The 55750-nt window shown below is 52.1% G+C and carries 46 protein-coding genes, 1 pseudogene and 1 riboswitch; of the genes and pseudogenes, 33 read left to right on the top strand and 14 right to left on the bottom strand.

Annotated features, from left to right (window positions below):
* The 3 genes and pseudogenes from ACFSX3_RS05090 to ACFSX3_RS05080 all read right to left on the bottom strand — a co-directional run.
* A partial coding sequence (locus ACFSX3_RS05090) for a transposase (protein WP_379312679.1) occupies positions 1-793 on the bottom strand: 793 nt, incomplete at its 3' end.
* Positions 765-1120 (bottom strand): annotated as a pseudogene (gene tnpA, locus ACFSX3_RS05085) (IS200/IS605 family transposase). The gene ACFSX3_RS05090 and the pseudogene tnpA, both read right to left, overlap by 29 nt.
* A gap of 139 nt (positions 1121-1259) precedes the next feature.
* Positions 1260-1478, bottom strand: a complete 219-nt coding sequence (locus tag ACFSX3_RS05080; RefSeq protein WP_379258330.1) for an HAD-IIB family hydrolase — start codon at positions 1476-1478, stop codon at positions 1260-1262.
* A 296-nt stretch (positions 1479-1774) separates the two neighbouring features.
* Here ACFSX3_RS05080 and ACFSX3_RS05075 point away from each other — a divergent pair, with 296 nt between their 5' ends.
* Positions 1775-3016 carry a DUF445 domain-containing protein gene (locus ACFSX3_RS05075; RefSeq protein WP_209992871.1) on the top strand — a complete coding sequence of 414 codons (1242 nt, stop codon included), beginning with the start codon at positions 1775-1777 and terminating at the stop codon, positions 3014-3016.
* 100 nt (positions 3017-3116) lie between these two features.
* Here the strand turns inward: ACFSX3_RS05075 and ACFSX3_RS05070 are convergent, their stop codons facing one another.
* The 3 genes from ACFSX3_RS05070 to ACFSX3_RS05060 form a co-directional block, all read right to left on the bottom strand.
* Positions 3117-3443, bottom strand: coding sequence for a P-II family nitrogen regulator (locus ACFSX3_RS05070; RefSeq protein ID WP_036695584.1), 327 nt, complete (start codon positions 3441-3443; stop codon positions 3117-3119).
* A 285-nt stretch (positions 3444-3728) separates the two neighbouring features.
* Complete coding sequence (locus ACFSX3_RS05065; RefSeq protein WP_209992872.1) at positions 3729-4835, bottom strand: glycosyltransferase family 4 protein; 1107 nt, start codon at positions 4833-4835, stop codon at positions 3729-3731.
* A gap of 104 nt (positions 4836-4939) precedes the next feature.
* Entirely contained in the window at positions 4940-5767 is an 828-nt protein-coding gene (locus ACFSX3_RS05060) for a hypothetical protein (RefSeq protein ID WP_209992873.1), read from the bottom strand.
* Positions 5768-6069: 302 nt separating this feature from the next.
* Here ACFSX3_RS05060 and ACFSX3_RS05055 point away from each other — a divergent pair, with 302 nt between their 5' ends.
* The 3 genes from ACFSX3_RS05055 to pulA all read left to right on the top strand — a co-directional run bounded on the left by ACFSX3_RS05055 (position 6070) and on the right by pulA (position 12426).
* Positions 6070-9543: a PAS domain S-box protein gene (locus ACFSX3_RS05055; protein ID WP_209992874.1), complete on the top strand. Its 3474-nt coding sequence runs from the start codon at positions 6070-6072 to the stop codon at positions 9541-9543.
* Positions 9540-10166 carry a C39 family peptidase gene (locus tag ACFSX3_RS05050; RefSeq protein WP_209992875.1) on the top strand — a complete coding sequence of 209 codons (627 nt, stop codon included), beginning with the start codon at positions 9540-9542 and terminating at the stop codon, positions 10164-10166. Before ACFSX3_RS05055 ends, ACFSX3_RS05050 begins: the two co-directional genes overlap by 4 nt.
* A 304-nt stretch (positions 10167-10470) precedes the next feature.
* Positions 10471-12426 carry a type I pullulanase gene (gene pulA, locus ACFSX3_RS05045; protein ID WP_209992876.1) on the top strand — a complete coding sequence of 652 codons (1956 nt, stop codon included), beginning with the start codon at positions 10471-10473 and terminating at the stop codon, positions 12424-12426.
* 140 nt (positions 12427-12566) lie between these two features.
* Here pulA and ACFSX3_RS05040 read toward each other — a convergent pair whose 3' ends face one another.
* The 4 genes from ACFSX3_RS05040 to ACFSX3_RS05025 form a co-directional block, all read right to left on the bottom strand.
* A complete protein-coding gene (locus ACFSX3_RS05040) occupies positions 12567-13412 on the bottom strand; it encodes a hypothetical protein (RefSeq protein WP_379312695.1) in 846 nt (281 codons plus the stop codon).
* A gap of 111 nt (positions 13413-13523) precedes the next feature.
* Positions 13524-14045 carry a TetR/AcrR family transcriptional regulator gene (locus ACFSX3_RS05035; RefSeq protein WP_209992878.1) on the bottom strand — a complete coding sequence of 174 codons (522 nt, stop codon included), beginning with the start codon at positions 14043-14045 and terminating at the stop codon, positions 13524-13526.
* A 586-nt stretch (positions 14046-14631) separates the two neighbouring features.
* Positions 14632-15183 (bottom strand): hypothetical protein, encoded by a 552-nt coding sequence (locus tag ACFSX3_RS05030; RefSeq protein ID WP_209992879.1) that lies wholly within the window; start codon positions 15181-15183, stop codon positions 14632-14634.
* A 116-nt stretch (positions 15184-15299) separates the two neighbouring features.
* Positions 15300-16001, bottom strand: coding sequence for a phosphodiester glycosidase family protein (locus ACFSX3_RS05025; protein WP_209992880.1), 702 nt, complete (start codon positions 15999-16001; stop codon positions 15300-15302).
* Between the two features lie 382 nt (positions 16002-16383).
* Between ACFSX3_RS05025 and ACFSX3_RS05020 the strand changes: the two genes are divergently transcribed.
* The 23 genes from ACFSX3_RS05020 (at position 16384) to ACFSX3_RS04910 (ending at position 38785) form a co-directional block, all read left to right on the top strand.
* On the top strand, positions 16384-16710 hold the full coding sequence (locus tag ACFSX3_RS05020) for a PadR family transcriptional regulator (RefSeq protein ID WP_036723569.1): 327 nt from the start codon (positions 16384-16386) through the stop codon (positions 16708-16710).
* 5 nt (positions 16711-16715) lie between these two features.
* Complete coding sequence (locus tag ACFSX3_RS05015; RefSeq protein WP_209992881.1) at positions 16716-17711, top strand: permease prefix domain 1-containing protein; 996 nt, start codon at positions 16716-16718, stop codon at positions 17709-17711.
* Positions 17712-18004: 293 nt separating this feature from the next.
* Positions 18005-19489, top strand: a complete 1485-nt coding sequence (locus ACFSX3_RS05010) for a glutamate synthase subunit beta (RefSeq protein WP_209992882.1) — start codon at positions 18005-18007, stop codon at positions 19487-19489.
* Positions 19490-19701: 212 nt separating this feature from the next.
* On the top strand, positions 19702-20253 hold the full coding sequence (yfcE, locus tag ACFSX3_RS05005; RefSeq protein ID WP_209992883.1) for a phosphodiesterase: 552 nt from the start codon (positions 19702-19704) through the stop codon (positions 20251-20253).
* 152 nt (positions 20254-20405) lie between these two features.
* Positions 20406-21440, top strand: coding sequence for an agmatine deiminase family protein (locus tag ACFSX3_RS05000; RefSeq protein ID WP_209992913.1), 1035 nt, complete (start codon positions 20406-20408; stop codon positions 21438-21440).
* Positions 21441-21679: 239 nt separating this feature from the next.
* A complete protein-coding gene (gene aguB, locus ACFSX3_RS04995; RefSeq protein ID WP_209992884.1) occupies positions 21680-22555 on the top strand; it encodes an N-carbamoylputrescine amidase in 876 nt (291 codons plus the stop codon).
* A gap of 222 nt (positions 22556-22777) precedes the next feature.
* A complete protein-coding gene (locus ACFSX3_RS04990) occupies positions 22778-23593 on the top strand; it encodes a transporter substrate-binding domain-containing protein (protein ID WP_209992885.1) in 816 nt (271 codons plus the stop codon).
* Positions 23594-23690: 97 nt separating this feature from the next.
* Positions 23691-24338, top strand: a complete 648-nt coding sequence (locus tag ACFSX3_RS04985; RefSeq protein ID WP_209992886.1) for an amino acid ABC transporter permease — start codon at positions 23691-23693, stop codon at positions 24336-24338.
* Between the two features lie 14 nt (positions 24339-24352).
* On the top strand, positions 24353-25075 hold the full coding sequence (locus tag ACFSX3_RS04980) for an amino acid ABC transporter ATP-binding protein (protein ID WP_209992915.1): 723 nt from the start codon (positions 24353-24355) through the stop codon (positions 25073-25075).
* Positions 25076-25332: 257 nt separating this feature from the next.
* Positions 25333-25779 (top strand): tellurite resistance TerB family protein, encoded by a 447-nt coding sequence (locus ACFSX3_RS04975; RefSeq protein ID WP_036695597.1) that lies wholly within the window; start codon positions 25333-25335, stop codon positions 25777-25779.
* Positions 25780-25891: 112 nt separating this feature from the next.
* Positions 25892-26488 (top strand): TerD family protein, encoded by a 597-nt coding sequence (locus ACFSX3_RS04970; RefSeq protein WP_036695598.1) that lies wholly within the window; start codon positions 25892-25894, stop codon positions 26486-26488.
* A gap of 29 nt (positions 26489-26517) precedes the next feature.
* A complete protein-coding gene (locus tag ACFSX3_RS04965) occupies positions 26518-27093 on the top strand; it encodes a TerD family protein (RefSeq protein ID WP_076085949.1) in 576 nt (191 codons plus the stop codon).
* Between the two features lie 50 nt (positions 27094-27143).
* Entirely contained in the window at positions 27144-27725 is a 582-nt protein-coding gene (locus ACFSX3_RS04960) for a TerD family protein (RefSeq protein ID WP_036723550.1), read from the top strand.
* A gap of 94 nt (positions 27726-27819) precedes the next feature.
* Positions 27820-29160, top strand: coding sequence for a TerD family protein (locus ACFSX3_RS04955; protein ID WP_209992887.1), 1341 nt, complete (start codon positions 27820-27822; stop codon positions 29158-29160).
* Between the two features lie 27 nt (positions 29161-29187).
* Complete coding sequence (locus ACFSX3_RS04950; RefSeq protein ID WP_209992888.1) at positions 29188-29934, top strand: TerC family protein; 747 nt, start codon at positions 29188-29190, stop codon at positions 29932-29934.
* Between the two features lie 236 nt (positions 29935-30170).
* Positions 30171-31379: an HpcH/HpaI aldolase/citrate lyase family protein gene (locus ACFSX3_RS04945; RefSeq protein WP_209992889.1), complete on the top strand. Its 1209-nt coding sequence runs from the start codon at positions 30171-30173 to the stop codon at positions 31377-31379.
* A gap of 76 nt (positions 31380-31455) precedes the next feature.
* Positions 31456-32748, top strand: coding sequence for a phosphoribosyltransferase domain-containing protein (locus tag ACFSX3_RS04940; protein WP_209992916.1), 1293 nt, complete (start codon positions 31456-31458; stop codon positions 32746-32748).
* Complete coding sequence (locus ACFSX3_RS04935) at positions 32745-33899, top strand: cysteine protease StiP family protein (protein ID WP_209992890.1); 1155 nt, start codon at positions 32745-32747, stop codon at positions 33897-33899. Before ACFSX3_RS04940 ends, ACFSX3_RS04935 begins: the two co-directional genes overlap by 4 nt.
* Positions 33896-34732 (top strand): HAD family hydrolase, encoded by an 837-nt coding sequence (locus tag ACFSX3_RS04930; protein ID WP_209992891.1) that lies wholly within the window; start codon positions 33896-33898, stop codon positions 34730-34732. The genes ACFSX3_RS04935 and ACFSX3_RS04930 overlap by 4 nt, the downstream gene beginning before the upstream one ends.
* Complete coding sequence (locus ACFSX3_RS04925; RefSeq protein WP_209992892.1) at positions 34729-35784, top strand: ATP-grasp domain-containing protein; 1056 nt, start codon at positions 34729-34731, stop codon at positions 35782-35784. The genes ACFSX3_RS04930 and ACFSX3_RS04925 overlap by 4 nt, the downstream gene beginning before the upstream one ends.
* Before the next feature lie 35 nt (positions 35785-35819).
* The gene (locus tag ACFSX3_RS04920; RefSeq protein ID WP_209992893.1) at positions 35820-36539 is read left to right on the top strand and encodes a hypothetical protein; all 720 of its coding nucleotides are present in this window, start codon (positions 35820-35822) and stop codon (positions 36537-36539) included.
* A 13-nt stretch (positions 36540-36552) separates the two neighbouring features.
* Positions 36553-37647 (top strand): toxic anion resistance protein, encoded by a 1095-nt coding sequence (locus ACFSX3_RS04915; protein WP_036695607.1) that lies wholly within the window; start codon positions 36553-36555, stop codon positions 37645-37647.
* Positions 37648-37996: 349 nt separating this feature from the next.
* Positions 37997-38785, top strand: coding sequence for a formate/nitrite transporter family protein (locus tag ACFSX3_RS04910; RefSeq protein ID WP_209992894.1), 789 nt, complete (start codon positions 37997-37999; stop codon positions 38783-38785).
* 293 nt (positions 38786-39078) lie between these two features.
* Here the strand turns inward: ACFSX3_RS04910 and ACFSX3_RS04905 are convergent, their stop codons facing one another.
* Positions 39079-41334 (bottom strand): TPM domain-containing protein, encoded by a 2256-nt coding sequence (locus ACFSX3_RS04905; RefSeq protein ID WP_209992895.1) that lies wholly within the window; start codon positions 41332-41334, stop codon positions 39079-39081.
* A gap of 194 nt (positions 41335-41528) precedes the next feature.
* Complete coding sequence (locus ACFSX3_RS04900; protein ID WP_171720322.1) at positions 41529-41672, bottom strand: hypothetical protein; 144 nt, start codon at positions 41670-41672, stop codon at positions 41529-41531.
* 296 nt (positions 41673-41968) lie between these two features.
* Between ACFSX3_RS04900 and ACFSX3_RS04895 the strand changes: the two genes are divergently transcribed.
* Positions 41969-45106, top strand: coding sequence for an EAL domain-containing protein (locus tag ACFSX3_RS04895; RefSeq protein WP_379312675.1), 3138 nt, complete (start codon positions 41969-41971; stop codon positions 45104-45106).
* Between the two features lie 178 nt (positions 45107-45284).
* Here the strand turns inward: ACFSX3_RS04895 and ACFSX3_RS04890 are convergent, their stop codons facing one another.
* Positions 45285-46379 carry a GGDEF domain-containing protein gene (locus ACFSX3_RS04890; RefSeq protein ID WP_379258295.1) on the bottom strand — a complete coding sequence of 365 codons (1095 nt, stop codon included), beginning with the start codon at positions 46377-46379 and terminating at the stop codon, positions 45285-45287.
* Between the two features lie 226 nt (positions 46380-46605).
* A riboswitch (purine riboswitch) is annotated at positions 46606-46705 on the top strand.
* A gap of 139 nt (positions 46706-46844) precedes the next feature.
* Here ACFSX3_RS04890 and ACFSX3_RS04885 point away from each other — a divergent pair.
* Together ACFSX3_RS04885 and ACFSX3_RS04880 are read left to right on the top strand one after the other, a co-directional pair.
* The gene (locus ACFSX3_RS04885; RefSeq protein WP_209992898.1) at positions 46845-48308 is read left to right on the top strand and encodes an NAD(P)/FAD-dependent oxidoreductase; all 1464 of its coding nucleotides are present in this window, start codon (positions 46845-46847) and stop codon (positions 48306-48308) included.
* A gap of 443 nt (positions 48309-48751) precedes the next feature.
* Positions 48752-50269 (top strand): methyl-accepting chemotaxis protein, encoded by a 1518-nt coding sequence (locus ACFSX3_RS04880; protein WP_209992899.1) that lies wholly within the window; start codon positions 48752-48754, stop codon positions 50267-50269.
* A gap of 134 nt (positions 50270-50403) precedes the next feature.
* Here ACFSX3_RS04880 and ACFSX3_RS04875 read toward each other — a convergent pair whose 3' ends face one another.
* Positions 50404-50979, bottom strand: a complete 576-nt coding sequence (locus tag ACFSX3_RS04875; RefSeq protein WP_209992900.1) for a GNAT family N-acetyltransferase — start codon at positions 50977-50979, stop codon at positions 50404-50406.
* 495 nt (positions 50980-51474) lie between these two features.
* Here ACFSX3_RS04875 and ACFSX3_RS04870 point away from each other — a divergent pair, with 495 nt between their 5' ends.
* The 3 genes from ACFSX3_RS04870 to ACFSX3_RS04860 all read left to right on the top strand — a co-directional run bounded on the left by ACFSX3_RS04870 (position 51475) and on the right by ACFSX3_RS04860 (position 55181).
* Positions 51475-53079 carry a LytS/YhcK type 5TM receptor domain-containing protein gene (locus ACFSX3_RS04870; RefSeq protein WP_209992918.1) on the top strand — a complete coding sequence of 535 codons (1605 nt, stop codon included), beginning with the start codon at positions 51475-51477 and terminating at the stop codon, positions 53077-53079.
* Complete coding sequence (locus ACFSX3_RS04865) at positions 53076-53807, top strand: LytR/AlgR family response regulator transcription factor (protein WP_209992901.1); 732 nt, start codon at positions 53076-53078, stop codon at positions 53805-53807. The genes ACFSX3_RS04870 and ACFSX3_RS04865 overlap by 4 nt, the downstream gene beginning before the upstream one ends.
* 123 nt (positions 53808-53930) lie before the next feature.
* A complete protein-coding gene (locus tag ACFSX3_RS04860; RefSeq protein WP_379258292.1) occupies positions 53931-55181 on the top strand; it encodes an L-lactate MFS transporter in 1251 nt (416 codons plus the stop codon).
* The last annotated feature ends 569 nt before the right edge of the window (positions 55182-55750 follow it).

Below are 55750 nucleotides of genomic sequence, written 5' to 3'. Positions count from 1 at the left end.
GTTTCTCTAGCTTGATGACAGACACCTTTTCTTGAATCGCCATATTCACGATCTGGCGGCTGATTTTGTGATTCTGATCTTTCATAAAACGACTTTCCTTGTCGGTCTGTTTACGGATCGCGGATAACTTTTTAAGTTTTCCTAATTTGCGGCGATAGCTGCTGTACTTACGGCGAACAAATTTGTTTTTACGTCCATTTCCGCAAAATTTGGTCTTGCCGCTAGAGGTTACGACAACAGCAGGAACTTTCAAGCCTAGATCAACCCCCATCACTTCATGACCATCGGCTTGTTTGGTCGGTCGTTCGATTGAAATTTGAACAAACCATTTCGCTGATTTTTGAACCACACGCAGAATTCCAAGCTTCCCATTCGAAAGCATGTCCCGCTCCCGATCCGAAAGAAGCGCAGGGACCACAAGACGTTGTACTTTTCCATCCAGGATCACCGGGAAAGAAATATTGTTGCCCCAAATCGTATAATTTTGATTGTTCACGTAGTACACCCTCTTTTGGAGAAGAGGCCGCTTCTTCGTTTTCTTGAACCGCTGAAATAGGCTTTTGGCGTCTCGAATCACTTGATTCTTTACGGCAGAGGGTAGATTGGCACGAACGGTTTTTGAAGTTAGTTTCGGAAACGTTCCAGACCTTTCTGCTTGCTCCGTTAGTTCGTTGACGGTTCGAATGTATTCGCCCCCCATATCCACCAATACAGACGGATCGGTTGGACAAATGCGTATTTGAATCGTTACGGTTTGCAGGGTCTCACCCCCTCTTTTTTTGTTTTTCAACATATTGTTTGATCGTTTCGCTTGAAACGTTCCCTGCCGTACTGACCAAGTAGGCACGAGTCCAGAGGGAAGGCAAGTGGTTCAAGTGCTTAAATTGTTCACGGAGGCGCTGAGAAGTGATTCCTTTCAATTTCGCCATAAGTTCTGCGGGAGAATCGGTTGGCAGTGCGTTTAGAAAAATATGCACATGATCAGGCATGACCTCCATTGCGAGTAGCTGCCAATCCTGTTCGGCACATATCTCCATTACAATTTGCTTAAACTAAATCTCCACTTGATCGACTAGCACTTTACGTCTGTATCTTGGGCAAAAACAAAATGATAGTTAATTAATGATAAGGTAGTTTTGGTATTTCTGTAGGATTGTCAATTTTGACAGCATAAGGATGTCCCTTAAACAAAGACGATTCAACCCACCCCTAAAGGAGTGGGCGTTCTCGACTGATTTCTGTAATACAATTCAGGAATTTCATTCAGCCAGCGTGATCACAGCACCGTTAAGACTCACCACAGGGCACTCCAGATCAGCCAGCCGCAGCTGCCGCTCAGCGTCCATGTAGGACCGGCCTGTAGCGATAATCACGATATGCCCCAGGCGCTGTGCTTGAAGAATAGCTTCTTTGTTCTCGTTGCTGATTTCACCCTCCGCATTGAGCAGTGTTCCGTCCATATCCAGTGCAATAAGCATGTGATTGATCTCCTGTTCTATCTGTTTATTGTAGTTTCCCCTTCAAGGGCGCGTAGGCTTTGCCTGTATTTTATCATTATTTACTCGGAAACTTAAAATTAAAGTGTTCATCTATAGTATTACAGAACAGCCTCCTGCTGCATACAGCGTGACGGATTTTCAGAAAAGAGTACTCACGTGGTACAATGTAAGGCAGACCTGTAACCTGACAGCCTGGTTCGTCTTCTGCATGTGAAAGGGACGGTGCCCGGGATGCTAGCGGCATGGGGTCGCTATGTAAGGGGGAAAAGATACTGATGAAATCCAGAAATTTAGCTACGATCTCTCTGGCTATTATGGCCTGCGGCTTTCTGTTCACGTTGTTTCTGCCGGAGAATCTGGCAGTTATTCTGCTGAGAGGGGGCTTCGAGGCAGGTCTGGTCGGAGGAATCGCCGACTGGTTTGCTGTGACGGCGCTGTTTCGTCACCCGCTGGGCCTTAGAATTCCGCATACCTCGCTGCTGCTGAAGAACCGGGATAAGCTGATCCAATCCCTGATCTCTGCGATGGAGAATGAGCTGCTGAACAAGGAGAGCATTGAGAATAAGCTGCGTACCTTCAATATAGTCTCGCTCGGAGCTGCCGTGCTGACCCGGTTCTTCTCCAGAAAAAAAGCGCGGCAGGAAGTGCTGGAGCAGCTGAAGGGCTTCGTACTGCGGCTTCCGGTAGAGCAGGCCGTTCCGTATATTCAATCGGCAGCGGCAAGCTATCTGCGTGAAGCTAAGCTCGGAGTCGCCGCAGACACTATTGCCACCAGCCTGATGAATGAGGGCAAGGACATTGCAGCCCTTGATTTTGCGCTGGAGGGGATCTCCGCCTGGAGCGGACGCCCGGAGACGCGGGCCATGCTGGGCAAGATTGCAAGTGAGAAGCTGGCTGAGGTAAAGCTGGGCGGACTGAAGGGGATGGCCTTCCAGGCCTTCGTCGGGTTCGTGGATGCCGATATGCTGGGGGAAATGCTCCAGGGTATGGTGCAGTCAACGATCCGTGACTTTAAGGAAGAGGATAGCCCCTACCGGGAGGAGGTCATCCGGGAGATCCGGGTGGCTCTGTTCCAGCTGCTGAGCGATGAAGAACGGATTGCCTCGCTGAAGAATTGGGCACTGAATGAGCTTCAAGGGGAAGCGGCCGCCGCATTTGTGCTGCAGCAGCTGCAAGGGCTGCGCGGCAAGGCGGTTACGCTGCTGGAAGAGGACCGGGGCCGGGGCGGGCGCAAGCTGTTCTCGCTGTATGCCGCGCTGGTCCGGCGGGTTAGCCAGGAGAAGGAATGGATTCAGACCTCGGAGGACCGGATTCGCGGGACGCTAATCTCCTTCGTGGAAGCTAATCATTACCGGATCGGGCAGCTGGTTAAGGAGAACCTTGATCAGATGGACGATGCCGCTCTGGTGAATATGCTGGAGGAGAAGGTCGGCAAGGATCTGCAGTGGATTCGTGTCAACGGGGCCGTCTGCGGCTTTGTGGTCGGGCTGGTGCTTACTGTCATCCAGCTGATCTGAGATTGCTATATCAGGAATTCATAAAGGCAGCAAGGCAGTCCCCGGTCGTCCGTGATGACGGAGAGCGGGGGGATGCTTTGCTGCCTCTTTCATAGACGCCCTATAGCTGGTTCTTGCCGTTGCTTATGGTGAAAACCTCCTGTACCGGCAGGACAAAGATTTTGCCGTCGCCGAAGGAGCCATGCTCACCGGATCTGGCCGTACGCATAATAATGCTGATGACGTCATCTTTGTCTTCATCCTGAATGACGATCATCAACAGTTTTTTTGAGATTTGATTGTAATGGTTGGTTCCGACCTGAATGCCCTTTTGCTTGCCGCGCCCGAGCAGATCCATTTTGCTGATGGAGGGGAAGCCGGCCAGCAGCAATTCGGCCATCACGTCATCCGCTTTCTCAGGTCTTACGATAGCTTTGATCATTAACATAACGATGCACCCTTTCTACAGCGAATAATAGGTTGTAGGGGGTTGCCAATATCTCGGTGGCTTACTGTACAGTGCATTTGTTTAATGGCAACGCTTACACGTGTAGTATATTATTAACTCTCGGCTGCATCCTGCGAGAAGGATCACAAAATCCGTATGACACATTGTCGCATCTTGACTGGGCTTACAGTTCGGCACTGTCCGCCCTCGAGGAAAGCACTGTAAGGTAAAGTGTTATGCCCTTTCATTAACCTGAGTAGCCCTCAAGCAGAAAGCCTCCTCTGGTTACCGTGATCCCGCCAGCTTCAAATAAATATTCTCCAGCAGCTCTGCGGTGTGCTGCCACTCATACATCTGCAGCGCATCGCTTCTTCCCTGTAGTCCGATCCTGGCGGCAAGGTCCGGATTGCGGCCGATCTGCAGCATACGGCTGGCAAAAGCAGCAGGGTTCCTGTACTGCTTCACCAGATAGCCGTTACGGCCCGAATCGATAATCTCCCGGATTCCGCCGTTGCTGGAGGCAATAACCGGCAGCCCCGAGGCCATAGCCTCCACATTCACCAGTCCGAAGGCTTCATGCTGCTGGGAGGGGCAGATGAAGCAGTCGGCGGCTTGATACATACTATGGATATCCTCATGAGGAATATTGCCGAGAAAAGACACCTGTACGCCGAGACGCCGGGCAAGGGCTCTCAGCTGCCGGAGATATGGCGGCTTCCCCTTGCCTGCAATCAGCAGCCGGGCAGGCATATGCCGGTTCAGGCGGTGCATGGCGCGGAGCAGTACAGGCACTCCCTTGCGCGGAATGACCCGGCCTACGAACAGGACTGTGAAGCCGGGGCCAATACCATGCAGCGTGCGCAGACGCGCCTTCTCCTGCGCAGACACAGGGGTGAAGCGCGACAGGTCTGCTCCCAGAGGAACTACGCGGAGCTTGCTGCGGATGCCGGGGAATCTCCGGATAAGCCGCTGCTCCAGGGAGCTGCTGTTGACCGTGACGGCATCGGCCAGGGCCAGGCTGCGGGAGATACCGGGCTCCTGCGGGACGAATGTGAGAGAGTGGAGGAATATCAGCACCGGAGTGCCGGGGTACTGCCGCTTCACAGCCGCCGCCAGCCGCGGCCGGTTATCGATCTGAATAAGGTCGAACGGCTCGGCAGCTTCCAGGAACGTAAGAACGGAGCTGCGGTACCGGGAAGGGGTGCCTGAGGGCAGCCGGATGAACTTGACCTGCTCTATCTCTTCCGTGTCAGGAAGCCCAGTGGCTCTTCGGCTCACAATGGTTACCTTATGTCTCTTGGCCACCCTCCGGGCGATATTCCAGATGCAAATCTCCACCGAGCCGTCCCCGGGAACCGTGAACTGCTCCGGTGCAATCATGCAGATGTGCATTGTAGCTGCTCCTCCCGCTGCATAGTAGATAGGGTTCTTAACCTAACATATGCGTTCAGGCGTGCAGAAGACACAGGAGCAAGCAGGGAGCGGCCATCTGCGGCTTAGCTGCCTGTCTGTCTAAGCGTAGCGGCAATGACTCCGGCAATCGTCTGCTCATACTCCAGGATCTTCAGCTTCCCCGCCGCGATCTGCTTGTACCCGGAGACCATAGAAGATAAGGATTGTCCGGCAAGAGCCGGATTCTGCTTGCGGATGGCCGCTTTGAAGTCGCTCCAGTCTGCCGTTAGCCGCTTGTTCAGGGCAGAGCCTGCGCTTTTCTGTGACTTGATTAAGCTTTGCGGTCTGTCAATGCCGGCCAGGGTCCTGCGGGCGGCGGCCATCCGGCGCGTACGGGTATCCTTGGCGGCCTTGAGCAGCGCTTCTTTGTCGCGGATCTCCTGGCGGGCCATCTGGACCAGCAGCTTCATGGCTTCCGACTGGGCCTTCAGCACGGAATTCAGCGTCTTGTCCTTCAGTCTCTTGAGCAGGGAGATCCGCTTGTTCAGCGCGCTATATTGATCGAACAGCGGCTGATAACGCTGCTTGGCACTGCTGACGGCTGCGCTCAGCCGGGTAATGGAAGCCTGATCCATATTCTTGATGGACTCACGGGCTGCATTCAGCGCTTCTGCATTCTGATCATGAAGCGTCCTGATCTGCACCTCCCGGCTGTCATACCCAGCAGACAGGGCGGTCAGCTCTGTGAACTGGCTCTTCATCCGTGCGCGTGAAGTGCTGTCCGCCTTAGCAGCAGTCAGGTCAAAGGAAGCCTGAACCGATGAGGTAATCACCGTCGCCGCTGCCGAAGCTGGACCGGCCGGGAAGCTAAGGGTAAGGACAATCAAGAGGGACAGCAGCAGCAGACAACTGGGCTTATACAGTTTGTTCATTACATTCCTCCGCTTGTCTCCATGTCCCGAAACACAAAGAAAGCACCCGCAGTAAAGGCCAACAGGCCTCTATTACGGGTGCTTCCAGCGTAATGAGTCACGAAGATAGTTTTGCTTTTTATTATAGAGATAATGTCTTAATTTTGTCAATATTATCAATTTTAACTTATGAGCATCAAGGGGGAGGACGTTCATTTCAATCCGTGACAGTCTTATCGTATACTGTGATGGAAGAACGGCAAGTGAAGCACAACAGAGGGTCTGCAGAAGCGACAGCCCCAAGATGAAGGAGGCCTTAGGTGATGGATAACCTGGCTAGTAATAACAGCATTCTCGATCAAACCTTCCAGTTATCTCCGGTGGGGATGGCTGTATGGTCTCCGGAAGGAGGCAGATGGATGAAGATTAATCCTGCTTTTTGCAATATGCTGGGCTGTACTGAGACTGAGTTTCTCTCAGGGACTCTATCGGGGGCTGGCAGGGTTCTTCAAGATGAATTCTCTATTCAGCGAATCGGGACAGAGCTTGCACAGCAGCAAGGACAGCCTCTCCAGGTGGATCAGCGGTTCTCCGGCCGTGACGGGCATCCGTTCTGGCTCTCCCTGACCTTCATTCCGGCGCAAGAGGAGCCATCCGGCCGGACTGTTATTGTATATGCACAGGATGTAACAGACAGTAGAATTGCAGACCAGCTAACCGTAGACAGCCGCGATCTGTACAATTTATTCATAAAAGACGATCAGAGCATGATCTCCTTCTCCCTGCCGGACGGGACGATAACATTCATATCGCCGTCCTCCTATTCCCAGATCGGGTATCATCCGGAGGAGGTTATCGGCAGGAACCGCGCAGAATTCTATCACCTGGAGGATGTTGAAGCCGTCAACAGCTCCGGCGGCTTGCTGAAGAACGATATCTCCATCCGCCGCCTGCGCCACAAGGAGGGCCAGTATCTATGGTTCGAGACATCCTTCCATATGATCCGGGGCGAGAAGGGTGAAATCACACGGATTATGGGGATCGGGCGTAACGTGACCCGGCGCAAGCATAGCGAGGAGGCCCTTGCGTCTGCGCAGCGGGTGGCGCGAATAGGCTCGTGGGGCTGGGATCTGGTGAAGGGCAGAATCACATTCTCCGAGGAGCTGCGGCGTATTCTGCAATACAGCGTGGAGACAGGCCAAGTGAATCAGGAGGCCTTCCTGGCACTGGTCCATCCTGAAGATGTCCGGATTCTGCAGGAGGCTGTAGAACGGGCTAAGGGACTAGGGGAGCCGGGTAATACGGCCTATCGGATGATTTTGCCGGATGGGGAGGTCCTGATGGTGCATGTGCAATGGGATGTCATCCCGGGTCCGGAAGGCCGGCCAGCCCAGCTGTTCGGCATGATGCAGGATATTACCGAGCGTATGCATATGGAGGAGCAGCTGCGGGAGAGTGAACGGAACTTCCGGCTGATGTCGGAGAATTCCCTTGACCTGATCTCCCGTCATGCGATTAAGGACAGCATCTTCCTGTATTGCTCGCCGGCCAGCCGGTCGCTGCTCGGTTATGAGCCTGAAGAGATGATCGGCACCAGTGCCTACGATTACCTGCATCCCGATGATCTGGAGATGATTCTGAATCAGATGGCGGAGAGTGAAGATTCGGGATTGATTCCCCCGGCCTCCTACCGCTACCGCCACAAGAACGGTACCTATGTCTGGTTTGAAACGAACAGCCGTTATATTTTTGATGCGCAGGGCCGGAAGACAGAGATTATTGCGGTAGGCCGTGACATTACTGAACGTAAGCAATTCGAATCGAAGCTGCAGGAGAATGAGCAACGCTACAAATCCCTGTTCGAGTATAATCCTGCGGCGGTGTATTCCATGAATCTGCAGGGGGACTATCTGACGGCGAATGCCAATCTGGAGAAGCTGACCGGCTACTCGCTGGAGGAGTTGCTGGGGAATTATTTTGGACCGCTGGTAGCTGACAAAGATATTCAAAAGACGCTGCATCATTTCACTCTGGCCAGCCAGGGAGAGCCGCAGAGCTACGATCTGACGCTGATCCATAAAGACGGGCATCCGGTGGAGATCAATACGATTAATATTCCTATTGTTGTGGATCATCAGGTGGTAGGGGTATATGGGATCTCCCGCGATATTACAGATCATATCAGGTACACGGAGCAGATCGAGAAGCTAAGCAATGATTACACCCTGATTCTCAATGCCGTGTCCGAAGGGATATTCGGTCTGGACAACGAGGGACGGGTCACCTTTATTAATCCTGCGGGGGCGCATATGCTGGGCTTCGAATGTGATGAGATTGCCGGGCATCCTTACCTGGACCCCATCCAGCAGACCGCGCTTGACGGCAACCATTACCGGCCGGAGGAGTCTCCGCTGATGCGGGCAGTCCGGGCAGGAGAAGCCCATCAGAGCCTGGATGCGGTGCTGTGGCGCAAGGACGGCTCCAGCTTCCTGGCCGAGTACCAGGTTACCCCTCTGTTCGACAAGGGCGAGCGCAAGGGAGCGGTCGTTGTCTTCCGTGACACTACCGGGGAGAAGGAGATTATCAGAGCCAAGGAGCTGGCGGAGAAGGCGGACCAGGCCAAATCGGAATTTCTCGCCATCATGAGCCATGAGCTGCGTACACCGATGAACGGAATTATGGGCATGACCGATCTGCTGAGTGAGACGGAATTGACGGAAGAACAACGGGGATATGCCCAGATTATCAGCGAGAGCAGTACATCCCTGTTATATATTCTTAATGAAATTCTGGATTTCAGCAAAATCGAAGCCGGTAAAATGACGCTTACCCACGAGCCGGTAAGTCTGGCGGAATTGCTCGACAATATCACGGAGCTGTTCATGCCGAAGGCCCGTGAAAAGAATATTGAGCTGTCCTGCCGCATGGCTGCGGATGTGCCGGAGCTGATTATGGGAGATGCGGCCCGGCTGCGCCAGGTGCTGGTGAATCTCGTCAGCAATGCCGTGAAATTCACTGAGACGGGACAAGTCTCCATTCTGCTGAGCAGAGAATATAGCAGGGACCGCAGGAAGCTGACGCTCAAATTCAGCGTGGCTGATACAGGTATTGGCATCCCTCCTGACAAGCAGCCGCTGCTGTTCCAGTCCTTCTCGCAGCTGCACCCGTCCATTAACCGCAAGTATGGGGGAACCGGCCTGGGCCTGGCGATCTGCAAAAAGCTGGTGGAGCTGATGGGCGGTGCCATCACGGTCGAGAGTGTCGTCGGGGAAGGATCTAATTTCTATTTCATCCTGCCTGTAGATATGGAGCTGGAACTGGAAGGCAGCTGGGAGGATACGGTGCTCGTCTCTGATCCGGCGCCGGCCTCTGAACAGATTAGTATCCCGGAAGAAGGCGAATCTGCTGCTGAATTCGGGCCTCTACGTATATTGGTGGCGGAGGATCATCCGGTGAATCAGAAGCTGCTGGTGACTATGCTGGACAAAAGAGGCTATGCCGCCGATCTGGTCGATCATGGCGAAGCGGCGGTGCAGGCAGTGCTCCGTGAGCGGTATGATCTGGTATTCATGGATGTACAGATGCCGGGGATGAGCGGGCTTACGGCAACGGCCAGAATCCGCGAACAGGCGCCTGCCCCGCACCAGCCGTATATTGCAGCTGTGACAGCGTATGCCAGAAAAGAGGACCGGGAACGCTGCTACGCGGCGGGCATGGATGACTTTGTCAGCAAGCCGTTCCTGGCTGCCGATATTGACCGGGTGCTGGAGCATTGCAGCCATAGGGTATCCCTATGAGCCGGACGCCTGCCGGGGAGCGGCTGAAGGCGAAGGCGTATACACAGTGGGAGACAGGCGTAGCCTCGCCTTCTTCAGCCTGCGGGCCGGCGACCATGGCCGCTCTTCTGGAATATTGGCATTCGCAAATGGGCCGGACGTTTATTCCGGGTATCCGCCATTTTGATTCCATGGCCGCGCATATCAATTACATCTACACCCATCATGGCGGGACGCCGTGGGGCATGAGCACACGCGGCTTTGTCAGAGGCCTCCGGGCGTGCATTGGCGCGGCCCTGCCGCTTTTAAGTAACCGCTCCGACCTGATTAAGATATCCGTGTTCAATGATATCGGGCGCTACCGGGCCGAGATTAATGCCGGGCGTCCGGTCGCGCTCAAATTCGACAAGTGGTTCAGCCTCCGTTGGCGGGGCAGATATGCGTACGACTATCATTGGGTGCTGGGAATCGGTTATGAGGATGAGGAGGACGGCTCCTGCACGCTGATTGTCCATGACAACGGGATGCAGCATCCGGGCGGCGGCTATACGCCGGGCAGAGAACGGCAGATCTCCTATTCAGCGAATAAAAGAATACTTACGATGGTGTCGCTTAACCTGCCGGAATCTCCAGATGTGCCTTGACAGACAAGCAGGAGCCAGTCTGCTTCAAGATAGTGGCCGGGCCGGGGCAGGGTATCTCCTGTGTCCCGGTCTTTTTGAAATATAGAATTTATATGTTGCACACGATAAATTATCCTTCTATTTCTCGCTGAAACGTTACCGTCCTTTAAAAGGACGGCAAAGCCGTTTCCACTTGCAGAGTGTGATTCAAACGTTTGCACAAAGTTGGCGGTTAGGATAAAATTTCATATAGAGAAAAGCAGAGTTGAATAAAACCCAGGAGTTCTGCCGTATATTTAGTTAAGGGTAAAGGAGGCGGTATGCCTTGTCAGTACAGAAGGAAATGAAGGAACCGATTGATTACGGGGACCCGGCGGCTACCAGCGGAATCTCCGTCTTCGACCGGAATTTCGATGAGCTGTTCAGCTATGACGGAGAGGATCTTGGCCTAACCTATTCGGCGTCCGGCTCCGCGTTCTGTCTGTGGGCCCCGACGGCCCAGGAAGCGGAGCTGGTGCTCTATCCATCCTGGAAGGATGCTGCGCAGCGGCAGATACCCATGATGCGAGACGTCCGGGGAACCTGGAGACTCAGCGTTCCGGGCGATCTGGATGGAATGTTCTACACCTACAGGGTGCGTATCGGGGAGCTATGGAATGAAGCGGTGGACCCGTACGCCCGCGCGATCGGCGTGAACGGGGACAGAGGGGCTATACTGGATCTGCGCAAGACCGATCCCGCGCGCTGGACGCAGGATAAGCCGCCGCTGGAGGACCCGGTGGATGCGGTGATCTATGAGCTTCACCTGCGTGACTTATCGGTTCATCCTGCCAGCGGGATTAAGCATACAGGGAAATACCTCGGCCTTGCAGAAGCCGGAACCCGGGGTCCTGAGGGCATTGCCACCGGTCTTGATCATATTGCCAGTCTGGGTGTTACCCATGTGCAGCTGCTGCCTATCTATGATTATGCGACAGAAAGCGTAGATGAGACCCTTCTTACGGAGCCTCATTATAATTGGGGATATGACCCCAAGAATTACAATGCTCCTGAAGGCTCTTATGCGTCAGATCCGTATGTTCCGGGCCTGCGCATCCGGGAGCTGAAGGCAATGATTCAGGCACTTCATGACCGCGGCCTGCGTGTCATCATGGATGTGGTCTACAATCATGTCTATGACGGCTTCCGGGTGAACTTCACCAAGCTGGTTCCCGGCTATTATCTGCGGTATAAGCAGGACGGGCGGTTGTCGAACGGCTCAGGCTGCGGGAATGATACTGCTTCCGAGCGGAGGATGATGTCCCGCTTCATCGTTGAGTCCGTGCTGTACTGGGCCAGGGAATACCATATCGACGGCTTCCGCTTCGATCTGATGGGTCTTCATGATGTAGGGACTATGAACGAGATCCGCCGTCGTCTGGATGATCTGGACCCTTCGATTATAACGATAGGCGAAGGCTGGGTGATGGACACGGAGCTGGCCGAGGACCTTCGGGCCAACCAGTGCCAGGCCAATCAGATGCCGGGCATCGGGCATTTTAATGACGGCTTCCGCGATGCCGTCAAAGGGAATATATTCCTCCATGACCAAAAGGGCTTCATCAGCGGCGGGTTCGGCTTCGAACGCAATGTGAAGGCAGGTATTGCTGGAGCAATCTATTACGGGCCCGGCCTCGGACAATACGCCCAGGAGCCGCAGCAGAGTGTGAACTTCGTGGAGTGCCATGACAATCATACACTGTGGGATAAGCTGGTCTTGTCTACGGCAGGAGCAGAAGACGAGCAGCGCCGCGCTATGCACCATCTGGCCTCGGCTATGGTGCTGACGAGTCAGGGGATACCGTTCATTCATGCCGGGCAGGAGTTCCTGAGAACGAAGGGCGGGGTGGAGAACAGCTATAAATCGGCAGTGGAAGTGAACTGGCTGGACTGGGAACGCTGCGCGGAACAGGCCGAATCAGTAGCGTACATGAAGCAGCTGATCGCGCTGCGCGCGGCTCATCCCGCCTTCCGGCTGCGTACCGCAGAGGAGATCCGTGACCATTTGGTCTTCGAGGACGCACCGGCGCAGGCAGTGGCCTTCACGCTCCGCGATCATGCCGGAGGAGATTCTGCGGAGCATCTGTACATACTGTACAATGCCAACCCGGAGGGTGCAGCCCTGAAGCTGCCCGAACTGGGCACATGGGACATTGTATTCGGCGAGAAGCAGATCAGCGGGCTGGAGGGCGGCATTTTAACCGCTGCAGGAATTGGCATGATTGTACTTGCTGTGAACTAACTGATAGGTATCGCGATTATAGGTATCACACCGAAGCAGGCTGCCGGGGCAGTCTGCTTTTTGCTGTGGCGGAAATATGCTAAATGTATGTGGAAAACCGAACACAATGAGCTGAGGCAGTGGGGCGTGCCGGATTAGGCTCAAACACTCACCCGCGACATTAGAGCCGAAATGGCAGTGAACAGCCAAACCAGTAAACAGAGGAGGGCAAGTATCGAAAACAAGCTAACTTCTAACATAGAACGGCCAAGACTGGTCTGTACGGCTATACACAAAATGGTCATCAGCCAAGCTATGCTGCCTGTATGCAGGAGCAGACGCTGTTTGCCGGACCCTAGATTCGAATGTTCCAGCAGCCAGGCGGGTAACAGCAGGGTTTGGAGAGAATGGAGACCAATTCCATGTAGTACAATATAATTGCCCCCAGCTCCGATAAAACGGCCTTGTAAACTCATCATAATCAGTCCTGCCAGATTAGCTATGAATACCGACAGCAAGGCATAACGGATACCATTGATAAGTACAGGGCGCGATAATGGAGCTTTCATCCTCAAAAATTGAATAGTAAGCAGGATACCCGAGACGACAAAAGAAAGAGATACGACGCCAAATAGAGCTCCCGCAAGGGTAACCACCGGTCCGCCGACTTTAGAGAAACGGGGATTAAAGCCACGGAAATTCTGCAGGGTTTCAATTACATAGCTGTATGAAGCCGCAGCAATAAAAAGCCGGCGAATCACTTTTCTCCTGCGAGCAGTAAAGCCTGCAAAAGGTAAGATAGCAGCAATGGATAACAGAAAAATTCCCAATGCTGCTGCAAACGAGAATACATTTTTAATATCACCCTCCGGAAGAACGACTACTCCTTTAAAGAACATAAAGACAGCAGCACATCCCGCAATAACAAACCCGAGCAGTCCAAGCATAACGAGCCCTTTTTCACGCTTGAAAATAGATACGGCAGATGTCATCAACTCGTTGAGCATAGTAGGCAAGATTAGCTCACTCCTCTATTTATTTATCGATCAATAAATAATTATCAAAATAAGTGCAAGCAGTAACAGATAAAATTTATCCGTTTGCTGCTTGCACTTACTTCATTCTTTAGTCATTAATATGGATTGTTTTATTTCTGATAAATCAAGCACCTCGGATAACGTGACTAGCAGCCCTATGCTCATAAAACGGACTGCATTTACTTCCGCATTAGGTACCCCGGCTTTCTGGAATTTGGCAGTCACTTCGTCAAAAATAGTCGTATAGAGCTTAGCAGAATGTTGTTTGATCCCTGCTTCCGATATGGTATAAGCTTGCATTACCATCAGTACTTCGGAACGGTGTGTCTGCATTAAGTTGAAAAAACTGGCGCCCATAGCGCCAACCAGCTGATCAGCAGGTGCTTCGACTTCCATAAAAGTGTCATGAATTCGATCGTATGCACGTTTTAACACAGCTATGTATAAGTCTTCTTTGTTGTCAAAGAAATGAAAAATGTAGGGTTGTGTAACTCCCGCTGCTTTAGCTACCATGGCAGTTGTTGTCCTGTAGTAGTCATATTCTGCAAATAAGGTCAAGGCACTTTCCATAATTTTTTGCTTCTTATCTTCCTTTGCTGCCATTATGATCATTTCCAATCGTTTATTTATCGAGCGATAAATAAATGATATAAAAGTATTGTTTATCTGTCAATTCCAACTGATAGTCTAATCTTATTTTTCGTGCAAAAAGAGCGGGCTATCTCTTCGATAACCTGCTTTTTTTTGATTAGTGGGCCATATCCTCTAGGTGGTTCAAGTCTGTACGAAGGCAGTTTTTATTGAAGAATAAAGGCTTTCGCTTATTTTTTGTCGTCAAATTGGGTTCCAGCAGTTCCTTTAATATCCGATAAGCCTGCTCCTGTCGTTCCGGTTGGCGTAGCTGCAAGAGGATGGGCGTTTCTCTGACTACATTACATTTCAGGGGATGGGGGGTGAACAGGGCCAGTATAATGTCTCTGTCATATCGGAAAAGAGTGCTAGGTTTTATGCTTGACACTGTTTGAACAATACAGGGACTCTGCTACGTTGGAGGATGTAAAGAGATTTAAAAAAAATGTCAAACGAGGTGTTTCAGCTTAATGAAGAAAAAACATGGTTATCCTTGGCTACAAGTAGTTGCTATAGAGTCTAAGGTTAGACTCCATCTCTAACGTTGACGGACAGGGGGTCAATCAATTGTGTATATATCCCAAGTGCCTTTTTCATTCTGCCGAATGGCATACATCATTTTAACTGAGTCTAACTTTCCAGTCTTGTTGTCCAAACATTCTCCAATGACTGTAATATGCACCTGGTTTTTGATTGTGGAATTGGATTCTACACTTTCAACACCTGTGAACTTATATTGGAGGTTTTCACCGTAATAAAAATCTAAGGCATCAGCTAATTTCTTATTGACAAAACCTACTTGAAACTCATCATGGTTGTGCTCAACAAGTGCCTTTAGATTTTTTTCAAGAACAGTTAGCAGTGGCCGCTGGTCTTCTGACAACTGATTTTCTAAAGAACTCACATCAAATGCTAGTTCAGCTTTAAAGCGATTCTCTTTTGACTGCTCTGTTTTAGATGGTTTTTCATTGCTGTTATCTTTCGAGTTGTTGTGTGAAGTCGTACTGGTTACTTTATTTGATTCACCTGTCGGAACCGCATTACTACAGGATAACAACATGAACATGACCATGGAAAGGCTTAAAGCCGATCTAGCAATATGATTTGACATTTTATCCCACCTTTTTGGATGATATTAAATTAGACGTTATCAAAGAGAAAAAGTTACACAATTATGTATTAAAAAAGGAAATCCATAATGGATTTCCCATAAAAAGCTTGATTGTATTAAGACCAAGTGGCTCCATTTACTGTGATAATGCTATAGATGCTACGTGGGCCACCTGAAACATAAGGTTTGCTGCTGTTTGCTGGTTTCGCACGAATTTGTGATGCTGTGCTGCCATCCAGCATAATTGCATCAGTACATCCAAGATATTTCATGATACCTCTCGCGTCCAACGCTGTACAGTTAGTGGCTTTGGTCATTGCTGCCATAATAATTTTGCTGCCATTATAACCCACTGCAGCACGATAGTTGCCACCGAAGCTTAGATTTCCTTTTTCATCCTTGACGAGATTATTGTAAGCAGCTTCGCTAGAAACCGCCTCTTGCAGCTTTAAGCTGACACCTCCAATTGCCCAATCAATCCAGCCAGTCGGAATGGACAAGTCAGCAATCTTGTTAATGACGGAGACATATGCTACTTGATTTGTTCCGTTGTTGGGTCGCATACAAACAAGCGTGCCGCGGTTTAATGTTGCATTGGTTGAAGCATAGTTTCTTACTGGAGTACCACCGGATGTCACGGCAATACCATGAACATAGCCTGTAGTATCGTCAAAGTAAGTCCCGTTAATTCCGTACTCGCTAGAGGTTGTGAGATTTGTTCCCCCCAAGTCTTTAATCCGAATCGTCGATATATCTGCTTCAATATAATCTACTGTAATTCCATTCCAGGTTGTTTGTCGATATTTAGCGTTAGCCATATTAATCATCCTTTTCATTATGATGTAGAGGTGATATCGCGGGAATCAACCTTGTTCATTGTCATCCCCTGACAATGCCGGTTGCCGATAATCCTTCACTTAATAGGTAAATTATTAGATATCTTTTACAACCCAATCCGTATTCCAATAAGGAATTTGCACGAAAAAGCTTTCCCCTGAAGGAAAGCTTTTTCGTATATTAAGGCAGCATTTTAAATTTGGTAGTACAGATTATATGAGCCTAATTTAGCAAGCAAAAACCGGCCGAAAGCCCGCTTTTAAAAATAAATCATAATTCCACTAAACACTACTTCATCTGTCGTAGTAATTGTGCTACACTGAATTTAATTACTACGACAGATGAAGTATAGGAGGCAGGCAATTGATCAGCAGTGATGTGATTAGGGGATACAACGACACGATGATCCTCTACATGCTTCTGGACGGGGAGTCTTACGGCTATGAGATTTCCAAGAATATACGGAAGCTATCGGAAGAGAAGTACATTATGAAGGAAACTACGCTCTATTCGGCATTCACCCGGCTGGAGAAGAACGGTTATATTGATTCCTTTTATCTGGATGAGACGTTTGGCAAAAGACGCACCTACTACCGCATCACTCCGCAGGGTCTTGCCTACTACCGGGCCAAATGTGAGGAATGGCAGATCACGCAGGAAGTTATCAACAAATTCATAAAGGAGCTGTGAGGAACTTGGATACCATCATTGTATATTTGAACAATATGTTCGCATCTCTGCCCAGAACGGAACAGATGGTGATGCTGAAGCAGGAGTTGCTTGGCAACATGGAAGAGAAATACTATGAACTGAAGCATGAAGGGAAGACGGAGAATGAGGCGGTGGGCATCGTGATTTCCGAATTCGGCAACATCGATGAGCTGGTCAGCGAGCTGGGGCTTGGAGAGGTTCGTAAGGAGGAAGGACTATCTATGCTGCCCATGCTGGATGAGCTTGCTGTAGAGGGATTTATCGCTGCCAAAAAAAGATCCGGCCTGCTCGTAGGCTGGGGCGTAGGGCTGATTATGCTGGGCGCTGCGCTGCTTATCCTGATCTCAGGTCTGGGGGAGAACGGCTTCATGGACTCTGTATTCTCTGAGGATGCGATGAGCATGATCGGGTTGGTCCCCCTGATACTGCTGCTTGGTCCGGCTATTGCGTTATTTATCTATAGCGGCACGAAGATGGAGAGATACAAATACATGGAGTCGGGGTTCAGTCTGCCGTATCCGCTGGAGACGTATATTGAGCAGAGACAGTCGGCTTTTGCCGCTACCTATACGTTGTCGCTCATCATGGGGGTCTGTTTATGCGTATTGTCGCCGATTGCTATCTTTGTATCTTCCGCCTTCGGAGATGAATACAGCTCCTATGGGGTAGCTGTTCTATTGATTATAGTGGCTGTGGCCGTGTTCCTCTTCGTGTATTACGGGAATATTCGGGGCGCTTATCAGAGACTGCTGAAGACCGGCGATTTCAGTGAGGAGAAGCAGGAAGAGAAGAAGGAGGAGGACCGGATTGTCGGTGCGGTTGCCGCTATTATCTGGCCGCTGGTTACCTGTGTTTTTCTGGTCAGCGGTTTCGTGTTCGACCAGTGGGAGATCAACTGGATCGTCTTCCCGTTAACGGGGATTCTGTTCGGGGTGTTCAGCTCGGTCTACAATATGTTCAAGAAAAAAGATGCTGCCTGAGTCTGCTGTACACTATTTGCCACACAACGTTAATAAAAAAGGTGACATTGCTCATGTTCCCTCCCTGCGGATAGGTGGTAATATGAAGGCATTTATTCCCCTTATGATAACCGTGCAAGAGCCTGTACCGGGGTGATTTGAAGCCCCGTTGTAGCCTCTTGCTTCGCTGCTTTACAGTGACAGAATAACGGACGGTGACAGAAGAGTGTGTTTCTTTTTGGAGCCGGGTGTGGGCATGAATGCCGTCTATTACCTTTCGGCGGCCAATCAGAGAGACTCGGAGGATGACAGGGATGGGTAAAACAACCGGATTTATCGAATATCAGCGGCGGACGCCTGCTGAATGCGAGCCTATGGAGCGGATTAAGAACTGGAATGAATTCTCGGTTCCGATGGAGGAAGAACAGCTGCGTGAGCAGGGTGCCCGTTGTATGGACTGCGGAACACCGTTCTGTCATGTAGGGCGTATTCTGTCGGGGATGGCGAGCGGCTGTCCGCTGCATAATCTGATTCCAGAGTGGAATGACATGGTATACCGCGGCAACTGGCAGGTCGCGCTGAAGCGCCTGCACAAGACGAACAATTTCCCTGAATTTACGGGACGCGTCTGCCCTGCACCATGTGAAGGTGCTTGCACAGTAGGGAAGAACGGCGATTCGGTAACGATTAAATCGATCGAAAAAGCGATTGTAGATAGAGGGTTTGCCGAAGGCTGGATCGTTCCTGAGCCGCCGCTTACCCGGACAGGCAAGAAGGTGGCCGTCGTCGGCTCCGGCCCTGCCGGGCTTGCCTGCGCCGCCCAACTGAACAAGGCGGGACATAGTGTAACGGTGTATGAGCGGGCTGACCGGATTGGCGGTCTGCTGACCTATGGGATTCCGAACATGAAGCTCGATAAAAAGAAGGTGCAGCGCCGGGTGGATCTGCTGGCTGCGGAAGGCATTACCTTCGTCACCCGGACTGAGATCGGCAGAGATATTACTGCCGCGCAGCTACAGGAGGTGCATGATGCAGTCGTCCTCTGCGGCGGATCGACCAAGGCGCGCGACCTGCCGCTGGAAGGCCGGGAGCTGCGCGGCATCCATCAGGCGATGGAGTTCCTGACACTGAATACGAAGAGCCTGCTGGATTCCGGGCTGGAGGACGGGGAATATCTGTCGGCGGCAGGCAAGGATGTTGTCGTCATCGGCGGCGGAGATACGGGAACGGACTGTGTAGCCACTTCGATCCGCCACGGCTGCCGCAGCGTGATCCAGCTGGAGATTATGCCGCAGTCGCCATTGACCCGCCAGCCGGGCAATCCTTGGCCGGAATGGCCGAAGGTGTTGAAGGTGGACTACGGACAGCAGGAGGCAGCTACTCTATATGAAGAAGATCCGCGCCGCTATCTGGTCAATACCAAGCGCTTCGTCGGCGATGCAAGCGGACATGTACAGGAGCTGCACACGGTGCGTATTGAATGGAAGCGCACGGAGGATGGACGGATGATCCCTGTAGAAGTGCCGGGCAGTGAAGAGGTCATTCAAGCGCAGCTGGTACTGCTGGCTCTGGGCTTCACCGGACCGGAAGAAACGGTGCTGGGACAGCTTGGCGTAGAATGCGATGAGCGTTCCAACGTTAAGGCAGAGTTCGGCGCACAGACAACGAATGTAGAGGGAGTCTTCACAGCCGGTGACATGCGGCGCGGCCAGAGTCTTGTGGTGTGGGCGATTAACGAAGGCCGTCAGGCCGCCCGCGAGGTAGACCGCTTCCTGATGGGCTCGTCCAATCTGCCTTGATGCGGCCGATTGTTGCATATATTGCAGTTTTGGTGCATGTATACATGGGAGTTTAGGCGAAATGTTGCACAAATTGCAAAAAATCATCCCGCCAATCAGCTTGAAGGAGCAGGAATACTGCTTTTTATGCAACAATAGTCGATTCGTACGGGAATGGTGAGCGGAATGTTGCATTTTGGGCAGGATATATTTACTGAGAGGAAGCGTTCGAAATGAAGCTGATGTTTATTTCCGATATCCACGGATCGCTGTACTGGCTGGAACAGGCGCTGGCGAAGGCGGAGGAGGAGCAGCCGCACACGCTGGTTATACTGGGGGATTTCCTGTATCACGGACCGAGGAATCCGCTGCCGGAGGGGTATAATCCGCAGGGGGTTGCCGACAGGCTGAATGCTTACAACCAATCGGGCAAATCGCTGGCGGCGGTAAGAGGGAACTGTGACGCCGAGGTGGATCAGATGCTGCTGCACTTCCCGATGATGGGCGACTATGTACTGATTCTGCATGAAGGCCGCAAAATCTACGCCACGCACGGGCATGGCTTCAGCATCGACCACTTACCGGCGCTGGCCCCGCAGGATGTATTCATTCAGGGGCATACGCATCTGCCGGTGGCAGAGGTGAAGGACGGCATTACCCTGCTCAACCCCGGATCGATTGCACTGCCGAAGGAGAACAACCCGAACTCCTACGGCGTTCTGGAGAATGGGGAATTTCTCATTAAGGACTTCAGCGGCAATATCATCAAGCAGATCAGGCTGTAATAACTCAGCTTCCACAATAATCCCTCTGGATATTTCCAGAGGGATTATTGCTGCGCAGCAATTGAGCCCACCGGCATATTAATGTATGATGGGTGAGGAGCTTGCGGGCAGATCCCCGGCTTCAAAAACTAAACAGCAGAGGTAACTAAATGATGCATCCACGTGATTTACACTATACAATGCCGGCCGAATGGGCCAAGCATGAACGGACCTTCATTTCCTGGCCGGTGAAGGACTCTATGGTACACCCTGATAATCATGAAGCGGTCAGTACAGGCTATGCCGAGATTATCCGTGCGATTGCCGAATTCGAGCCGGTGACGGTTATCGTCAATCCCGATGAGCTGGATGCGGTAGAGAAGCTGGCGCTTGGAAATAATGTCACACTGCTCCCGATCCGGCACAACGATGCCTGGCTGCGGGACAACGGACCGACCTTCCTCACGGGTCCGGGTGGGAAGCTGGCCGGAGTCAACTGGAAGTTCAATGCCTGGGGCGGCAAATACTCGCCTTGGGATCTCGATGATGAGGTGGCTCCGCAGATTCTGAAGCACCTGGAGGTCAGCGCGTTCGATGCTCCGCTGGTGATGGAGGGCGGCTCTATTCATACGGATGGCGAGGGCACCCTGCTGACCACAGAGGAATGTCTGCTGAATACGAACCGTAATCCTGAGCTGAGCCGCGAAGAGATTGCCGGTTATGTCAAGCAATATACCGGGACGGAGTCCATCATCTGGCTGAAGCGCGGCCTCAGCGGGGATGAGACGGACGGGCATGTCGATAACATCGCCTGCTTCGCGGCACCGGGTAAGGTGATTATCCAGGTCTGCGAGAACCCGCAGGATGAGAACTATGCGATTACGCAGGAGAATCTGCGTATTCTCGAGCAGGCAGTCGATGCCAAAGGCCGGAAGCTGGAGATTATCCGCATTCAGCAGCCGCCCCGTACAGATTATGAGGACAGCCGTCTGACCCTGAGCTATCTGAACTTTTATTTTGTGAACGGCGGTATTATCCTGCCGGTCTTCGGCGGTACAGCGGCTGAGACGGACAAGCTGGCTGAAGAGACGCTGGCCGGACTGTTCCAAGACCGTAGAATCCGTACCGTGAACGGAATGGCCGTGATCGGCGAAGGCGGGAACGTGCATTGCACCACCCAGCAGATGCCTGCAGTGGATGGAGCTTAACGAAAAGCGAAAAGAAGCGGAGGGGAAATTTGGAACTGTAGGAGCGTTAGCGACCGCCTGAAAGCTTTCCGTAGGAAAGCTCGCTTCGGAAGCATCAGCTGTCACCGGATTTCAACCGCGAAGAGTCGATTAAATCAAGAAATCTGGTGACAACAGCGGCCGGAAGTCCAAATGTTCACCGCAGCGACGACCAAGCTTTGAGTTCTAAGTGTTATAAGTTCATACAAGGAGGAACAACCATGAGACAAGTAAAAGTAGCCGCGACGCAAATGAGCTGTTCCGGCGACATTGATGAGAATATCCGCAAGGCGGAGACACTGGTTAGAGAGGCGGCTGCCCAAGGCGCGCAGATTATTCTGCTGCAGGAGCTGTTCGAGACGCCGTATTTCTGCCAGAAGGAGAAGTCGGATTACTATGCTTATGCTACAGAGCTTGAGCAGAACAAGGCGGTGAACCACTTCAAGGCTATCGCCAAGGAGCTTGCCGTGGTGCTGCCGATCAGCTTTTATGAGAAGAAGAATTATGCGCGGTACAACTCGCTGGCGGTCATTGATGCGGACGGAACCGTGATGGGCAAATACCGCAAGAGCCATATTCCTGACGGTCCGGGCTATGAAGAGAAGTTCTACTTCAACCCGGGCGATACCGGCTTCAAGGTGTGGAATACCCGTTATGCCAAAATCGGAGTTGGCGTATGCTGGGACCAATGGTACCCGGAAGCTGCCCGGGTGATGAGCCTGATGGGTGCGGAGATTCTGTTCTACCCTACAGCCATCGGCTCGGAGCCGCAGGATGGGTCGATTGATTCCAAGGATCACTGGCAGACCTGCATGCTGGGTCATGCTGCCGCTAACCTGATTCCTGTCGTGGCCTCCAACCGGATCGGCAAGGAGACTGACGAGGATTCCAGCATTGACTTCTACGGCTCGTCGTTCATCGCTGGTCCGCAGGGCAACAAGATTGTCGAAGCCGGACGGGATGAGCAGACTGTACTGGTCAGCGAATTTGATCTGGACGCGCTTGAGGTAGGCCGGATCGAATGGGGGATCTTCCGTGACCGCCGTCCAGAGCTGTACCGGTTGATTGCTTCCTATGACGGCGATCTGACCTTCTAAATTATGTGCTAATAGGTTCCATTGACCATTCAGTAAGCAGCCAGGATGCTGCCGGGGAGCTCTCTCCGGGGCGTTTTGGCTGCTTTTTTGCATGAGATGTTACAATATATCGATAATAATGTAATGTTATATAACACAATGAGATAAAGTTAATTGTCATCACTACTTTAATCTGATAAAATCTCCTTAAGTTATTTTACAAATAAGTGGGGGGATTGGAGAATGGGAATCCGGAAAAAATGGGCGATGTCAGGTATGGTGGCACTCCTGGTCTTGGCAATAGCGGGTTGTGGCTCTGGCAATGATGCAAAAGGCGGCAGTGCGGACGGGAAAAGCCTCAAAATCGCTACCGATGCCAGCTATGCACCAATGGAGTACATGGATACCGATACGATCAAGGGCTTTGACATTGATTTCATCAAGGCGGTAATGGAGGAGGCCGGCATCGATTACACGGTCACGAGCACAGGCTGGGATACCATGCTGACCAGTGTGAAGCAGGGCACGGAATACCAGGCGGGCGTATCCTCGGTATCGATTACAGATGAGCGCAAGGAAACCTATGACTACTCCATCCCTTATTTCGAATCTACGAATATGATCATGGTTAAAGAAGGCAGCGACATCAAATCCGCCCTGGACCTGAAGGGGAAGAAGGTTGCGGTTCAGGCAGCCACCACAGCTGATGAGCTGATGAGCGGCATTATGGGCATTGACAACGGTAACCTGAAGCGGTTCGACAGCAATGCGGTAGCGCTGATGGAGCTGAACGGCGGCGGTGCGGATGCGGTGGTTGCGGATATCGCCATCGTGAACGAATACATCAAGAACAATCCGAAGGAGAAGCTGACCGGCATTATCGACAAGGAGAATTTCGGCTCTGAGTACTACGGCATCCTGTATCCGAAGGGCAGTGAATGGAAGGCCAAGTTGGACCCGGCGATCAAGAAGGTCATCGAGAACGGCAAATATGCCGAGATCTACAAGGAATGGTTCGGCGAAGAGCCGGACACGGCGGCGCTAATGAACGCGAAGTAGCGAAAGGGCCGGGAACAACTAAGCATGCGTAATGATTGCTATTGCGCGTGCTTCTTTTTTTGAGCAAGCCACAAGCAGAAGAGAAGGGAAGAATTCTATGGATTTCAGATTCGACATCATCGTTCATTATTTACCGGTTCTGCTAAAAGGGACCTTGTTCACCATCGGTGTATCACTGGTCTCCATTCTGTGCGGCTCCCTGCTGGGGCTGATTATCGGCTTCGGTAAAATGGCGCCCAAATGGTATTTCCGCTGGCCGTTCCATGCCTACATCAACATCTTCCGGGGTACGCCGCTCTATGTGCAGATTCTGATCGTACACTTCGGGCTGATCCCGTTGTTCTACGGCAAAACCTACGTGCTGATGAGCGCATTCGTGGCGTTGTCGCTCAATTCCGCCGCCTATTCTGCGGAGATCTTCCGCGCCGGTATCCAGTCCATCGACTCTGGGCAGCGGGAAGCGGCCTTGTCCCTCGGAATGACCCGGCAGCAGGCGATGCGCTTCATTATTCTGCCCCAGGCGATCAAACGGATGGTTCCCGCGTTCGGGAATGAATTCATTGTGCTGGTTAAGGATTCCTCGCTGCTGGCGCTGATTGCCGCCCCTGAGATTATGTACTGGAGCAATACCATGAAAGGCCAATACCTGCGGATCTGGGAGCCGTATCTGACCGCTGCACTGATCTATTTCATTCTTACTTATTCGCTCAGCAAGCTGCTTAATTATATTGAACGGAAGGTGTAACCCCTATGGAACCGATTATTTCAGTCAAGCATCTGTACAAATCATTCGGTGCCCATCAGGTACTGACGGATATCAGCGTCGACATTCACAGCCGGGAGGTTGTGGTCGTCATCGGGCCTTCGGGCTCGGGCAAATCGACCTTTCTGCGCTGCCTTAATCTGCTGGAGCAGCCGCAAGCGGGCGATATTATCATTGAAGGCACTTCCTTGATGGCCAAGAGCACAAGGATTAACGATATCCGTACCGAGCTGGGGATGGTCTTTCAGCAGTTCAATCTGTTTCCGCACCGGAAAGTGATCGAGAACATCATGCTGGCCCCGATGAAGGTGCGGAAATGGACGGCGGATCAAGCAAGGCAGAAGGCATTAGAGCTGCTGCAGAAGGTGGGTCTTAGCGAGAAGGCGGAGATGTACCCTTCCTCGCTCTCCGGCGGTCAGGCCCAACGGGTGGCGATTGCCCGGGCGCTGGCGATGGAGCCGAAGATCATGCTGTTCGACGAGCCGACCTCGGCCCTGGACCCCGAGATGGTGGGCGAGGTCTTGGCGGTTATGAAGGAGCTGGCCCGTGAGGGGATGACCATGGTTGTGGTGACCCATGAGATGGGCTTCGCCCGTGAAGTGGGGGACCGGGTGCTTTTTATGGAGCAAGGGGCCATAGTCGAGCAGGGTGCGCCGGAGCAGTTGTTCGGCAGCCCGTCGCATGAGCGTACACGGGAGTTTCTGTCCAAGGTGCTGTAAGAATCGCCCAAAGTAGAATATTGTTATTTAATCGGTTATATTAGAAGAGTAAGAAATAGGCAATAAGTCCAAGCGTGAATAGCTGCCCAGGGTGGCGGGGAGGAGGCTCGGGGATATCTTTTTTTAAAGTATAAGGATGACAGAGGTTCTGCATAATGATTTATCCTTATATTTCCGGCAGACAAGGATAGGGTGCTTAATAAGACCGCATAGGCTTTCTGCTGGTCATAATTCCATAATGATAGAAGGAGAATACGATGAGCACATTTAAAAATTGGTTGAATACGACAAAAAACGGACTGACAGAACAGGTTAAGAAATTTAAAAATAAAGACTTCATGAATGCTGTAGTGGCAGGCTGCGCACTGGTGGCTGCGGCTGACGGCAAGATTGAGGAATCCGAGAAGAACAAGATGGCGGGGTACATGAATCTCAGCAATGAACTTAAGGTATTTGATATGAGGGATGTCATCGCCCAGTTTAATTTCTATGTGAGCAACTTCGAATTCTCGCCCGAAATCGGCAAGCAGGAAGCGCTCAAGGCGATTGCAAAGTTCAGCAGCAAACCGGAGATTGGCCGCGTTATTGTAGGCGTATGCTCCGCGATTGGTGCGGCTGACGGTGACTTCGATGAGCATGAGAAAGCGGTTGTGCGGAATATCTGCAATGTGCTGTCACTTAGCCCTAGCGAATTCAGCCTGTAATTACAGGCTGGATTCCATTTGCTAATTAGGTGAAACTTTAGGCGATTCATCGCCGTATCACTGATGTAACACCCGCAAGCACACTTCTATCTGGAAACGGAGGTACTTCAAGTTGGCTGGAATTAATCTGGTAAAAGGTCAGAAGATCGATTTAACCAAAGGCAATGCCGGACTGTCTAACGTAATTGTAGGACTGGGTTGGGACCCTGCCGAACCGGCAAGAGGATTCTTTGGCGTCAAGAAACAGGCGAACGTGGACTGCGATGCCTCAGCGCTGCTGCTGAATGAGAACGGCAAGCTGACCAATAAGCTGAACCTCGTCTGCTTTCACAACAAACAGAATACGAACAACTCCGTGGTTCACTCGGGAGATAACCTGACGGGTGAGGGAGACGGGGACGACGAGCAGATTAATGTGAATCTGAAGTCGATTCCTGCCGATGTCCATAAGGTTCTGGTTGTAGTCAACATCTACGATGCTGTGAACCGCAAGCAGGATTTCGGGATGATCAAATCTGCGTATATCCGGATTATTAATGCGGCAGGCAACGCAGAATTGGTTAAGTTTAATCTGACAGACAATTATACAGGCTTCACAGCACTGATCTGCGGTGAGCTGTACCGTCATGGCGATGAGTGGAAATTCGCCGCCATCGGTGAAGGCGCCCACGCAGCGCATATCAATCAGCTGGCAGAACGCTATATCTAAATCCAATTTGAGAAAAGAGGGCTCTATTCATGGCTATCAACTTATCCAAGGGACAAAAAATCGATCTGACCAAAACCAACCCGGGCTTATCCAAAATCACAGTCGGCCTAGGATGGGATACGAATAAATACGATGGCGGTAAGGACTTTGACCTTGACGTTTCCGTGTTCCTGACCAATGCCAGCGGTAAAGTAGATAAAGAAACCAACTTCATCTTCTTCAACAACAAGCAGAACGAGAACGCATCTGTCGTTCACACCGGCGATAACCGCACAGGGGAAGGCGACGGAGATGATGAGCAGGTTCAAGTCGATTTGCTTAATGTTCCTGCAGATGTGGACAAGATTGCCTTCACCATTACCATCTATGAAGCAGAATCCAGAAGCCAGAACTTCGGACAAGTCTCCCGTTCTTATGTGCGTATCGTCAACGATGCGAACAGTGAGGAACTGATCCGTTTTGACCTGGGTGAAGATTTCTCCGTTGAAACAGGCGTAGTTGTAGGCGAATTGTACCGTAACGGCGCAGAATGGAAATTCAATGCGATCGGCAGCGGCTATAAGGATGGCCTGTCTGGCTTGACCCGTGATTACGGCCTGCAATAAGGCCTGGCGGTTCCGGGAATTAAATCTGTAAGGAAAGAGGGTTTTTTACAGTGACGATCAGTCTTTCCAAAGGACAGCGGATTGATCTTACCAAAACCAATCCGGGTCTGACCAAAGTAGTTGTAGGACTGGGCTGGGATACAAACAAGTATAGCGGCGGCAAAGATTTCGACCTTGATGCATCAGCATTCCTGCTGCATGAGGACGGCAAAGCCAAAAGCGAAAATGACTTTGTATTCTATAACAACCCAAGCGGCGGTACTGGATCTGTAACCCACACAGGCGACAATCGTACAGGGGAGGGCGACGGGGATGATGAGCAGATCGTCGTAGACTTCAGCCTGGTGCCTGCCAATATTCAGCGGATCGGGATCACGGTCACGATCTATGATTATGAGGCCCGGGCACAGAACTTCGGACAAGTCTCCAACGCCTTCGTCCGCGTAGTGGATGCATCCAGTGACCGTGAGATTCTGCGGTTCGATCTCGGCGAGGACTTCTCCACTGAGACTGCTGTGGTCTTCTGTGAATTCTACCGCCAGGGGGCGGATTGGAAATTCCAGGCGATCGGCAGCGGCTTCGCCGGCGGACTAAGTGCATTATGCAAAAACTACGGGCTGGACGCGCAATAAGAGCTTCAAAGGCGGGATCATCATCGATCCTGCCCTTTTTATACACAAAATCTGATAAGTTGCGCTCTTATCCATGTATAAAGGTGGCGTAAGAATGAATACAGAAGTAGTCAAAGGGCAGAAAGCAGACCTGACCAAAGGGAACCCGGGGCTCCGTAGTATTACGGTTGAGATCGGGTGGAAAGCTCCGTCTTCCATGGATATTGATGCTTCCGCATTCCTGCTTGGAGCGGGCGGTAAAGTGGGCAGTGACGACGATCTGATCTTTTATAATAACCCGTCTACTCCCTATATCACCTATAAGGATGTACCTGGGACGGCTTCGGGCGGATTGAAGCAGTTCGAGGTCTCGCTGGAACGGATTCCGGCAAACATAGTGAAGATTGCCTTCACCCTTACTCTGTATGACGGAGAAAACCGCAAGCAGATGTTCGGACAAATGAGTGAAGCGGAGTGCCGGATCGTGAATCAGGCGACAGGTGCGCAGCTTCTGCGGTGTAACCTTGGAAATCAGTTCTCTGTGGAAACGGCTGTTGTAGTTGGAGAATTATATAGACATGGTGAAGAATGGAAATACAGTGCGATTGTTGCGGGCTTCTCGGGCGGGCTTAAGGCGCTCTGCGGCAACTATGGCATAGAAGTAGCGGACGAGCCTGCACCGGCACCGAAGCCGCCGGAACAGACGCCGTCGCCGGGACGCCCGCCGCTTCAAGTGCCGCCGCCCCGCGCGGAGTCCTCCAGACCGAATATTGTGATTCCTCCACCACCTACACCGGCACCACCTACACCGGCACCGCCTAAGCAGGAGGCTGCTCCCGCACCGGCGCTGAATCTCAATCTGAAGAAGATTGAGCTGAAGAAGAAGGGCGATTCGATTAACCTGAAGAAATCCGCCTCCGGTCTGGGTGAGCTGTTAATTAACCTGAACTGGAACCAGAAGCAGGGCGGAGGGCTGTTCAGCCGTAACAAGGGCGGGGTGGATCTCGATCTGGCCTGTCTGTATGAGCTGAAGAACGGCAGCAAAGGCGTGGTGCAGGCACTGGGCAATGCGTTCGGTAACCTGCAGCAGCAGCCTTATATGATGCTCGATGGAGATGACCGGACCGGCTCCGTAACATCTGGCGAGAATCTGCGTATAAACGGAAGTAAGGTTGCCCAGATCGAACGGATTCTGGTGTTTGCCTTTATTTACAAAGGAGTTACCAACTGGTCTGAGGCGGATGGAGTGGTTACCCTGAAGCAGGATGGAGGACCGGATATTATCGTTAATCTGGACGAGCATAACAACCGTAAAGGCATGTGCGCCATCGCGCTGATCCGGAATGTGGACAATGAGACCTTCAGTATTGAACGGCTCGTGCAATATTTTAGCGGTCACCGAGAGATGGATGAGGCTTATGGCTGGGGGCTTCGCTGGGTAGCGGGAAGCAAATAATTTGATATTACCGGAGGCGCAAGTGGAATGGACTGGTTCAGTGATTTTTTTAGGAGTATCGGTGAGAATTACGGGCATTTCTTCTCATGGAGTGATATTGCAGGAACGCTCTCCGACCCTGTCAGCTGGGGGATAATCGGAAGCCTGATTCTGCTGGAGGGTCTGCTGTCGGCTGATAACGCGCTTGTACTGGCGGTAATGGTTAAGCATCTGCCGAAGGAGCAGCAGCGTAAGGCGTTGTTCTACGGTATTATCGGTGCTTACGTATTCAGATTCCTGGCCATTGGTCTGGGGACCTATCTCGTCAAGTTCACGCTGGTTAAGGTGCTTGGAGCCTTGTATCTCTTCTACATTGCCTACAAAGGGTTGTACAAGGGCAGCAGCGGAGAAGAGGGAGAGATTAAGAATAAAGGCGCCTCATTCTGGAAGACGGTACTCCTGGTTGAATTAATGGATATTGCCTTCAGTATTGACAGCGTGGTAGCTGCATTCGGTCTTAGCAGTGAAGTATGGGTACTCTTCCTGGGCGGTATCCTCGGCGTACTGATGATGCGCGGAGTGGCACAGGTGTTCCTCAAACTGATTGCCAGATATCCTGAACTGGAACAGACGGCATTCCTGCTCATTGCACTTATTGCCGGTAAAATGCTTGCCGGAGCCTTCGGCTATGAATTGCCGCATGTCATTTTCTTTGGGATTCTGATTGCGGTGTTTGCGGGTACTATTCTATACAGCGCAAGCAAACGCAAAAAAGAGGAAAACCGCAAAGCCTGAACCATCTAAAAACCTGATTCATAAGTTCATATGTATAGCTGTACAGGAAGGCGGGGAGTTCACGGGAAGGGTGGACTCCGGCGTGCTTCCGGGTAATCGTTATATGTTGTAGCATGGCCTTTGCCTGGGTCTTGAGCAAGCCGGATGCCGTCCCCTAGAGGACGGCATCGCTGGTTCTGCTTGCTTGCAAATGGCTATTTGTCAGGTGCTTGGCACATCATTAAGGGGGAAGGGCCTTGAGATATTTCGATTACCTCACACAAGAACAGGAAGCCTCATTATTCCATGTTCCGCCGGTTTCATTTGATCACACTACCCGCAAGGATTTACTGGCTTATGCCGTCGGAGCAGCCCTTTATATGCCGGCCACCCGTGCCAGTGTTGCCGAAGATATTATTAAGCTGAGAGCCTCGGGGCTTATCACGGTAATCATAGATTTGGAGGATGCCATCGGGGACGGTGAAGTGGATTATGCTGAAGAGTCCATCGTCAGGCATCTGGCGTTTCTGTCCGCTTATGCGGAGAATGAGCCGGAGCAGCGCGGCAGTCTTCCGCTGCTGTTCATCCGCGTACGTAACCCTGCACAGCTGCGGGATCTGATTTTTCGGCTGGGATCATTAATCACCATGCTGACCGGCTTCGTCTTCCCCAAATTCTCTGTAGAGAACGGTACGGATTATTTCGAGGCCATTGCCGATTATAATGACACACGGAGCTATTCAGCCCCTGTGCTGTATGGGATGCCGATTCTGGAGAATGCACCGGTTATCTACCGGGAGAGCCGGATGGATACTTTGCTGGGGGTCCGCGATCTGCTTGGGCAATACCGCGAGTATGTGCTGAATGTCCGGATTGGAGCGACGGACTTTTCCAGTCTGTTCGGACTCCGCCGCAGCCCGGATATCAGCATCTATGACCTGACACCGATCCGTGACTGCATGTCGGATATTATTAATGTATTTGGCCGGGTGGAGGAAGGCTACGTGATCTCAGGACCCGTGTGGGAGTATTTTGCCAGCAAGGGGCACCGGGTCCTCCGCCCGCAGCTGCGGGAGACGCCCTTCGAGGATACCTACGGCAAGCATGGCCGCGAGATGCGCAACAGCTTCATCTCAAGCTCGATGGACGGGCTGATCCGGGAAGTGATTTTGGACAAGGAGAACGGCATTGTGGGCAAAACCATTATCCACCCTTCCCACCTCAGACCGGTGCAGGCAATGTATACCGTAATGCATGAAGAGTATGTGGATGCCTTAAGTATTGTAGACAGCAATGATGGCAGCCGCGGCGTGTTCAAGAGTGAATACTATAACAAAATGAATGAAATCAAGCCTCATTTGAACTGGGCCAGACGAATCTTACTACGATCTCAAATATACGGGGTGTTACATGAACAACAGAATTTTGTCGGATTACTACCCGAGAACGAGTATACACACGTTTAACATTGTCGAGAATCTGCAGGTTACGGTAACGGAAACCTCCAATCCTTTTCATATGCCCGTGGATTCCTTGTTCTCCATGGCTGCACGAATCAATAAGAAGCGCTCCTTCCTGTTCGTCAGCAAAGTGCTGGGCAAGCATATTCCCGTAGGACCGTATACCCCGCTGCTCAGCGGAGCGGCACTCGCCTTGCTTCTGTATCTGGAGATGAGCGCGGATACCGCTGACCGGGTGGTTATGGACCCGCTGATGAACCAGGCCGTTCATGGCCTGATCCATCCTGAATATGCGGAAGAAGCTTATCATGCGCTGCTTGCTGCGCGCCTGGCTCTGCCTGAGCCGGTTCTGTTTATCGGATTCGCCGAAACCGCTACCGCCTTGGGCCATAGCATGTATAATGCGTTCGCTGGCGGTGCGTCTTATATTCATACCACGCGTGAGATGATTCCTGAGCTGGAATCGGTGGTCACCTTTGAAGAGGAGCATTCCCACGCCGTAGATCATCTCTGCTATGCCCTGGACGCCGGGTTGTTATCGGGGACAGAGCCGATTGTGCTGGTGGATGACGAGATTACGACCGGTAATACGGCAATTAATACGATCCGGGATATCCAGTCCAAATTCCCGCGCAGGGAGTATGTAGTGGCTTCTCTCTTGGACTGGCGGAGCGATGCCAATATACAAGCTTACCGTGAGCTGGAGCAAGAGCTGGGTATACGGATAACCGCTTTATCCCTGCTTCAGGGAAGCATCAAGGTTGAGGGAATACCGCAGCTGCAAGCCGCAGCTGATAGCGGAGCCGCTGCTTCCACAGGCGCAGAGCTTGTAACCACTTATGTATTCGACGGTTTAGAGCGGCTTCCGGTAACCTCGGCGGATGGGCAGGGCGTTATCAATTCATCGCCTTATCTGAAGCACAGCGGCCGCTTCGGGCTGGAGTCTGCGGATAATGCGCAAATAGATGCAGGTGTAAGCCGTGTGGCCAGGCAGCTCCGGGGACTGCGCGAAGGTGCCCGTACGCTGGTGATGGGCGTAGGCGAGTTCATGTATCTGCCGATGCGGATCGCCGCAGAGATGGGGGAAGGCGTGTTGTACCAGTCCTCGACCCGCAGTCCGATCCATCCCGAGCGGCGTGAGGATTACGGCGTGCATAACGCCGCTGCCTATCCGTCCGCAGGCGATACGGAGATCACGAATTTCATCTATAATGTGGACCCCGGCCAGTATGACGATATCTTCGTCCTGCTGGAGCGGGAGGTACCCTGGCAGCGGATTGCGCCGATGACGGATATTTTACAGAGGCTGGCGGGCAATAAGGTACATCTTGTTGTGCTCAGCTCAGAACCACATACGGGAGGCTCAGGGCTATGAAGGGAATAGATATCGAAGCGATTCACAACAGAAGAATATCCCCTCCGGTTGCGCTGGGCAGCTATCCTGCTTCCGACGTTACCTTTCTGCTCAAGGATCTAAGCGATGTATCCCTGGAGCGGGGAACGGCCGAGCGGGAGGAAGCGATCCAGTCCGGCGTGCATTATTCGGAGATGCTTCCGGTGGAATACCAGCCGACAGAGCAGTATATCGAATTGTTTCATGAGACGCTGCAGCTGACTGCGAGGAAGGTGGCGCTGGCTGTAGCTGTGGTGTCCGAGATGATTGTAGCCCGGCGGGGAACGGAGAATACCGTGCTGGTCTCTCTGGCGAGAGCGGGCACTCCTATCGGGGTATTGATCAAACGTTATATTCTTGAGAAATATGGAGCGGACCTTCCGCATTACAGCATCTCGATTATCCGCGGTAAGGGGATTGATGAGAATGCTGTACTCTACATGCTGCAGCAGCATGGACGGGATGCCGAGCTGCAATTCATCGATGGCTGGACCGGTAAGGGGGCCATCCGGCAGGTGCTGATAGAGGCCTGTGAGAGTATGCATAAGAAATATGGCATTACGCTAAATGATGATCTGGCGGTACTCGCAGACCCCGGGCACTGCTCGGGAACCTACGGCACCCGGGAGGATTATCTGATTCCAAGCGCCTGCCTGAACTCCACGGTATCCGGCCTGATGAGCCGTACCGTGCTCCGCGATGATCTGATTGGTGCTGAGGAATTCCACGGGGCCAAATTCTACAAGGAATGGCTGGACAGTGATCTGTCCAACGTATTCGTTGAAGCAATTACCCCGTATTTCGCCGAAGTAGCGGCAGAGGCACTAGCACAGGCTGCGGGGATGCTGGAGCATCCGCCGGAGATTACCTGGCAGGGGCTGGCCGATATCCGCAGTATTCAGGATACCTTCGGCATAGATAATATCAATCTGGTGAAGCCCGGAGTGGGCGAGACGACACGTGTGCTGCTGCGCAGAGTGCCCTGGAGAATTCTTGTAGACAGGCTGGATAATCCCAACCTGCGGCATATTCTGCTGCTGGCTGAGGACCGGGGCGTGCCGGTAGAGGTCTATCCCGGGCTGACCTACTCCTGCTGCGGAATCATCAAGCCGCTGAAAGGGGAGAGTGAATGATCTACGCCAGCGATCTGGACCGTACGCTGATCTACTCTCTTAGCGCGATAGGCGTTCCTGAGGACACCCCCGGTCTGGTTCCGGCAGAGGTTGTTGACGGCAGAACGGTATCGTATATCTCACAGCAGGCTCTGGCTACACTGAAAGAGCTGGCGGCGAAGATTGTTTTCATGCCGGTCACTACACGTACGATTGCCCAGTACCGGCGGATTAACCTGTTCCAGGAGACGGTCATTCCGGATTATGCCATCACCAGCAATGGGGGCAATATTCTTGTGAACGGGGTAGTGGACCTGGATTGGCGGACGGCTGTAGGCAGAGCGGTGGAACGCGGCTCCGCAGCGGCGGAAGAAGCCGAAAGTATCGTGCGTGCTGTGGTCCGGGAAGAATGGATCATTAGCCGGCGGTATTGCGATGAGCTGTTCTTTACGTTCGTGGTTCACCGGGATTCGCTGCCGCTGGAGGAGATTGCCCGGATGGCGCAGCGGCTGGGTGAGCTTGGCTGGAAGGTATCCCTGCAGGGGCGCAAGCTCTACATCGTGCCGGAGGCAGTTAACAAAAGCGATGCCATTATCCATGTCCGCCGCACCGTGCATTCGGAGCCGATGGTCGCCTCTGGCGACTCTCTTCTGGACAAGAGCCTGCTCGCCGCCGCCGACTATGCCATAGCCCCCTGTCACGGAGAAATATTTGCCGAGCAGCAGGCGGGTTTAGTACACTTAGAGTATCCGTTTACTGAGCGGCCGGGGGTGTTTGCCGCGGATGAGATTATGCAGTATGTTCACAGGATTTATACACATTTGACAGCATTGGGAGTTGGACCGCCACCATGAAAAAGGTAAATATATATTTCAACCGCTGGTTCTCTGTTGCCTATCACTATATGAATCTCATCCGGGGCAATGAAGACGGGATTCCGGTGCAAATCTTCGCCACCCACCCGGATATCCACCATATGTCGCTGCAAGGCGCCGATGTGGCCGGAACCGAGCCGGCGCTCGAAGGCATTGAATACGTGCAGTTCTGTGTTGATTTTTGCCGCCGGAATGAGATTGATATCTTCATCCCCCGGCTGCATATGCTCGATATTGCGCTGCATGCTTCGCTGTTCGATGAGATCGGGACGAAGGTGCTGGTCTGCCGTGATCTGGATCTGCTTGAGATGATCATGGACAAAGGCAAGTTCTATGAGAGCGTGAAGACCAACGGGATTATGACGATCCCTGATTATCATGTGGTTAGTAATGCAGAACAGTTCAGGGAAGCTTATGAAGATCTCACAGCCAAAGGACACAAGGTCTGCTTCAAGCCTACCGAGACGGAAGGCGGACTCGGATTCCGGATCATTGATAATGACCGCAGTCCCGTGGAGGAGCTGTTCGGGCATGTGACTCCGCTGATCTCCTTCGGGGAGGCTTACCGCATCCTTGCAGAAGCCGGGAGCTTCCCTAACCTGATGGTGATGGAACTGCTGGAGGGCTATGAATATAGTATTGATTGTCTGTCGGATGAGAAGGGCAATCTGCTGGCTGCCGTCCCCCGCCGGAAGGCGGGCGGCCGTCTGCGGCTGATGGAGTATATTCCAGAGCTTGCGGAGGTTGCCCGCAGGGTGGCTGAGACGTACCGGATTCCGTTCAATTTCAATGTCCAGATGAAGTACAGCGGCGGCGTCCCCAAGCTGCTGGAGATTAACCCGCGGATGTCCGGCGGCCTGCATATCTCCTGTCTGTCCGGAATCAACTTCCCTTATCTGGCTGTCAAAAGCGCGCTCGGCGGCGAGGTTCTGCCTGCGGAGTTCGAGCATAACGTCCTGGCCAGCCATGTTGAGCAGCCGCTGATCATGAGAATAAACGGAGAATCCGTGATTACGGATTCCGTGAATTGAGCGTGTAGCGTTCACGCTCATAAGAGGTGAGAGGAATGCAAGCTAAATTCAAAGTACTGGCGTATGCCGGTGCCGGTTATGTCGTAGCCGTACTGACCAGCGGCTTCCTGCCTGAGCTGGTCTCGCTGCTGCTTCCGGTAATCGGGGCGGCACTAGCGGTGCCGGAGCTCAGGCGCACAAGAGTGAATCTCCCGGTGGAGGTGATTCCTGCCGGACAGGAGCCTAAGGCCATTCCAGCGGCATCCGCAGCTGCGCCGCAGGCTTCGTCTGCTGCCGCTGCTGCGACTCCTGCTGCTGCGGGACAGGCCTCCCCGGCCCATCCGGGAGCCGGACACAGGGAGGAAATACAGATCGGGGCAGAGTTCGCCCCGGTGGTGGAGTATCTCAGTATTCTGGAGGATATGATTATCTCCGAAGGGCAGAAGGATACGCTGGACAATGAGATTGTCGAGAAGTCGCTGGCGCTGTTCGCCCGGCTGCAGCGCGTCATTCCGCTGCTCCAGGAGCTGGGCAATGGCGAGATCAACCATACCGTCCGCAGACTGGTGCTGAAGGACCTTAATGGAGTAATCAACCCGTTCCTGCGCCTGGGCGGCGAAGCCAAGACAAGAAACCGGAGAATGCTGCTGAACGGTCTGCGTGATGTCGATGCCAAAATTTCCGATATTGCGTCGACGATTGAGCACAAAGACCTGATGGAACTTCAGACCAAGGCGGAACTGATTCATCAGCGCTACAGCAGTTCCGAATTATAGGAGGAGGATAGCCATGTCCACGCAGTTAATTGAGCTTAGAAAAGAAGATGAGCAGAAGGTAGTCCAGGAGGCTTCCCAGCTAATTGAGCAGGTAGCCAAGACTGACACGGTGGCGCTGGATTCCCTGATGGATGATATCGGGAAGCTTGGGGTGAAGACGCAGGAGAAGGCAGGCCAGACCCTGAAGCTGCTGGACCGCCCCGTTAATGACCTGATGAGCGGCAAGCGGGTGGAAGTGCCCAATATGATTATGAAGCTGCGGGGTGAGTGCGAGACCCTTCAGCAGAGCAAGAATGTCAGCTTCTTCGGCAAAATGCTGCGCAAAAGCCCGCTTAAGAATTATGTCTACAAATATCAGTCGGTCCGCACCAACATTGATGCCATTATCACCGGTCTGCGTGACGGCCGGGATACGCTGGAGGAGAGCATCGTCAACATGCGCCAGCTGAAGCGCACCTCCATGGAGGAGATCTATAACCTCCAGACCAAGATCGCCTTCGGCAACAAGCTGAAGGAGCTGTTCGAGGTTGAGATCGCCAAGCCCGAGAATGAATTCCGCAAAGCGTATCTGGAGCGCGGGCTGCGTAAGGTCATGGTGCGGATTCAGTCCATGACCGAGATGATTCTGCTCTACAATCAGGCGATTGCGGCAACGGATATCATCAATGACAATAATGACAAGCTGATTGATTCCGTAAACAACGCGATTGATAAGACCTCCAACCTGATCACCGTCTCGGCGATGATTGCGATGTCCCTGGCTGATCAGGAGAATGTCATCAATGCGGTCGAAGCCACCAACAAGACGATCGAGGACCAGTTCAAGGAGAATGCGCGGCTGCTGCGCACGACGACCGAGAAGACTACGGAGCTGCTCTCCAAGCCATCCATGTCCCTGGAAGCCGTGAATCAGGCCATTGGCGACCTGCTCAGTGCCCTGGATACCTCAGAGCAGTCCAACCGCCGGATCATCGAGAGCTGTCAGGATTATACGTCCAAAATGACCACCATCAACACCCAGCTGAACAACCGGCTCGGGCTGAATGAGGGCTCGCAGCCGCAGGCTTTGAAGCAGGCGGAGAGCGGGCTGAGCAGCTTTTTGAATTAGGGGTTTGATTCTGGGCCGGTAGAAATCCACTCATATTATCCCGCTCTCCCTCATACGTTGTCACTAAGGCGACCTGTGGAGAAAGAGGGGATAAGCGGGATGATTCTGGGATGCTTGATCGTGGTGCTTATCGTCGTAGCCAGCAGTGAGAAGGCGGAGGCGATTGCCAGCCTGAATGATCGGGAGGATAACGGCCTGTGAAAAAGGGTGCGGACAGTGAACGGAATCCATAAATTATTGATGCTCTGTGATTCAAGCAATTTCCAGTGGTTTATTGGGTATAATAGCTGGAGGCTGTACATCAGTCTTCCGGCACCACTGAAAATATAAAGTGAATACGGAGGGTCAAATGGAGAACGAGGCACTGCTGCAGGTAGAGAAGCTTGCACTTAAGAAACAGAAGATCTTCCGGCAAAGCGTATGGCGTTACATTGCCAGGGCCATGCTCGCCAGCATGTTTATCGGCTTCGGCGTGATCGTAGCCTTTAAGACCGGCAACTTCTTCTATATGGAACAATCGCCGATGACCTATCCGATGGCTGCGATTACGTTCGGCGCAGCCATCATCCTGATTTCCTACGGCGGGGGCGATTTGTTCACCGGGGATACTTTTTATTACACCTATGCGGCACTGAGGCGCAAGCTGGCATGGACTGAGGTTGTGCGGATGTGGGTCGTCAGCTATCTGGGCAACATTCTTGGGGCTACGGCGTTTGCGCTGCTTATTTTTCTGACCGGATTGTTCTATGATTCCTCTGTCAACGGGTTCCTGCTGGATGTGGTGGCTCATAAGATGGAAGCTCCGGCGATGCAGCTGTTCTTCCGGGCGATTCTCTGTAACTGGCTCGTCTGTCTGGCTTTCTTCGTGCCAATGTCAATGAAGAACGACGGTGCCAAAATGTTCGCCATGGTGCTGTTCGTGTTCTGCTTTTTCATCTCAGGGTACGAGCATAGTATTGCCAACATGTGTACCTTCGCGATTGCCCTCGTCCTGGACCACCCCGGTACGATCTCCTGGGGAGGCGTGGTGCATAATCTCGTCCCGGTCACATTAGGCAATCTTATCGGCGGCGGCGTGCTAATGGGCGTGATGTATTACTATGTGAACAAGCCGTTTCTGGAGGATGAGTCTCACTGAACGGCAATAACACGACACAACAGCGATTCTCCGGTGATAGGGGGATCGCTTTTGTGCGTCCGTAGTGTTGGCATAGGGAGCTTGAGATGATTATAGTGAGATGTCACACATTCCAGTATAAAGGTGCGTTCTCTTTAGTAATGTGCCAGTACGAGGGTGCATGGTCCGGAGGAAGTACATAGAAAGCAAAAATCAGGGACACTAATGCCCCTGATTTCGCTTAAGGTCGTAGAATAAGTTGTTACATCATCCACCTGTTAGGGTGAGGAGGTGCTGTAGCGGCAATCGGCTGCTTACCACTTGGAGCCGCCGGAGCTTCGGCCGGATTTGCCGCCGCCCCAAGAAGAGCCGCCGGAGGAGCGTCCGCCGCCACCGAATCCTCCGCCCGAAGGGGGGCCGGAATTGCGTCTGCGGGCTTGGTCCCGGCGCTGCTGCTCCCGCAGCATGGCCATTCTGGCTGCGCGTTCGGCCTCTTCCTTCTGGCGGACCAGCCGGTTCGCTTCCTCTACGAAGGACGCGATCTGCGAAGCGTAGGAGCGTCCTGTCTCCTCCAGTTGATCCAGATCGTAAGGACCCGAGGCGAGACGCTGTTCCAGCTCGGTATACTCAGGCAGCAGGGACAGCTGGAAGCGGTTCTGCGAGGCAATTCCTCTGCTGTTCAGCAGATTGTAGGCGGCATCCACCCGGCCCTGCCCTTCCGTGAACAGCCTGTTCAGGCTGTCCAGGCGCTCCTCCAGAGAGTCTAGACTGCTGCTAATGCTACTCATGCTGTTTGCCGTCTCATCCTGCAAGGCAAGCAGCCGGTCCAGCCCGCTGCGGGCATTGTCATACTCTCCGCGTGCATCGCTGGTCCAGGTCTCAAGCTGCGGCACTTCTGCCGCGCCTTGCCGCAGTGCGCCGCCGGCCTCTTCCAGCAGCTTCTCCAGAGCGTCCAGATGCTGCCGGGCGAACCGGTTCTTCGCCCCGGCCAGCCGGCTCTGCAATTCATTCCGCCGCTGGCTAAGCGTTGCCCATGTGCTGCGTACAGTCTCCAGATCCCTGAGATTATTCTGCCGGATCATAGCTTGGCGTTCCGTCATAGCTATGGCTTCAGTCAGAAGGGCATCCATGTCAGCACCAATCCGGCGTACTTCGTCCATATCGCCGCTGTTCAGCGGCGCTTCCATGGAACTGGCAGCAGTGGAAGCCTGCTCCAGGCTGTCGTAAGGCTTAACCTTCATATTGTGCAGGGAGTTCTGGTCGATCAGCTCTGCAATCTGGCTGCGGGTAGCCGCCAGGATACCGGGGAAGGCCTTCAGCTTGTCTTCAAAGGTCTCCACATCCTGCACATCCTGCACAATCTGCTGTTGCCGCTCCTTCGCTTGTGCAGTAATCTCCTGAGCGGCGATTGGGTCGAACAGCTCCAACTGATCTGCCTTGGCCGTCTCTTCAGCCAGCTCCTGAAGATCTTGGGCAATCTTCTCCAGCGTATAGCCCGTCTCCCGGACCGCTTGCTGGCGCTGTTCTTCAAGCTCGGGGGCAGCCTGCTTCAGCTCGGTGATCTGCTGCTTGACGTTCCGGTCGGCATCGCTTATGACCGCGACCTTTTTCTCTTCTTCCTCCAGGGAGGCACGGAATTCCCCCTCTGTCTGCTGAAGCTGCTCTGCCGCCGCCTTAAGCGCAGACAAGCGGTAGAACGGCGGCAATGGTGCTTGCCCTGCTGTCTGCAATGCAGAGATTTCGACCAGCCGGGAGGTCAGGCGCTTCGAGATGCCCTCGACCATCTCCCCGGTCTTGCCTTGCACAATCCCTTGGAAAGGCTGAAGGGATTCCAGAGCATGGTTCGCCCGTACCAGCAGGTCGGCGAGCTGCTCGCGCTGTGCGAACAGTCCCTTGCGGCGGCGCAGTCCGGTAATTAGCACATACAGCAGCAATATCAGCAGGGCGGCTAAGACAAGGCCGCCTGCAACCGGCAGGAGGGGGAATCCGCTGCCGCTGCCGTTAGCACCGGAGGCGGCTCCTGCGGTACCCGCAGCCGCACCGCCTGCCGCACCGCTGCCAGTATTACCGCTCTGTCCGCTGCTGCCAATGGCTTGCATCTGTTGGATCACAGAACGTATGCCTTCAGGGATATCTCCGTTTTTGGCATAAGGATTGAAATATTTCTCCAGCACCTTGTTAATTGCTGCGTTACCCGCAGCTCCGCCCTGTTGTATGGACCAGGCATCGAGCGCATCCTGCAGCCCGGGGTTAATGAAGCTGATCTCGGTTAGCTGATCTTCGTAAGCGATCAGGAGCAGGATGTCCCGGGACTTCAGCCTCCAGGTATCATATACATCCGCAGCATAACTGGATATGTCGCTCTCGGCCAGCGAATCAACGGTTAAGACGTGGAAGGTGTACCGGTCTGTAGTGGCAATCCGGCTAAGGCTCTCTGCTTCTTGGGCAGACAGCAGCCGGGCTTCATCCGTAATTACTCCCTGCTGTGCGGGGACATTCGCAGCATAGACCCCCGGTATCCACAACAGCGATAATATCAAGACCAAGGCGAGGGTGAGGTTTTTTCTCAATCTGACACACTCCGATCTATAGGCTATTGTTCATTGTAGTATGCTGATCATTATACTATATCATTAAACATTCTAAGCGCCGCAGATGCAGGCACCGCTGAATTGACGGGATAACCGCACAAAAACCGCACCCCCTTAAGGGATGCGGTTATGTAAGAAGTAAGCTATATTCATCTATTTCTGTATGAAATGGGCTATCTGGTCTGCAGGCACAGGATATACTGCAACCGGGACTTGATTTCTTTCTGCCATTTCATATCTCCGACTTTCACAGCAAGATTGAGCAGGTCCAGGTAATCGTCAACCTGCAGGGCGGTCCGGGTAGTGGCTGCGTTCATGGGTGTTCAGTCTCCTTTTAGCTCAAATATAGAAAATAATGAATGTTATACATCCAATAATGATAATCATTATCAACCATTAATGTTATTATCCACATTTTAACCGCAAAAAGCAATACAAATCTAAAGTTTTTGATTAAATCTAAGATTGTGCGCTCAAGAGTTAAGGATACGGAACCACAGGATGTGCACAATTTATCGGAAATGAGAAAAAAGGAGCAGGAACCCTCCCATTTTTTGTCGAATAAGCTTGTATACATATTAAGCCGATCTTACTGGGATAAAGGAGAATTGCGATGAAGCGGTGTAAATTGTTGCTTCTAATTAGCATTGTGCTCATGCTTGCACACCCCGCTGCCGCTTATGCCGAAAGACAGGAAATTAAGTACCAGGCAGAACTGGAGTATCCACCTTATAAGTACATACAGAATGGTTATCTGACTGGCTTCGATATTGATCTGACAAGTATGATCTTTGAGAAGAATGAATATCTTGTCCACTACAGCACCGGGAATTGGGAGCAGACGTACCGGCGGCTGACTGAGGGCGGGATTGATACTACCGGGCTGATGGTTGTCAGCGAGGAGAGGAAGCAGGACATTCTTTTCTCAAGACCCGTGTTAAAAAGCTATATTTCCGTCTATTCGCGTCAAGGACTCCAGGGTGAGGTCACGCTGGGCACACTCCGTAAGTACAAAATCGGTATCGGTAAAGGACAATATGCAGAGACCATCCTGCAGAACAAGGCGGGTATACCGCCTTCAGAATACATAGAATATGCAACCGTACCGGATGCGTTGGAGGCTCTGCGTCAGGGCGAGATCGACCTGCTGTTCGAGAATCAGGGGGTGGTCGATTATCTGATTGTGGAACAGGGCTTAACCGGTAATATTATCCGCAAAATGAGCAATTTGTATCCGCAGGATGTGGCCTACGGCATCAGCAAGTCCAAGCCGGAGCTGGTGTCCTACGTCAATGCAAGGTTAGAGCATATGGTAAGCTCGGGCGCCTTCGAAGAGCTGTATCAGCAGTATTTCTTCGTGCATTCCGACCATTATAATGAAAAAATGCGTAACCGGATTTTTACCTTATTCTCCATCGGGACCCTTCTGCTGGTTTTGGGCGCCATTCTGCTCCGGATCTATATCCGGCGGCTGCGCCGTACGATTCACTCTGAACAGGAATTTTTCAAGGATGTGATCGAGAATACCGGGGTGATTGTGTGGGCCGTTCACGGGGACAAACGAAGTGTGCGCTTCAACAAATATGCCGAGCTGATGACCGGGCTGAAGGAGAAGGAGGTGCTGGGCGTAAGCATTGATGAGCTGCCTCTGGAAGCTGGAGCAGCCGTGCTTAGGAATCTCCTTGTTAGGGCGGCAGCACAGGATTATGCGACTAATGTGGAGCTGAGGCTCCCTGACCATTCTCCGGGTGCACATTATTTCTCCCTCCGTACGGCTCTCATCAAGGGGATGGACGAGCAGGCGGAGGATATCCTCGTGCTGGTGGGCATCGACATCGATGAACGCAAGCAGAATGAGCTTAAGCTGCAGCTTAGCTACGAGGAGCTGGAGTCCACTTATGAGGAGCTGGCGGCGACAGAGGTGGAGCTGCAGGATCAGTTCAATAAGCTGGGGGTCAGCGAACGGCGGTTCCGCCTCGCCTCGGAAGGCTCGGGTGCGTACATGTGGGAGCTGGACTGGGACAGCGGCTTCTACAAGCTCTCGGACCGGTGGTACGAGGTGATGGGATATACCGAGGCGGAGATCAACTCCTTCGAGGGAGGCGTTCTTAGCATTATCCACCCGGATGATCAGGAATCCGCGCGCAAGGCCAGACAGGCGCATCTTACCGGACTGACCCCGATCTATGAAACCGAATACCGTATGAGGACGGGAGAAGGGGAGTACATCTGGTTCGAGGTGCGGGGAAAATCGATCGTTGACCCGAAGGATCAGATTGTCCTGTTCCTCGGCTCTCTAATTGACATCAGCAAGCGGAAGCAGGCTGAATTCAAGCTGAATAACAGCTACCGGGAGCTGGAAGTGACCTATGAGCAGCTTACAGCGACCCAGCAGGAGATTGTAGGGCAATATGATATGCTGCTGGAGAATCAGAAGAATATGCACCGTCTGGCTTATGTGGATTCGCTTAGCAATCTTCCGAACCGGCTCAGTCTGCTGGAGACGATGGAGAGTTATTTCCGCCGGACGGGCGGCAGCGCGGCGCTGCTTTTTGTAGATATGGATAATTTCAAATACATCAATGACACGCTTGGACACAAGTCCGGCGATATTCTGATCCGCAAGGCCAGTGAGCGTCTCCAGTCGGTTGTGCGTGAGACGGATATGCTGTCGCGGCTGGGCGGAGATGAATTTGTTGTTTTCCTCAAGGATATTGAGAACCGTGTGGATGTGCTTAATCTGGCCGAGGATATTATGCGTGCGTTCCGCAAGTCTTTTCTTATCGGTGAGAGCAATCTGTATGTGTCCTCCAGTATCGGGATCTCCTTCTATCCGGAAGACGGCGAGACGACGGAAGAGATTCTGAAGAACGCTGATGTAGCGATGTACCGGGCCAAGGAAGAGGGGAAAAGCACTTATGTCGTATACGATAAATCCATGCATACCGCCTTCAATGACCGGATGAATATTGAGAAGCATCTGCGCAGTGCGATGAATAATAACGAATTCGAGCTGCATTACCAGCCGCAGGTACAGATGGAGACTGGTCTGATCTCAGGCTTCGAGGCTCTGATCCGCTGGAACAGTCCGGTCCTCGGATTTGTCTCCCCGCTCTCCTTCATCAAGATCGCCGAGGATTCCCGGCTGATTATCTATATCGGCGAATGGGTGCTGCGAGAGGCCTGCAAGTTCATGAACAGCATCCATCAGCGGACCGGCATTCCTTACAAAATATCGGTGAATATCTCCATTATTCAGCTCCTGCAGGATGATTTCGTAGAGATTGTGCTGGATAGTCTCGAGGAGAGCGGCCTTGCGGCATCCAGTCTGGAGCTGGAGATCACAGAGTCGATCTTCATGGAGTCGTTCGGGAGTACGGTCAGCAAGCTGGAGTTCCTGCAGTCCCGGGGGATACGGATTGCTCTGGATGATTTCGGAACAGGGTATTCCTCCCTTAGCTATCTGCAGCAGCTGCCGATCTCTACCCTTAAGATGGATAAAATCTTCATCGATTCCCTGGCCGATAAGGCCTTTAGTGAATCTTTTGTGCAGACGATTATTATTCTGGGCCACAAGATGGGCCTGGATGTAGTAGCAGAGGGCGTGGAGGATGCCAGCCAATGGGCTTTCCTCCGGGAGGCTCACTGTGACAAGGTGCAGGGGTATCTGATCAGCCGCCCGGTGCCGCAGCGCCAGGTGATGGAACTGCTCGTTCCGCAGAGACGGTATGGGGCGGAGGAGCTGGAATAGATATCAGAACAGGTTCAGATGACAAACGGGTCCCCGGCATAGGTTGCTATGCACGGTGGACCCGTTTGTTTGAAATATAGAAATCATATGTTTTGGGGCCCCCGCAAAGTACCTGAATCATCATCGAAGCTAAAGTCACACTTTGTGAGTTTATTTAGCGTATAGAGGGAGAAGGGCCTTAGAGGATGACGATTTTGTTTTTGCCGGTTTTCTTGGCCTCGTACAGGGAGTCGTCCGCTTGCTGAAAGATAGAGCTTTTGGAATCCCCGCCGTTATATTCATGCATTCCGATGCTCGCGGTAACCGAGTTGTTGTCCATTTCGCTGATCCGAAGGCTCGCAATCCCCATGAGGATATTCTCCATGATCCGTTTCGAATCCTCCAATGTCTTGGCTGTCAGAATAATTACGAATTCCTCCCCGCCGTACCGGGCTGCGAAATCATCCGAGTCGATATGCTGTAGCATAACAGCGGCGACCTGCCGGAGAACGATGTCTCCGACCCAGTGTCCGTACTGGTCATTGACCTTTTTGAAATTATCGATATCAATAACAGCCAGCTGCATGGGAAAAGGATTGCTCTGCTGGTGCTCAATCAGCCAGCCCATATATTCATGGAAGGTCTTGTGGTTGTACAGATCGGTCAAGGGGTCGATTTTGGACAGCCTGTCCATAATGATGTTCTGGATACGCAGCTCTTGCTCTGACTTTAACGAATTCTCCAGCGAGCGCATAAGATCCTTGCCCCGGGCTATAACACCAAAGCCGGCCAGCGAGGTTCCGGCTAAGATCAGGGTGATAATGATGTTCTGGATGCGTAGCGTGTAATCGGTAATAGAGGTGTTCAGAAACAGTAGGATGATGTAGATCAGGCAGATCACAGAGGAAATCCTCAGATAATTCTCCCTCAGATAGATCATGGATACCAGCAGGGGAAGCAGCATAATCAGCGGCTTCACATGATATTCGGAACTAAGATTCAGGATGAACACGATGCCGCACAGGTGGCTTCCAAGAATAATTGAGAATTCGGATAACAACGGCTTGTATTTATGGACAGCCTCCAGAATCAGCAGCAGGGCGAACAGAATAGCATCTGGAATCCATATATGCCTAATGAGATATGGCTTGTCGGACAACTCGGGCCGGTGGCCCCACATGGATAAGTAAACATATAGCTGGCTGGTCAGATAAACAATAAACGCCATCCAAAAGGTATTGAGGATGACGCGGTTCCAATACATTTGGCGAGGAGTAGGCGGCGGGATTTGCATAAGATGTTCCTCTTTTCCAGTGTCAATGTACTTATATATTCGACAATGTTCTCGTTTTTCCTTCTGGGTCTTATGTCGGGTACTAGGTCTGGAATAACGTTCGTGTTTGTGAGGTAATTGTTAGGTGATCTGAGTGTGTAATTCCGAGTTATGCTATAAACACGAACTATTAATGCTATTCATCATTGACACATTCGGATTTATTCGGTAAAATTCCAATTGGCCCGTAATAACGGGTTAAGCTGTTCGTATATCCTCAATGATAAGGTTTGGGGGTTTCTACAGGGGACCGTAAATTCCTGGCTACGAATAGGGTGCATTTTGCATACCTATGAAGAGGCCGGGATTTTTGTGTGCTGTTAAATATGCTGCTTGGAGAAGTGGACTGATATACCGCAGAGACGCGTCGCGGCCCCTGTCAACTGCAGGCCGAAGCCGTTTCACCCTGGGAGGAACAGAGAAGATATGAGTAAATATGATGTAATTGTTGTTGGAGCCGGTCCGGCTGGAATATTCGCTTGTTATGAATTAACGCTAAAGGCCCCTGAGCTGAAGGTGCTGCTGGTGGACAAGGGACATGATATCTACCGCCGCAACTGCCCGATCCTGGAGGAGAAAATCAAGCTCTGTCCGCCCGCCTCCGGCCGCAAGGAATTCGCCGGGTGTCTGCCGGCCTGCTCCATTACTGCGGGCTTCGGCGGTGCGGGTGCGTACAGTGACGGCAAATTCAACATTACAACCGAATTCGGCGGCTGGATGACCGATTATCTGCCTCCTTCCAAGGTGATGGAGCTGATTGAATATGTGGATGGAATCAACCTGGAGCATGGGGCAACCCCGGTCATTACCGATCCGACTACGGAGAGTATTCGCGGTATTGAGCAGCGGGGATATGCCGCCGGGCTGAAGCTGCTGCGGGCGCAGGTCCGTCACCTCGGAACCGAGCAGAACCTGGAGATTCTGAAATCGATCTATGAATATCTGCGGACACGCATTGATATGTTATACAAGACGGAAGTAGCAGACATCGTTACTGTCAAAGAGAGCGGAACACACCGCATCACAGGTATTACGCTGAAGAACGGGGAGAGTCATGAGGCCGCTCTGGTGATGATTGCTCCGGGACGGGACGGCTCGGCCTGGCTGACAGAGGTGCTGAAGAAGCGCAGGCTCAAAATGTACAATAACCAGGTCGATGTCGGGGTGCGTGTAGAGACCTCGGATGTGGTGATGAGGGAGATTAATGAGCATTTGTATGAGGGCAAATTCATCTTCAATACCTCCGTGGGTACACGTGTCCGCACCTTCTGCAGCAATCCCTCGGGGCATGTGGTCGTGGAAAATCACAGCGGAGCGATGGCCGCGAACGGGCACTCCTACAAGGACCCGGCGCTGGGCTCGAAGAATACCAACTTTGCACTGCTGGTCTCCCATACCTTCACGGAGCCGTTCGACAAGCCGAATGAATATGCCCGGGAGATCTGCAAGCGGGCGAATGATCTGTCCAGCGGCGGGGTCATTGTACAGAAATATGGAGATATTCTGCGAGGCCGCCGTTCTACGGAGACCCGGATCAAGGAAGGGTTCCTGGAGCCGACGCTGAAGGAAGCGGTGCCCGGCGATCTGGGGCTGGTACTGCCATACATCACGATGAAGAGCCTGATTGAAATGGTTGAAGCTTTGGAAAAGGTAACCCCAGGCATCGCTTCCGAGCATACTCTGTTCTATGGCGTGGAAGCGAAATTCTATTCCGCCCGTCCGAAGCTGACGGATGAGTTCGAGACCGAAATCTCCGGCCTCTACTGCGGCGGCGACGGGGCGGGCATTACCCGGGGACTGGCCCAGGCCGGGGCGGCTGGCGTCTGGATCGCCCGCAGCATGATGGCGAAGAACATCCAGGAGGTTAGCGTACAGACGGCAGGAGTATAATCCTGGGCGGGAAGACGCTGTAAGGAAAGCCGTACCCTCAAAAGCTGGGGGTGCGGCTGTTTTTTATTAGAATGATTTTGATGCTGAATGTGACTGGAAGCTGAAGGTATGCTTAAAACCGAATAACAATTGGCTGGTACAGCGGCATATGGACCAAAGGTATGTGAAAAACAGCATACATTGTATTCGCGTGAAGGTAATCTTATTCATTCGTTAGGATGATTTTGTCCCTATAGAGATTGAACTTGGAAATTTAGGTTAAGGGAAAAGTGGTGGAGGAGAATTTTGGAACTGGAGGAACGGTAGCGACCGCCTGAAAGCTCACAGCAATCCCATAACAGAAGAAATACAATTGCAATCTATATAGTAGTGGTTCCCTTAATTTAACTCTGCTGATATAATGTTAGAATACATAACATGACAGAGTGGAGTGAACGTGCAGAATGGGAATTCGCCGGAGCAAGGCCGCTATCGTTATTATTTTACTGCTGAGTGTGGGGTTGTATGGCTTATGGATGGAGATGTACTGGGTACATAAGGTTGTCTATATGCTGCTGATGGCGGCGCTTGCCGGGCTTGTGCTGGATATCCGCCGGGGCGGAGTGCTCGGAGCCGGGCAACTGGCGGAAGCCCGGAGCAAGGTAGAGCTGCTCGGCAATGAGATCGTTGTGACCTCAGACCGGCTGCATGGTGCTTTGGAGGAGATCACCCGCCATACCGGAGGGCTTCAGCAGACGGCAGACTATTCGCATGCCTACGAGGTGGAGCTGCAGACCCGCAGCAATGAGGCGAAGGCCAATATTGAAGGCGCTTTTGCCACAATGGGCGGAGTAGCGGCGGTTACCGGACATCTTGGAGAATTGAACGGAAGGCTGAACGCAGCCATGCAGGCGGCGCGCACGGGGATGGCAGATATGCTGGATTCGCTGAAGAATACAGATGGGGTCATGGAGGAATTGCAGGAGCAGAGCGGAGATATGCTGGGCAAATTCACCGTGTTAAGCGGACATATTGCGCTGGTGGAGGAGATGAACACCCTGATCGTAGGCATTGGCAATGAGACCTCGCTGCTGGCGCTGAATGCCTCGATTGAAGCTGCGCGGGCCGGGGAAGCGGGCCGGGGGTTCGCTGTGGTCGCAGGCCGGATCAGGCAGCTTGCCGATCAGAGCCGGGATTCCGTGGAGCGCTCTACGGCGGTGCTGCTGGATCTCAATCATGGAGTACGGCAGGTGCTGGAGTCGGTCACGAAGGAGCAGACTGCGGTTGCGCATGGAGTGAATGAAGTGGCGAAGGTGAAGCAGCGCCTCGGGGATATCTCGGCCCGGGTGGAGGAAGTTGGGGTCATAGTTACGGAGTCAGCGGCTGCGGCAGAGCGGCAGAGCAGGCTGATCGACGAGGTGACCGGCGAACTGAGCGGTGCAGTAGGGATTGTCAACGAGACCATTGCTGGCGTAGACCTGACTCTGGAGCAGGTAACCCGCCAACGGACACAGATCGGACAGCTTAATGAGATCAGCGCAAGTCTGCTGCTGGAATCTCAGACCCTGCAGCAGTCGGTGAACGGCATTGCCGGACGCGAAGTCATTGAGCTGAGCCAATATACGGCGCGGCTTGAGGAAATGCAGACGGTGCTTCAGGAGATAGCAGCCAAGCAGGAGATGTGTGCAGCGGATGCGGACATCCATGGCAGAGTTCTTACGGCCTGTAAGAATAAGGTACCGGATGTGCAGGCGATCTGGTCCAACCGGACAGATGGCACCTTCATCTACTCCGAGCCTGCGGCCGGGCTGCTGAATGCGAAGCGCCGTGAGTGGTGGAACGGGGCAATGGCGGAAGGGCAATTCGTATCGCAGCCGTACGTCTCGGCCATTACCAAGCGTTCCTGCATCACACTCTCCAGAGCAATTACGAACGGCGACGGGGAGATTGTGGGTGTGGTGGGGATTGATCTGGCAGTTTAGAGGCATTGAACAGTGGACGCATACTGTGTAGTAAGGAAGGATAGAACGGTGAGAAAACTCAGCATATCGCGGCAGCTCTGAACGAGAAAATAAAGTCATAGACTGCCGCTGTGTTGTTGAACTAACGTTTTCCGTCAGTTGAATCCCATCATTTTAATAAAGTAATCGTTGTAAGATATGATTTGAGGATCATCAAAAATTTGATAACCCAACTGCTTAAGTGATAATCTTCTTTGTTCTCCAAAAGGTATTGCTTTTGTAACAATACTATTTGCTCCAAAGTAGTCATAAAAATAATCCTCAATCATTTGTAACAACTCGGTAATTACATTCGAAATCTCGAATTCAGAACCAAGATCAAGCCGCAAAATTCCGATATTCCCATGTTTTTTTTCAGGTTCATTCCTTGTAAAAAATTCAATAGTCCCAATCGATTTTGCTGTACTCTTATTAACAATGCTGAAACGTACATAATATTTTCTTTCGTATTCATAAAGCCAAAAACCTATGTATTCTTTCATTTTTTCTAATGTCTGTATATTGAAATTATTCATACAGTTATCGCTGTTAAACAAACGATTAGAAACAGGGTCGGAATAGCATTCTAAAAGATCTTCAGCATCTTCGATTTTTACTAACCTTACAAAAAAATGTTCTGTTTCAAAACTTGGACACACTTGATATGGATCTTTCACTCTGAAATTCGACATAAATAAACCACCTCAAAGAGAACGTTTGTTCCTATATAATACCATATAATAACAAGTGATAGTTTTAAAAAATGAAAATAATATTAACATTTTTTGAACTCTACTGCCCGGTTATTTTGAGGGGCTGTTATAGCCCCATAGATTCACTTTCGTTTGTTACGGCCAATTAAGCCGCCAACTATCCAAAAGATCAAAACACCAACAAAGGCAAATACAATCCAAAAAGCTATACGCACAAGCTATCACTCCTTTAAAGAAACCATACGATAATAGTTAATTTTCCGCAATAGAAGGGCTTTTATACCCAGGAGAGAACACGACATCCTGGTTTGGAAATCCAATAGGATTATCTCAACCATTAGAGGCGGCTGGGCGGATTGCTATAACCATTATCCCATCTTATAATGGACCGATAGCTTGTCCTATGGAGGCGTGAGTGTGCAATATAATTTGAGTATTCTGCTGCAATTGTTTGAGCGGGCAGCGCTGCTGCTGATGTGTCTGTTCGTCCTAAGCCGGGTGCCGAGGTTCAAGGAGATTTTTGCCAAAGGGATTCATGCGCCGCAGGAGCTGGCGATTGTCACGGTCATCTTCAGCCTGTTCGCCATCTTCGGAACCTACAGCGGGATTAATGTGGAAGGGTCTCTGGTCAATGTGCGGATTATCGCCATTATAGCCGGGGGGATTCTGTTCGGCCCTTGGGTCGGACTGATTACCGGGATCCTCTCGGGCGTACACCGATTCCTGATCGATATCGGCGGGGTCACCTCGCTCCCGTGTCTGATTACCAGCATTACAGCCGGTGTGGTATCCGGGATCATCTACCGGCGCACTTCGCCTGAACGCCGCTGGATCGCTGCCATTGCTGCCGGAATGGCCTGTGAGGCATTGACGATGGCACTGATTCTGGTGATGGCTGATCCCCACACGTTGGGGGTGGATATCGTGTCCAAGATTGCTTTTCCGATGATTATGGGGCAGATCTGTGCCGGGCTGATCGTTACGCTTGTGCAGAGTGTAGAAGGGGAGAAAGAACGTATTGCCGCGAAGCAGTCCAAGCTGGCGCTGGAGATTGCCAATAAGACGCTTCCGTATTTCCGCAGTATTACTCCCGAGTCGCTGCGTACGATCTGCGGAATCATCCAAGAGGATATCGGGGCCGATGCGGTGGCAATTACCGATACCAGAGTCATTCTGGCCTACGTGGGTGTCGGGGAAGAATATTATGCCGAAGCTAATGAGATCATCAGTGAGGAGACGAAGCAGACGCTGAGCAGCGGGGAGATTACCATCCGTGACGACGATACTGAGTACATGAACCGGGACATTCGCTCGCTGATCATTATCCCGCTTAAGGAGAAGGGGGAGGTGACGGGATCACTCAAGATCTACTATACCCACGCGCATAAAATCACCTATTCCCTCCAGGCTATGGCTGTAGGGCTGTCACAGATCATCTCCACACTGATGGAGGTGTCACGGGTTGAGGGCATCAAGGAGATGGCCAACAAGGCCGAGCTGAAGGCACTGCAGACCAGTATCAACCCCCATTTTCTGTTCAATGCGCTGAATGCGATTATCTCCTCGATCCGGATCGACCCGGACAAGGCGCGTGAGCTGATCGTCAATCTGTCGGGGTATATGCGGTATAATCTGGAGCTGACCGATGAGTCCATAGATATCCGGCGCGAGCTGCAGCAGGTGCAGCATTATGTGGAGATTGAGAAGGCCCGCTTCGGCAGCCGCCTGAGCGTTCTGTACGACATAGATGAGGTAGCGGTGCGCATTCCGAGTCTGGTCATTCAGCCGCTGGTGGAGAATGCGATTATCCACGGGATTTTGAAGGGGAAAGGGAACGGAACGGTGGACATCTCGGTCAAGGACCACGGAGACAGCGTAAGGGTGCGAATTGCCGATACCGGAGCGGGAATCAGTGAAGAGACGATTGCGAAGGTCTACAGCGGAAGCATGGAGGGCAACAAAATCGGCCTCAACAACGTACACCAGCGTATCAAGCTGATCTACGGCACGGGTCTGACCATCCACCGGCTGGCTAAGGGGACGGAAATATATTTTGATGTGATAAAGGAGCAGCGATGAGAGCGATCATTGTCGAGGATGAAGTGCTGGCAAGACAGGAGCTTACGTATCTGATTCAGACCCATAGTCAGTTCAAGATTGCGGCGGAATTCGAGGACGGGCTGGATGCGCTGAAGTATCTGCAGACCGATACGGTGGATGTGATTTTCCTGGATATCAATATCCCTTCGATTGACGGGGTGCTGCTGGCCCATAATATCAGCCGGTTCGCGGTCAAGCCGTATATTGTGTTCATTACAGCCTATAAGGAGCATGCCGCCGAGGCGTTCGAGATTGAAGCATTCGACTATATTCTGAAGCCTTACAGCGAGACGCGGATCAGAGCGATGCTGCAGAAGCTGGAAGGTGCCATCGCGGCCAGAAGCCGCCAGGGGGAAGAGGGGCCGGTGAAGCTGGGCAGCGATAAGGTCAATCTGTGGAAAAATGAAAAGATTATCGTCGTCGATGCAGACGAGATCTATTATGCTTCGGCGCAGGAGAAAACAACGAGTGTGATCACCAAGGGGGAGGAATACAGCATGACCCTAAGTATCAGTGAATTCCATACCCGCCTGCCGCAGGAGCAGTTCTTCCGCTGTCACCGCTCCTATCTCGTCAATCTGTCCAAAATCAAGGAAATCATCCCCTGGTTCAACAATACCTATCTGCTTAGGCTGCGTGATCTGAATGTCGAGGTGCCCGTCAGCCGCAGTAAAGTGAAGGAGTTCAGGCAGATTATGCGTCTCTAGCGGCAGTTCATTCCCCGTCAGTGTCATCTCATTCCGGATTTCTCTCAGAAGGAGCTCCTTTCGCTACAATAAAGAGGCAAAGTAAGCCCTGAAGCGACTTCGAAAGAGAAAGAAGGAATCACCATGACAACGACAATGACCAGTAAACGGTGGCTCATCGTACTAGGTACAGTAATTATGCAAATGGGACTCGGTACCATCTACACCTGGAGCCTGTTCAATGCACATCTTGTCAGTACATTTGGGTTTGAGCTTAGCTCAGTTTCGATAACGTTTTCTATTACCAGCTTTGCCTTGGCCTTCGCCACACTGTTCGCAGGCAAGCTGCAGGACCGGTTCGGTCTCCGCAGACTGACCGCAGCTTCCGGCATACTGCTGGGGCTGGGGCTGATTCTAAGCTCGCAGGCCAGTTCCCTGCCGATGTTCTACCTGCTGGCTGGCGTAGTGGTCGGGTATGCGGACGGAACGGCGTATATTACTTCGCTGTCCAACCTGATGAAGTGGTTCCCGAAGAATAAGGGACTGATCTCCGGGGTGTCCGTGGGTGCTTACGGAACGGGCAGTCTGATCTTCAAATACATCAACGGCGGCCTGATTGAATCGGCGGGGGTGTCGAATGCTTTTCTATACTGGGGCCTTATGGTCATGATGATGATCCTCATCGGCTCGCTGCTGGTCCGGGAAGCTCCGGTAGCTGCACCTGTCATAGTCAATCAGAAGATGACTGCCTCCGGGACTGCACTTCTTCCTAAGGATTATACGGTAAAAGAAATGCTCCGCACGAAAGAAGCCTACCTGCTGTTCGTGATCTTCTTCACCGCCTGCATGAGCGGCCTCTATCTGATCGGTATCGTGAAGGATATCGGTGTGCAGCTGGCGGGGATGGATGTGGCGACGGCGGCGAATGCTGTGGCGATGATTGCTATTTTCAACACGGCCGGACGCCTGATTCTTGGAGCATTATCCGACCGGGTAAGCCGGACCAAGCTGATTAGTATTACGCTGGCGGTAACGGCTGTGGCAATGTTTACCCTCAGCTATGCCACACTGAGCTATGGCCTGTTCTTCGCCTGTGTGGCGGCCATCGCCTTCTGCTTCGGTGGTAACATTACCGTCTTCCCGGCGATTATCAGTGACTTCTTCGGCCTGAAGAATCACAGCAAGAACTACGGCATCATCTATCAGGGCTTCGGGATCGGCGCGCTGTCCGGTTCATTCATCGCCGCCTTCCTTGGCGGGTTCAAGCCCACTTTTAACATCATCGGGCTGCTGTGCATTCTGGCTTGTATCCTGGCGGTTTCGCTGCAGCCTCCGGTAGCCAGAGCAGCCAAAGCCAAGGGAATGAGCCTGAAGCCATCACGGCATACGGCTTAAGCCTATATCGACTTACGTCGGCTTAAGAGAAGCAAATAAGAGTAATATAGACAAAGAGAATAATTCGGAGAAGAGATGTCCTACGTCCGCGTTAGCGGGGGGAGGTCTCTTTTTTGTTGGGGGGTGGGGTGGAGTGGGGGGAGTGAGGTGGATGGATGTGAAAAACTGAATAGGATGTGCTGGAGCGGGGTGAGGAGGGCGGATGTGTGTGGAAAACTAAATAGAATGTAGTTGCACGGGAGTGAGAGTGCGGAAGTGTCGAGGGCGAAGTGCCAAGTACTGTTGGTATCTTTCGCTAATGTTGCATTTATTACAACTTGGATTCGCACATCCCTGGTTGTTTGGTGAGATTGTTGCAGAGAATACAGGAATTAGCGTGCTTAGTCGCTTGGGTGAGAGGGAATCCTGCATTTCGTACAACAATTGATGAATTTGATTCCTTTTATAAGAGGAATGTTGTATTCTGGAGACAATTTCATAATTAAAAACCCTTGCTATACCTGGTTTTTTTGAGCATAGAAAAAGGAGTACCTCCCCAAATTCTCGAAGTTATAGGTGACGAAACCAAC

The sequence above is a fragment of the Paenibacillus rhizoplanae genome, from assembly GCF_042684125.1.
Classification (GTDB): domain Bacteria; phylum Bacillota; class Bacilli; order Paenibacillales; family Paenibacillaceae; genus Paenibacillus_AQ; species Paenibacillus_AQ rhizoplanae.
This window is presented reverse-complemented; position numbering and strand designations above follow the sequence as displayed.

What these genes read in the sequence shown, in the direction of transcription:
- ACFSX3_RS04935 (WP_209992890.1), top strand. Translation starts at nt 32,745, where the DNA reads ATGAAGGGAATAGATATCGAAGCGATTCACAACAGAAGAATATCCCCT.
- ACFSX3_RS05070 (WP_036695584.1), bottom strand. Translation starts at nt 3,443, where the DNA reads ATGTTAATGATCAAAGCTATCGTAAGACCTGAGAAAGCGGATGACGTG.
- ACFSX3_RS04900 (WP_171720322.1), bottom strand. Translation starts at nt 41,672, where the DNA reads ATGAACGCAGCCACTACCCGGACCGCCCTGCAGGTTGACGATTACCTG.
- ACFSX3_RS04990 (WP_209992885.1), top strand. Translation starts at nt 22,778, where the DNA reads ATGGGAATCCGGAAAAAATGGGCGATGTCAGGTATGGTGGCACTCCTG.
- ACFSX3_RS04975 (WP_036695597.1), top strand. Translation starts at nt 25,333, where the DNA reads ATGAGCACATTTAAAAATTGGTTGAATACGACAAAAAACGGACTGACA.
- ACFSX3_RS04870 (WP_209992918.1), top strand. Translation starts at nt 51,475, where the DNA reads ATGTGTCTGTTCGTCCTAAGCCGGGTGCCGAGGTTCAAGGAGATTTTT.
- ACFSX3_RS04920 (WP_209992893.1), top strand. Translation starts at nt 35,820, where the DNA reads ATGCAAGCTAAATTCAAAGTACTGGCGTATGCCGGTGCCGGTTATGTC.
- yfcE (WP_209992883.1), top strand. Translation starts at nt 19,702, where the DNA reads ATGAAGCTGATGTTTATTTCCGATATCCACGGATCGCTGTACTGGCTG.
- ACFSX3_RS04880 (WP_209992899.1), top strand. Translation starts at nt 48,752, where the DNA reads ATGGGAATTCGCCGGAGCAAGGCCGCTATCGTTATTATTTTACTGCTG.
- ACFSX3_RS04925 (WP_209992892.1), top strand. Translation starts at nt 34,729, where the DNA reads ATGAAAAAGGTAAATATATATTTCAACCGCTGGTTCTCTGTTGCCTAT.
- ACFSX3_RS05075 (WP_209992871.1), top strand. Translation starts at nt 1,775, where the DNA reads ATGAAATCCAGAAATTTAGCTACGATCTCTCTGGCTATTATGGCCTGC.
- ACFSX3_RS04965 (WP_076085949.1), top strand. Translation starts at nt 26,518, where the DNA reads ATGGCTATCAACTTATCCAAGGGACAAAAAATCGATCTGACCAAAACC.
- ACFSX3_RS04895 (WP_379312675.1), top strand. Translation starts at nt 41,969, where the DNA reads ATGAAGCGGTGTAAATTGTTGCTTCTAATTAGCATTGTGCTCATGCTT.
- ACFSX3_RS05030 (WP_209992879.1), bottom strand. Translation starts at nt 15,183, where the DNA reads ATGTCAAATCATATTGCTAGATCGGCTTTAAGCCTTTCCATGGTCATG.
- ACFSX3_RS04985 (WP_209992886.1), top strand. Translation starts at nt 23,691, where the DNA reads ATGGATTTCAGATTCGACATCATCGTTCATTATTTACCGGTTCTGCTA.
- ACFSX3_RS04910 (WP_209992894.1), top strand. Translation starts at nt 37,997, where the DNA reads ATGGAGAACGAGGCACTGCTGCAGGTAGAGAAGCTTGCACTTAAGAAA.
- ACFSX3_RS05000 (WP_209992913.1), top strand. Translation starts at nt 20,406, where the DNA reads ATGCATCCACGTGATTTACACTATACAATGCCGGCCGAATGGGCCAAG.
- aguB (WP_209992884.1), top strand. Translation starts at nt 21,680, where the DNA reads ATGAGACAAGTAAAAGTAGCCGCGACGCAAATGAGCTGTTCCGGCGAC.
- ACFSX3_RS05060 (WP_209992873.1), bottom strand. Translation starts at nt 5,767, where the DNA reads ATGAACAAACTGTATAAGCCCAGTTGTCTGCTGCTGCTGTCCCTCTTG.
- ACFSX3_RS04955 (WP_209992887.1), top strand. Translation starts at nt 27,820, where the DNA reads ATGAATACAGAAGTAGTCAAAGGGCAGAAAGCAGACCTGACCAAAGGG.
- ACFSX3_RS04950 (WP_209992888.1), top strand. Translation starts at nt 29,188, where the DNA reads ATGGACTGGTTCAGTGATTTTTTTAGGAGTATCGGTGAGAATTACGGG.
- ACFSX3_RS05055 (WP_209992874.1), top strand. Translation starts at nt 6,070, where the DNA reads ATGGATAACCTGGCTAGTAATAACAGCATTCTCGATCAAACCTTCCAG.
- ACFSX3_RS05035 (WP_209992878.1), bottom strand. Translation starts at nt 14,045, where the DNA reads ATGGCAGCAAAGGAAGATAAGAAGCAAAAAATTATGGAAAGTGCCTTG.
- ACFSX3_RS04940 (WP_209992916.1), top strand. Translation starts at nt 31,456, where the DNA reads ATGGCTGCACGAATCAATAAGAAGCGCTCCTTCCTGTTCGTCAGCAAA.
- ACFSX3_RS04890 (WP_379258295.1), bottom strand. Translation starts at nt 46,379, where the DNA reads ATGCAAATCCCGCCGCCTACTCCTCGCCAAATGTATTGGAACCGCGTC.
- ACFSX3_RS05065 (WP_209992872.1), bottom strand. Translation starts at nt 4,835, where the DNA reads ATGCACATCTGCATGATTGCACCGGAGCAGTTCACGGTTCCCGGGGAC.
- ACFSX3_RS05025 (WP_209992880.1), bottom strand. Translation starts at nt 16,001, where the DNA reads ATGGCTAACGCTAAATATCGACAAACAACCTGGAATGGAATTACAGTA.
- ACFSX3_RS05050 (WP_209992875.1), top strand. Translation starts at nt 9,540, where the DNA reads ATGAGCCGGACGCCTGCCGGGGAGCGGCTGAAGGCGAAGGCGTATACA.
- ACFSX3_RS05080 (WP_379258330.1), bottom strand. Translation starts at nt 1,478, where the DNA reads ATGCTTATTGCACTGGATATGGACGGAACACTGCTCAATGCGGAGGGT.
- ACFSX3_RS05040 (WP_379312695.1), bottom strand. Translation starts at nt 13,412, where the DNA reads ATGCTCAACGAGTTGATGACATCTGCCGTATCTATTTTCAAGCGTGAA.
- ACFSX3_RS04860 (WP_379258292.1), top strand. Translation starts at nt 53,931, where the DNA reads ATGACAACGACAATGACCAGTAAACGGTGGCTCATCGTACTAGGTACA.
- ACFSX3_RS04875 (WP_209992900.1), bottom strand. Translation starts at nt 50,979, where the DNA reads ATGTCGAATTTCAGAGTGAAAGATCCATATCAAGTGTGTCCAAGTTTT.
- ACFSX3_RS04885 (WP_209992898.1), top strand. Translation starts at nt 46,845, where the DNA reads ATGAGTAAATATGATGTAATTGTTGTTGGAGCCGGTCCGGCTGGAATA.
- ACFSX3_RS05010 (WP_209992882.1), top strand. Translation starts at nt 18,005, where the DNA reads ATGGGTAAAACAACCGGATTTATCGAATATCAGCGGCGGACGCCTGCT.
- ACFSX3_RS04915 (WP_036695607.1), top strand. Translation starts at nt 36,553, where the DNA reads ATGTCCACGCAGTTAATTGAGCTTAGAAAAGAAGATGAGCAGAAGGTA.
- ACFSX3_RS04865 (WP_209992901.1), top strand. Translation starts at nt 53,076, where the DNA reads ATGAGAGCGATCATTGTCGAGGATGAAGTGCTGGCAAGACAGGAGCTT.
- ACFSX3_RS04930 (WP_209992891.1), top strand. Translation starts at nt 33,896, where the DNA reads ATGATCTACGCCAGCGATCTGGACCGTACGCTGATCTACTCTCTTAGC.